The sequence below is a fragment of the Flavobacterium gyeonganense genome (assembly GCF_029625295.1).
Classification (GTDB): Bacteria; Bacteroidota; Bacteroidia; order Flavobacteriales; family Flavobacteriaceae; genus Flavobacterium; species Flavobacterium gyeonganense.
This window is the reverse complement of record NZ_CP121112.1, coordinates 3,344,941-3,402,611: the sequence shown is the minus strand read 5'-3', so window position 1 is coordinate 3,402,611 and position 57,671 is coordinate 3,344,941. Positions and strand designations below refer to the sequence as shown.

Genomic DNA, 57,671 nt, shown 5'->3' with positions numbered 1-57,671 from the left:
GTCTTTTGTGGTTTGCTGGTACTGTTTTAAATCCTCAAACGCATTATGAAAATCTGTTTTTAAGGATGTAAAAGCATCAACAGCCATCATACAATCAAAGCTTGAATATTCTTGCGGATACGTATTACTATCCAAAAAAATAACCTCTCGAAATTGTTGTGACCAACTTAAAAGCTGTTGCTTAAACTGCTCCGGATCGGGAATGTGCTTGTGAATGGAAACTCTCAAAAATGAATCAATTTTAGATTTCAAAATTACGACAAAAAAATTCCTTCAATAAAGTAATCTTAAAAAAATATTGGCACACTTTTTAGTATATCGAATTAATATTCATTATTAAAAATTTTCCTGCTATTTGATTAAAACATTACATATCCTTTATACAAAATTTATTTATTAATCAACTTTTAAAAACTTTATGAAAACAATTGCAAAGTTAGGCGTGACCACCTTAGTAGTTACCGCAGTATTATTTTCCTGTAAAAAAGCAGATGCTACATCTGAAGAAACAGCAGAGTACGCAACAACCGACAGTACAGCTGTTTTATCCAACACCGCTGTTTCATCATCGGCGGCAGTCGAGAAAAAAGACAGTAAGCAAAAATTCATCCGGACAGCTGATATCAAATTCAAGGTTAAAAACGTCGTCAGGTCCACTTATGCAATTGAAAATGCTACCCAGAAATTCGGAGGGTTTGTTACCTATACTAATTTACAAAGCACCATTCAGGACCAGATTAACACCAAAATTAGTCAGGACAGCACGCTTGAAACTACTAAATATTCGGTAGAAAATAACATTACCATCCGCGTTCCGAATACACAGCTCGATACCGTGATAAAAACCATCGCCAAACAAATTGATTTTCTGGATTTCAGGGTAATCAAAGCTGATGATGTTTCCTTAAAATTATTATCCAATCAGCTATCTCAAAAAAGAAGCGCTAATACAGAAAAAAGAGTAGAAAAAGCGATTGATGAAAAGGGAAAAAAATCAATGACATTATGGAGGCCGAAAATACTTTGGCAAACCAAAAAGAATCAAACGATAATCGCACTATAGATAATTTATCGTTACAGGATCAGATTAATTTTAGTACTATCACCTTGCAGCTTTATCAGAATGAAACTATCAGACAGGAGACTATAGCAAGCGAAAAAGACAGTGCTTCCTATAAACCCAATTTAGGTATCCAGATTATTGATGCTTTAAAAAGCGGTTGGTACATATTGCAGGCCATCTTGATTTTCTTTATTAATCTTTGGCCATTTATCTTAATAAGCATTGGGGGATTTTTCCTCTACAAGACGTACATTAAGAAACAATAATCAACAGTTAATCATAATTTCATAATAAAAAATTCGTTATATTTGATATATAATTAAACGAATCCCAAAAACAGATTCGTTTAATTACAAAATTCTTAAAAAAGACACAAAAAAACAATTTGTGATTTAATTTGAGACTTTTCTGTTTGCATCTTTTCCAATAGCTTAATTATATTTTTTAACCTTAAAAAATCCTAAGTATTATGAAAATTGCTACTATTATTGTTCGCGTTTTAATCGGCCTTTTGCTACTTTTCGCTTCCATCAGCTTTTTCTTTAAGCTGGCACCTGAACCAGAAGTAACCGGAAATTTTAAAGCTTTTAATGTAGGTCTTGTTGCATCAACTTACTTACTGCCTCTGGCAAAATCTATTGAATTACTCTGCGGAATCGCTTTCGTCACAGGGCGTTTTGTAACATTAGCCAATATTTTGATTTTACCTATAACAGTAAATATTCTGTTTATCAATTATTTTCTTGCACCAGAAGGCTTACCAATTGCAGGTTTGTTATTCTTAGGGAACTTATTTTTGATTTACAGATACTGGGATAATTATAAAAGCGTTTTTACTCCATGATTTAGATTCAAATTTAAAATACAAAACCCGACAGACTTTAAGAATCTGCCGGGTTATTTTTTAGTTAGCTTTGTCGTGTTTTACCCAGACTAAATCAGACGTTTTATATCCAATTTCCTGTGCTTTTTTTAAATAAGCCGTTTTAATATTTTCAGGAATTGTAGTTTCTCTCGAAAGTATCCACATGTATTTTAAACTTTCTCCGGCGACCAAAGCATATTTATAATCCTGTTCAACTGCAATTACATTATATCCGGAATAAAAAGGACCAAAAAAGAAACCTTCAACATCCCTATATTTTCTTTTTCGACGAATTTAGCTTTTCCAATACTTTGTTTCCACTTCTCTTTTTCAACCTCATACCCTTTGTTATCTACTTTTATCGTTCCGTTATCATTTAGGGAATATTCGGCAGTTACGTTATTTAAACCCTTTTCATATTTGAAATCCAGTCTGGCAATTTCATACCATTTTCCAAGGTATTTAGCTTTATCAAAATTATTGACAGCAGTTGCTTTTTCCGGAATAGTTGAGCCACAGGAATAAAGCAAAAAAGCGATTCCTACTCCAAGCAAAACTGGAGTTATATATTTATTTTTCATGATGTTGGCTTTTAAAATTAATCAAAGATAACATCTAAAAAAGAAAATCATTTTACAGAATTTTTCATACTTATTACATGCTAAAAAATAAAAAACCGTCAAAATAAAATTCTGACGGTTTCAAAATATGATTTAGTGTAAAAATTATACGTGTAAGGCTCTGTTTTCAGTAGCTGCCAATGCTGCTTCTTTTACTGCTTCTGCAAAAGTTGGGTGTGCATGGCTCATTCTTGAGATATCTTCAGCAGAAGCTTTGAATTCCATTGCTGTAACCGCTTCAGCAATTAAGTCTGCTGTACGGGCACCAATCATGTGAACCCCTAAAACCTCATCTGTTTTTTCATCTGCAAGGATTTTCACGAATCCATCTAAATCGGCACTTGCTCTTGCACGTCCTAACGCTTTGAAGGGGAAACTTCCAGATTTGTAAGCTACTCCAGCTGCTTTCAATTGCTCTTCCGTTTGTCCAACTGCAGCAACTTCTGGCCAGGTGTAAACTACACCAGGAATTAAGTTGTAATCGATATGTGGTTTTTGACCTGCTAAAATTTCAGCAACCATTACTCCTTCTTCTTCCGCTTTGTGCGCTAACATGGCTCCACGAACAACATCTCCAATTGCATAGATATTTGGAACGCTAGTCTGTAAATGATCGTTTACTTCAACCTGTCCTCTGTCTGAAATTTTAACTCCGGCTTTGTCAGCGTTTAACCCGTCTGTGTAAGGACGACGACCAACAGAAACTAATGAATAATCTCCTTCAAGAGTGATCGTTTCTCCTTTTGCATTTTCAGCCTGAACTGTTACAGCATCACCGTTTCTTTCAACTGATTTTACTTTGTGAGAAACGTAGAATTTCATTCCTTGCTTTTTCAATACTTTAGTTAATTCTTTAGACAATGAGCCATCCATTCCCGGAATGATTCTGTCCATGAATTCCACTACAGAAACCTGAGCTCCTAAACGCAAGTAAACTTGCCCAAGCTCGATTCCGATAACTCCCCCACCGATGATAACTAAGTGTTTTGGAACTTCTTTTAAAGCCAAAGCTTCAGTAGAAGTGATGATTCTTTCTTTATCAATTTTAATGAAAGGTAAAGAAGATGGTTTTGATCCTGTAGCAATTACAGTATATTTTGCTTCGATAGTTTCAGATGTTCCATCCGCTTTTGCAACAGCAATGTGAGTTGCATCTACGAAAGACCCTAAACCATTGAAAACAGTAATTTTATTTTTATCCATTAAGTAGTTGATTCCGCCTACAGTTTGATCTACAACGGCTTGCTTGCGCGCGATCATTTTCTCTAAATTGATTTTTACATCTCCGGAAACTTCGATTCCGTGATCTGCAAAATGAGCAATTTCTGCATAATGATGAGAAGATGATAATAATGCTTTTGAAGGAATACAACCTACGTTAAGGCAAGTTCCGCCTAAAGAGTTATATTTTTCTACAATAGCAGTTTTGAAACCTAATTGTGCGCAACGAATTGCTGATACATATCCGCCAGGACCTGAACCTATAATGACTACGTCAAATGAACTCATAGTTTTTCTGTTTTTTATTTTTAGTGCTACAAAATTAAGGAATAAAGTTTTGTTTAAAGTTTAAAGCTTCAGGTTTTTTGTTATGATTTCTTTAATTTTCGAAAAGAAAGTGATTCTTTTTTGGTTTTTTGATTAATGAATTTGGGTTTTATAAAATTGGATAAAATTTAAACTATATTAAATAAAATACGAATCAAAAAGATGGTATAGAAAATAACTAAAATAAATAGAAATGTTCTAATAAATCTTTTTTTATAGGAGACATTCTTATTAAGAAAAATAGCAATTACAGAAGCAAGAAAAGCGAAAAGTAAAGGAAAAGAGATGACAATCCCAAATATAACACTTAGAATTATCCCTGTACTGTTAGCTTCACTATAAGTACCATTTAAATTATATGCTCCTGTTTTTTGCGTTTGGAAAATCAATCCAATTACATTTAATATTAGTAAGACAACAAAAACTAAAAATAATTTTTTATTCGGGATATTTTTCAAAATGAATTCTGTATTAAAATCAATATAGGGTTTGAAATTGTTAAAATATTATTTTCTAAGTATTATTCAGTTTACTGTTTTTTCGACTATACGTAAAGTAAATCAAAAGGCCGATCAACAACCAGATTGTGAAGTAAATCCAGTTCCACACACTTAATTCCGCCATCATATAGAGACAACATATAAGTCCTAAAAGTGGAATTAAAGAAAGATTTTGCCTGAATGCCCAAACAGCTAATCCAACCAGAACAAAAAGGAAAATCCACATTGGAATTTTATGTTTAAACAAGCTGAAACCTGATTCGTATTTTAGAGAATGCCTGATTGGCAATTCTTTTACAACTTCTGCATATTTTACTTCATCGTCCTGATACTGCCCCAATAAATGTTCTAAATCTGCAGTTTCTGTGGTCTTATCATTGACATCTATAGCTTTTAAATAATCGAAAACTTTAACCGTTTCTTCTTTATCCAAAGAAGTTACTATAGAAGTAGCATCGTAAATCTGCGCTTCATTATTAATAAAAGCCATTGTAACTTTGTTATTGAAAGCGAAAGCATAATACAATCCTGCAATCATTAAAACCGGCAGAATGTATTTGGAATTTACATAAGGTGTTTTGAATTTTCCCCTTGGAATTTCAGGTTTATTCTGCAATACCAAAACGCCTGCGCAAACCAGCACAAAGGCAAACAAGGTTCCGATACTGCATAAATCGGTTACCATAGTCAGGTTTAAAAACAAAGCCGGAACAGCAACTACAAAACCCGTTACAATCGTAGCAAAAGAAGGTGTTTTGAATTTTGGATGCACTGTAGAAAATTTCTTTGGCAATAAACCATCACGGCTCATACTCATCCAGATACGAGGCTGACCCATCTGAAAAACCAGTAAAACACTTGCCATGGCAATGACTGCACTTACTGCAATAATTCCGGACATCCATTTTAAGTCTAATTTTTCAAAAACAAATGCTAAAGGATCTCCAACATTTAATTCGTTGTATTTGACCATTCCGGTTAAAACCAATGCGATCGCAATGTATAAGATAGTACAAATAATAATTGCCCACATCATCCCGCGTGGTAAATCACGCTGTGGGTTTTTACATTCTTCTGCGGTTGTTGAAATCGCATCAAAACCTATGTAAGCAAAGAAAACAGCAGAAACTCCTTTTAAAACTCCGCTAACACCATTTGGCGCGAATGGATTCCAATTGGTCGTATCCACATAAAAAACTCCAACAGCAATTACTAAAAGTACAATACAAAGTTTCACTACAACCATTAAGTTACTAGCGTTACGTGATTCCTTCATTCCGCGATACACCAAAGCGGTAATTAATACAATAATAAACAAGGCTGGTAAATCAGCAACAAAATGGAAAGAACCAATTGTTGGCGCTGTAGTCCAGGCCATATAAGCTGCCTGTAATCCTGAATCTAAATTTTCAAAGGTTTTTCCTCCCTGCATCAGGGCCATTGCATCTTTAAAACCGTTTGAAGCGGTTAAATAATCCATCTGAATCCATTGGGGCAAATTTAGTCCCCGACTTTGGAGCAATCCGGTAAAATAATCACTCCAGGATATGGCTACCGTTATATTTCCTACGGCATATTCCATAATTAGCGCCCAACCTATTATCCAGGCAATTAACTCTCCAAAAGCAACATAAGAATAGGTATAAGCACTTCCCGAAACCGGAACCATTGAAGCAAATTCGGCGTAAGCAAAAGCAGCAAAACTACAGGCTAATGCGGTAAATAAAAACAGAAAAATAACAGCTGGTCCGCCATCGGCACTTGCTTTTCCGATGGTGCTAAAAATTCCTGCACCAATAATAGCTGCAATTCCAAATGCAGTTAAATCTCTGGCTGTTAAATGCTTTCCTAATGCATTATGACCGTCTGCTTCATTCTTTGCAACTTGGTTTAAAATATCCTGTACCGTTTTCTTGCGGAATAAACCTGATAACGCCATATGTGATTCTGGTTTTTAAATTAATATATTTCAGACTTTGCGCTTTTATTTTGCAAATAATGCAAAAATTATCCTGAAATCAAATATATAAAACGATTTTGTTTATACCGTGTATCTTTCCTCTCAAATTGCACAAATTTTCTTAATTATTTTCATGAACAAATATGTCGCTTTTTTAGGACAATAAAATTATAATCATTTAATTTGAAGTTAATTACACTCCTACAAGCAGGTAAAATGAGTGTAAATCACTTTTCTCACAATCTGCTTTAGTAAAATGATATTTAATGTAAAGACAAAATTTTATGGAAAAAATCTCAAGACGTTCCTTTGTAAATAAATTTGGAATTGGTGTTGGTGCTTCAGTAATTGCAACAAGCCTCCCTTCTTTTTTAACTGCTGCAGAACCGGAACATTTGCCTTATACTGGAAAAAAAATAAATCTTGCCCTTTGCGGTTTAGGTATTTATGCCAACATTGTGGCCGAATCTATGCAGGGATCTGAGTATTGCAATCTTGCAGGAATAGTGACAGGAACTCCTTCAAAAGCCATTAAATGGAAAGAGAAATATAATATTCCCGAAAAGAATATCTATAATTATGACAATTTCGATGAGATCATAAAAAATAAAGATATAGACATGGTTTACGTTATCCTGCCAAACAGCATGCATAAAGATTTCGTTATTCGTTCAGCAAAAGCCAGAAAACATGTTATTACTGAAAAACCAATGGCGATTGACGTGAAAGAATGCGAAGAAATGATCAAAGCCTGCAATGATAATAAAGTACAATTGGCCATTGGATACCGCTTGCATTATGAGCCAACTCATTTAGAAATTAAGCGATTAGGACAAGAAAAAGTTTTTGGACAGGTACGATACATCGAATCATCCCTGGGATATAAAACGTATGATACCATTGCCAAAAAACCTGTTGATATAAATAGTCCGGCCAACTGGAGACTGAACAAAAAATTATCAGGTGGCGGTCCTTTAATGGATCTGGGAATTTACTGCATACAGGCCAGCCGCTATATTTTAGGGGAAGAACCGATTTCGGTTACTGCACAGTTTGGTACAATAAACGATAAAAACCGATTTTCAGAAACAGAAGAAAGCATTTCCTGGCAAATGGTATTTCCGAGTGGTGCTATGGCTAATGGCACTACCTCTTGTGGTTATAATATTGACAGAACCTACGCATCTGCTGATTATGGCTCTTTTGAATTAAGCCCTGGATTAAGTTATGGACCTTATGAAGGAAAGACCTCAAAAGGACCTTTAAAATTTCCTCCAATCAAACAACAGCAAAAACAATTAGATGAGATTTCTAAAGTGTTGCTGGAAAACAAAAAACTCCCAAACCACATTACGGGTGAGGAAGGACTGAAAGACATTAAAATTATCAATGCAATTTACAAAGCTGCAGAAACCGGGAAGAAAATAGTTTTATAGTTTTTTTGCCACTGATTAAATAGATTTACACAGATTATTTAATCTTTTTAATCTGTGGCAATATTTTTTTCACACGAAGATTCAGCAGATTTTTTATGAAATTATTCTTCAATAAAAGTTATTTTTTTTGCCATCTTTTTTTGCCATCCATACGGCAAAATAGAGTGGTTATTTTCGACCATTTGCTCCATTTGCTCCACAATTTTGTCCTGTATTTTCTTTGGCAGAGCATAAAAATCGGTATCTATCTTAAGATTCCTTTCATCATCTAAAACGCCATTTTGAATTCGTACTCCAATTTTTTTACCCTTATAATACAATAAAATTTTGATTCTTCCATCGCTATAACCATTATAACCGCTGGTGCCATAAATAATCATTGGTTCTATGATACCGTCATTATCAAAATCTTCCACATAGATATATCGCGTCCAAAACCATACACTTTCTTCTTCCTTATCTTTGGCATCATTTGTTTCAAAAGTTTTGATCAAACCATTGCCCTGTATTTTAAAATTTAATGCTTTGATCGAATTATTAAAAACATTTCCACCAGTTGGCTCTTTAAATTTGTTTTCCGTTAAAACTAAATAATACTGTCCAGCTTTATCCTTATAACTGTAAACTTTCCAGATATTAAAATTTATACCTAATTCTTTTCTTTTTTCTTTTGGAAAAATTTCATTTATCTTTTCTTCTGAAATAATTTTGTATTTGCTATTATTTTCAGTCGAAATAAACTGCGAAATTTCATTAATTTTTTGCGACAGGATTGCAATATTCCTTTTTTCAATATCCGAATAAACAATACTTTTATTATCATTTACAGGCTTATACCAGCTATATTTTTTGAAATAATCAGCATATTCAGGATTTGAAAACACATATCCCTTTCGGGCGTAAATCTCGTTTTTTAATAATTTTAAAGCATTAATATCTTCATTTTCCAGTTTAGTCTCATCAATGAGTTCCAATGAACATTTTGAACAATCTACTCTATTTTGTGCTTTCGCTAAAAGTGTTGTGAATAAAATGATGCTCAAACAAAATTTCATATACATAAATTAAAGCCTTAGTTATTTTAAACAACTTCTTAAAATTGAAACCGGATGCTGAGCCTCACGACTCGTTCCATCATAAATCTGATGACGGCAGCTTGTTCCCGCAGCAGCAATTTTTACATTTTCGGCTGTATTACGCACTTTTGGAAATAAGGTATCTTCACCCATCTGCATGCTCACTTTATAATGTTCTTTTTCATAACCAAAAGAACCGGCCATTCCACAGCAGCCCGAATTATAAATGGTAACCGTATTATTTTTAGGCAGATTCAGCATGGCAAAAGTCGCTTCAACAGAACTTAAAGATTTCTGGTGGCAATGTCCGTGAATTTTGATTTCTTTCGTTTCTTCTGAAAAAGAATCAGGTGTGATTTTTCCATCATTGATTTCTTTTTTGAAGAATTCTTCAATCGTAAACGTATTTCGGGATAATTTTTCTGCTGCATCTTTATCATCTGCCAAACGAAGGTATTCATCCCTGAAAGTCAAAATCGCCGAAGGTTCTATTCCAACCAAAGGCGCATTTCCTAAAACCAGATCTTTAAATACATTTACATTGTGATTGGCAATTTTCTTGGCTTCTTCCAAAAATCCTTTTGATAAATAGGCTCTTCCGCTTTCTTCGTGATCGATAACTAAAACCTGATAACCTAATTTTGTCAATAATTCGAAAGCATCGATTCCGATATTCACATCGTAATAATTCGTGAATTCATCTACAAACAAATACAATCTTCCGCTAGGAAAATCAGTAGTTGAAGGCTTATGATTTTGGAACCATTTTCTAAAAGTCTTTTTCGCCAATAACGGAACTTGTCTTTCCGGCGCAATTCCCATAGTTTTTTTAACCAAAGCCTGATTCGAAATAAAATTCGTAATCGATGGGAATATGCTTCCCATTTTATTCAGTTTGGCGTTGTTGGCAAAAATCTTACTTCGGGTTGAGAATCCGTTTGCTTTTTGATATTGGTATAAAAATTCGGCTTTTAGAGTTGCTACATCCACATTACTAGGGCATTCGCTTGCACACGCTTTGCAGCTCACACACAACTCAAAAACTTCGTATAATTCTTTCTGGTCGAATTTGTTTTCTTTTTCAGAATAGGTCAGATATTCACGCAACGCATTAGCCCTTGCACGAGTGGTTTCTTTTTCGTTTCGGGTTGCACGATAGCTCGGACACATCGCTCCTCCGCCAGACGGCAGTTTACGGCAGTCACCGGAACCGTTGCATTTTTCGGCTGCACGCAAAATCCCTAAACTGTCTGAGAAATCCTGAAATGTTTTGATATCCGGTTCAATTCTGCCCGAAATCACACGATGATTTTCGTCCATTTTTCCGGCATTGACAATTTTCCCAATATTCAAAACCGAATTCGGATCGAACGCCAGTTTGATTCTTTTCAGTAATTCGTAATTCTTTTCACCAATCATAAACGGAATAAATTCCCCACGTACAATTCCGTCGCCATGTTCACCACTTAATGAACCTCTGTATTTTTTCACCAAATGCGCTACCTCTGTCGCAATGGTTCTGAATAATTTTAAATCTTCAGTCTTCTTCAAATTCAAAACAGGACGCAAGTGCAATTCTCCCGCACCGGCATGTGCATAATAAATCGCTTCCTGACCGTGGCTTAACATCATCGCCGAAAATTCTGCAATATAGGCTGGCAAATCGCTCAATTCAACCGCTGTATCCTCAATTGAATCCGCCGCTTTATTGTCGCCTACAATACTTCCTAAAAGACCAAGTCCGGCTTTTCTCAGTTCGTTGGCTTTGTCAATATCAGCTCCGTAAATCTTTACATTGGCATAACCAAAATTGTTTTTTTCTAGATCGGCAATTAAAGCATCGGCTTGCTTTTCGGCTTCTTCCAAAGTATGACCCGCGACTTCAAACATCATAATCGCTTTTGGTTCACCCTGCAAAAAAACCTGTTTTTTACGTGTTCCCGATTCGTTTTGGTACAATCTAAAATCGTATCGTCAATCATTTCGCAGGTGTACAAATGATGCTTCATTGCGACCACAACCGACTCTAAAGATTCCTGAATCGTATGATAATGTCCAACCACCATAATACTGTGCGCAGGCGGAAGATCATCCACTTTCAGTGTCACTTCTGTTGTAAAAGCCAAAGTTCCTTCGCTTCCGCAAAGCAGTTTTCCTAAATTGATTGTCGGTTCTGTTCCGCCAAACAATTCTGATTTTAGCAGAATATCAACCGCATAACCGGTGTTTCTCCTGTGAATTTCAGGTTTCGGAAACTCCTTTTTAATTTCTTCCTGATTTTCTTTTACTGAAAGTTCGTCGTAAACACTTTTGTATATTTTATTTTCTAAAGTATCGCCTTTTGTTTTTTCGATAAATTCAGCCGAAGTCAGATCTGTAAAAACCACTTCAGAACCGTCGCTCAAAATTGCTTTAACTTCAGCAATTTTATCTCTCGTAACACCATACCGAATCGAGGTTGTTCCCGAAGAGTTATTTCCGACCATTCCGCCAATCATGGCGCGGTTTGAGGTTGATGTGATTGGAGCGAAAAATACACCGTGAGGTTTTAGGAATAAATTCAGTTCATCGCGAATGACACCGGGCTGAACCGTAACCGTTTTCTTTTCGGCATCAAACGAAATAATTTTAGTAAAATGCTTCGAAACATCAATTACCAATCCGTCTCCTACTGCCTGTCCTGCCAGTGAGGTTCCCGCAGTTCTTGGTGTAATCGACATGTTATGATTCGCTGCAAACTTTATTAGTTTGGCAATATCAGCGGTCGTTTTGGGTATAGCCACCGCATTGGGTTTAATCCGGTACACCGACGCATCGGTTGAATAAAGCGTTTTATGAAGATCATCGTATAAAAGTATTCCTTCTAATGATGCAGACAGTTGTTCTAACTCCTTAATTATTGACATTCTGATTGAATTTATAACCTAAAACTGATATGATTTTTCGGTAACAAAAATACTCTTATTTCCTTTGTTTTTATTCTAAATTAAGAAAATTAGCCACTGATTTTTCAATGTTTACGCCAGAATACTGCGAACTTGTACTGTATTTTGGATTTCAGCCGTTTTTATAAGTGTGTTTTTTATACTTATTATTTAATCCCTGAATTTGCAATTATTATTTTATGGAGCCAATTCCAGCTGTCCGCTATATCTTTTGTTGCGAACACCGCCACAAAAGGATGCCGCTTTCATCTGGGCTAAAATGTTCGTTTTCATAAGAAACTCATCTTGGAATAATAATTTTTAAGTACTTTTTAAGCTTTAATAGCCAATATGTATTCGTAAATTAGCAGCCAGAAAAAACATACCCATGACAATATTAACATTTACGCTGATTATGCTTTTAGGAGCTTTTTTAGCCGGTTTCATAGGCTCCTTGTCCGGATTAGGCGGCGGAATTATCATCATACCACTACTCACAGTTCTTCTCGGAGTTGATATTCATTATGCAATCGGGGCAGCATTGGTTTCTGTAATTGCGACTTCATCAGGTTCTGCGGCGGCTTATGTCAAAGAAGGAATTACCAATATGCGTCTCGGTATATTCCTCGAAATCGCCACCACACTCGGAGCCGTTGGCGGGGCACTGCTTTCCACAATCGCACCGACGTCTTTTATAGCCGTTTTATTCGGACTCACGCTTATTTTCTCGGCTGTTAATTCACTCCGAAAAAAGAAGAACATATTGTTTTAGAATCCAGTCCGCTGGCAAAAAAACTACATCTAAACGGCAGCTACCCTACTCATGACGGAGAAGTAATTGCATACGGAACAAAAAATGTAATTGGCGGATTCAGCATGATGGGCATCGCCGGAATGATGTCCGGATTATTAGGGATCGGTTCCGGAGCTTTCAAAGTAATTGCTATGGACAATATCATGCGGATTCCCTTTAAGGTTTCTACCACCACCAGTAATTTTATGATGGGCGTTACCGCAATGGCAAGTTCCGTAATTTATATTCAGAAAGGCTATATCGAACCCGGAATCTGTATGCCAGTTGTAATTGGCGTTTTATTCGGAGCCATGGCAGGAGCCAAAATTCTGGTGAGAACCAACCCTAAGAAACTGCGTATCTTCTTTGCCTGTCTCATTTTTGTACTGGCAATAAACATGATTTACAATGGCATTAACGGAAAAATCTAAAAACATGACACCAAATATATCTCAGGAAAAAGATTTTCAGAACATTATAGGCAATTTATTGCGCTACGGCGTTTGGACAGCATTGTCTGTAGCCGCCATTGGAGGCATCGTTTATCTGTTGCACCACGGTCAGGAAATCGAAGACTACTCGGTATTTATAGAAAATGATAAAAACATTTTTGAAGTAATCGCAACCATTTACCAGGGTGTAATTCAGGGAAAAGGCGACGCGATCATCTTCTCCGGAATCATACTTTTGTTCCTCACGCCTGTATTTCGGGTATTACTGTCCTTATTTTCTTTTCTCCTCGAAAAAGACTACCTCTATGTGGCCATTACCACCATCGTAATCGGAATCATTATTCTCAGTATTTCGTTTGGGTTTTCGCATTAATAGAGCTATTTTATTTTAAGGATTTTCAGGAGCTATTTCCAGCTGTCCGCTATATTCCCGATAACAAAAACTAGGGCTAAAAAGCCTTGTTTTTCTAATCGGGAGATGCCGCTTCCATCTGGGCTAGAAACTCATATTTGTAAGAAATTTATTTTCCATTATTGTTGTTTTAATGAATTTAATATTTATATTCGTCAAATAATTAAAGAAAAATCTTATTCTAAATTATTACCCCAAATACGATATAAATGTCAGATTTTAAAATAACCGGAAATCCTGCCCCAGAAGTGGGCAAGGAAGAGTTTTACTCAGTCAATACCCTACTTCCTAAAATAGGACTTTTTTCAGACCAGATTCCTTCAAATACTCTTAACCATTTTGAATATCCTGTTACATGGGAAGTTTATGTTTTGGAACTTGGTAAATGGAGAAAAGCAAAAGGAAATGAAAAAACAGGAAACACCGTATCATTTACTTTTTTACAAAGAAGCCTAACCCGAAAAGGGATTCGCATTGTAGCGAAACGTGGTGAACAGATCGCCTACCTGGATATAAAAACTCATCCGGCTGAAATTCCAAAAATTCAAAGTATTGAATTACTTGATATAAACGGTAAAAAACCAACGAAACCATTAGCTTACGGGCAAACCATTAAAGCAAGGGTTCATTGCCTGCACATGGATTGGCAGAGAGTATATGTTACACTTTGGGAAGATGATGCAGACGGAGGTGGACATGATAAGCTAAATGAAAAAAACAAAGCGCAAACACTTTCTGGTACCGTAAAAAATGGAATTGCCGATATTGATTTTAAATTAACACCCGATTTCAAAAAAATAGCCAATGCAAGAAATGCCAATGAAGGGCAAACCCATGAGTATTATGCAACCGCCGAAATATTTCTAGAAGAAAAAGTTAGCAGTAATAATTTAAATGTAAACAATTCTGATTACCGACCGGAACCCAAACAGCCCGCCAAAAAAACAATTCCAGCCGAAACAAAAGACAAATCCAAAAAAGACAAAAAAGGAATACAACCACCGTCAACTGGTAAAAAATACGATTGGGTTGAAGAAGCTTTCAAAATAAAACCCATATTTTTACCTGATCCAATGGAGTTTACAAATAGTGTAATGAAGATTTTTGTACCGGATGCAGAGGATGAAAAGAAGAAAAAAGCGACAACATGTACATGCAAAGATTTTGATTTGGTATGGGGAGGTCACCCGAATTTGACTTGCGATTTCAAGAAAAAAGTTGTTGAGATAAGTAAAAGACAAAATTTTGACCCTAATCATTTAATGGCCGTAATGTGGGTAGAAACATACAAAACATTTTCTACATCTTTAGTAAAATTAATGCCAACTGGTAAATTTAGAGCTAATGGCAAACCCAAAAAAGATAATAGAGGATTAAATGAAAAAGAGATAAAGGATTTACCTGAAAATTTTTCAGGTGCAGTTGGTTTAATTCAATTTACCCCAGTAGCAATAGATGAATTAAATAATTACTACAATTATTCACTGACAAAAAGAAAATTAGCTTTAATGAGCCAATTAGAGCAATTAGATTATGTCGAAAAATATATCGAATATTGGATTGATGCAAATAAGATAAAAAGCAAATTAACGTTAGCAGATTTATATTTACTTGTATTTTCACCTTCAAAAATGAATGGAAGTAATGATTCTACAACACTCTATAAAGAGGGAACAACTTACTATAAAGCAAACGAATCAATCGATACTGATAAAGAAAACGGTATAACTAAAAAAGAGTTGGCTCACAGAGCGTATGAATCATTAAAAGAAGGAAGCAAAAAAGAGAATAAATCCTCAGAATTTACTTGTGGGGTACTTGATGAAAAAAAGATAGACGATATTCCTACTTCTGGTGTTTTGGAAGAAATGAAAATAATTGCCGATAGTCATCGAGCATATTTGCAGGAAACTAATAAAAATCGAACAGCAGATACTGAAGCTGGATTAGCAAAAATGGATTGTTCTGAGTTTGTTAGCAGATATCTTCATAAGCTTGGGATAACAAAAAAAATAATTTATATGACAACTGCGAATATGAATAATGAAAATAGTTTTCGAAAAATCATTGATAATGAAAATATTGATTTGGTTGAAGGAAGTAAGTTATCCACATTTAAACCTCAAAAAGGAGATGTTTTCGCTTGGGGACGTACAAAAAACGGAAGTTGGGGAGGTCATACAGGAGTTGTTTATGAGTATGATGAATCTAATGACACGGTTACTATAATGGAGGCGATAGGAAAATCAGGAGCTGTTGGGGAAAGAAAACAAGTAAAGAATGGTGGAGATTCAGAAACTAATTGTACCAGAACAGCAATTTATGACAGATTAGGAGGAGCACTATTCGGTCATGATGGCTGGTTCGGTTATTATAGACCTAAAAATTACACCAAAAAATTATAAAAATGAAAAAAGGAATATTAATGATTGCATTGATTGTTTATTCATTCACTAGCTGTCAAGAAAAAGCAAATACATTAAAGATAAATAATACTAAAAGTATAATTAACAAAAAAACTGTAAACAAAAGTCAAAATACAGATTTTTTGAAAAACCTACAGGATATCTGTGTAGAAGATGATGGTGTATTTAAAAATTGTGATGAACTGTTTACCAAAGATGGTTCTTCCTTATTTTTTATAATTATACCAAAAATTGGTGCAAAGAATTGGTATAATAAGCAAACTGAAAATATAAGTGGTGAAATTTATGAAGTGAATAATATATTAATTGATAAAGTAAAAAATAATAATAGTTTAAGTAATGAATTTGACATTTGGTTATTTTTCATTGATAAAAAATATACAGAATTTGTTGGTATGGATTCTCCGTACAATTTCAAAACCCCTAGAACTACGGATTTGTTTTACTTAAATTCAAATAACAATTGGGAAAAGCTTGAAAGTTTTAAAGTTTTAAATGAAAAAGACGATAAAAGTGAAACTAAATGGAGAAGTAACTTTATAGATAAAATTATTAATCAATCAAACTCCAAAACTGTTTTAAGCAAAATATCTAATAAATGGATTGGAAAATATTCAACTTATTTTAGTTATGGAAAAATTGGAGGAGAAAATGCCGGCTGGAATTTAGACATTGAAATCTCAAACGATAGCATTATAGCTACTGGAGACGGTTATCAAATAGGATTTAAAGATTTATTAACTACGAAAGAGAATGATAATGAATTAGTATTAAATCATTTAAAAAACTTAAATGGCTATAAGTTAGGTGCAAAAATGAATCCTGAATTTATATTAATTGAAGATAAAGGAAAATATTTTATTAAAACAAAATGGATTGACAATGATATAGTGACAAAACCAAAAAAAATGGGATATGAAATTATAAAACAATAAAACTTTGCAAAAGAATATCATCAAATTAAGAGTAGTTGTTCGCTAATTCTGGTGCTCGATTGCATCGAATACCATAGGAATTGTTGATACAAAAAAAGCTCCGCATATTGCGAAGCTTTAATAATATTCTAAATTTTAATAATTGACTTTAAGTAAATTTTACCGCTGTCTTTCTGCAAGCCTTGATAATCTGCTCATCTGAAAACGCTGACAACGTTTCTGCCAGATTTCTGCTGGTTCTTAAACAGCTTAGCATTTTGAGTCTTAAATCCTGATCGTCGCCTAATTCTGTTGCGAGCATTAGTTCAAAAATTTCCAACAGGTACAGAGGCTGTTTTTTAAAATCTCCCTCAAACCAAAGGTCTGAAACGAAATTGGCCATAGATGGCATGACATCGTGATGAGATGTTTTTTGATTTTCTTTTAGCATAATCGAAAATATTAAACGCACGAAACCCTCGCTTTAGATGTGCTAAAATACCCATATAGGATAGATTTACCATTGTTTCCGCAGGTACATCATGGCGAGGGAATCGCTTATGTTAACTTATAAAGTTTTCAGGATAATTTCCTAAGGTATTTTAGCAAAGCAAAGATATAATTTTTATTGATTTTACAAGATTTCACCTGTAAATAATATTGTTAGAAATATTAGAACGGTAATTCTGTTGCTCGATTGCATCGATTACCTATTTTCTTTTGAATTTTAAACATAGCGTTTACAAAGCGGATATTTTTAGGACTTAATATAAATCTACTGAAATTGAGACTGTATCATTTCAATTTTATGAAAGTTTTACTTTAATTATTCGCGTTGCAAACGCTACGTTTCGGTTACATAATATAAGTAGGTACTCGATGCAATCAAGCACCAGATTTGTTGGTAAACGAGCGCTAGTTAGGTTTATATTAATCTAACATAATATTGATGTTAATTGAATAGTATATTCTATTTTAAACATCTCTAGAAACCTATTGATTAATTTTCCAATATTCTTGTAAAGCTATTTGTGAACAATATTCTTGAAATTGAGCCGGAGTTTCCTGAGTTTCTGTCCTAATATACTCTAATACCTTTTCTAATTCATCATTAAAATCTCCAAGTATCTTATTAGCCATCTCAATTTTATTTTCTCTTTCCATATATGTAAGCTCAATTGCTTTATCAATTCTTCCTGGTCTTGTGGAAACAAAATTTAGCGTTCCATCATCAAGAGTCTGAGGAACCCCAATCGCTGAATCAATTTTTGTAATATCATTAGTAGTTATTATAGTAAAAACACCTTCTGATTTATCAACCCCATCAATACAATTTAGTAATGTATCAAATGTCAAAGGCATCTTCATAGACTGATTTTCCGTGTTAGCTCCATCATCACTGTTTTGTAATAAACCTGACAAAACCATTGAATTTTGGGCTATATTTTTCCTTTTATCAAAAACATTGTCAATATCTTCAATGAGTGCAATACAAGGAACATTAAGTTGCATACTTTGCCAAGATTTTACAAATTCATTATTTGATAATTGACCTATCGAAAAAAAATAAATTGGCATATCCAAATCTTCTGCAAAAGCACGTGCCAATGCAGTTTTTCCTGTACCTGGAGGACCATACAAAAGCCAACCTCTTTTCCATGGGATTCCTTTTTCCTTGTACCAATTTTGGCTTTTTACCCAGAGTCCAATAATGTCAATTAAATTCTTAATTTTTTTAGGAAAAAAAAGATTCTCTAGTGCTTTTCCATTACTTTTCCTTTCTCTACCTAATTCATCTTGTGTTACACCCAAGATCCGATATTGATTCTGTTTATACCATGCATAACCAGAATTATGTCCATGTCGCTCACTTCCACCATATTCTCTCTCAGGAAAATAATAGATATTGAATCTATTTGAATTCTCTTCCTTTTCATCAATATTCCAACTTACGTTATTTCTCCCAATTATTGATTTAGTTACAATTTCATCGAAGTTAACAGTAAATCGTAAACAAAAAATATATGAATAAGTCTTGTCAGTTTCACTTATCGAATGAGGATTGTTGTCATTTCCTATTTCTGTATGAGGGTTTGTGTGGGTAAAATAAAAAGGAAGCCTAAAAAGCTTCAAAAACTTTTTCTCAGTTAAAAATATTATAGATTTTACTCCATATTTTTCATATGGAACAAGTCCATATTTTCCATTTCTATATGACTCATATTGTGAGCCATAAACCCTATCATAACTTGATATTTTTTTATAATTTGTTATCAAATATGCAACTATAGCATCATGCGTATCTTCACTTTTAATCTCAATTTTTTGAATAAATGTCGATATAATTATCCATATTACGGTCTTTATCTTATCCCAAAATCCTACAACGAATGCTACTAACGCACTTCCTTTTAAAAAATCTATAATCATATTTAATATATTATTTAAAAAAACAAATTTAAATTTTTAATCATTATAACTATTATGGAAAACCATAAGCTTATTTTAAAACAAGGATAGAGATAAATGAAAATTGAACAACACGTATATATACCCGTTTTCTAAAACCAAAAAATCCCCAACTTTCCCTAAATTTACCCCCAAAACATTCCGATTTTAGCATAATCAAAAAAAAGCCTCCATCAAAATGAACAAAAACATAACCGCTCTCTATAATATTGCCCAAAAACAAACCCGAAAAATAATAGGTTTAATGTCCGGAACTTCGCTGGACGGGCTTGATATTGCGCTTTGTGCTATTTCCGGAGCTGGCGAAAATACCGCTGTAAAAATTCTGGAATTCGAAACCATCAATTATTCCGAAGACATTAAAACCGAAATCCGTAAAGTGTTTGCCCAGAAAACCATAGATTTTCAGCATTTGGCATTACTAAACGAATGGATTGGAATATTACATGCCAGCATGATTAATGAGAGTTTAGCCAAATGGAATATTCAGGCAAGTGAAGTCGAGTTAATCGCTTCCCATGGACAAACAGTTTTGCATGCTCCGAAGTTTTTGCATCAGCAGGAAAAATTCCCAAATGCGACTTTGCAAATTGGTGATGGCGACCATATTGCCGTAAAAACCGGAATTATCACACTTTCAGATTTCAGGCAAAAACACGTTGCAGCGGGTGGCGAAGGCGCACCTTTGGCCGTTTATGGCGATTATTTATTATTCAGCAAAAAAGGCGAAAACCGAATCATGCTCAACATGGGCGGAATCGCAAACTTTACCTATCTGCCCGCTTCCCTAAACGCCGAGGAAGTTTTTGTAACCGATACCGGAACAGCCAATACCTTAATCGACATTTTCACCAAACAGTTTTTCCCTGAAAAAAGTTACGATAAAGATGCCGAAATCGCCCAAAGAGGAATCGTAAATCAAATTCTTTTGTCGGAACTAAAAAACGATGCTTTCTTCACGAAAAGTTTCCCAAAAACCATCGGGCAGGAATTATTCAACAAAAGTTTTGTTGATTTGGCACTTTCAAAAACCAAACTCGAAAACATTTCGGCACCAGATTTGCTGGCTACTTTAACACGCCTGAGCGCAGAGACAATTGCAGAAGCGATTCAGTTTGTAGTTAAAAACAGCGGAACACCAATTGAGGAATTCAAAGTATATATGTCGGGAGGTGGCACTAACAATCCGTTATTGGTGAAATGGTTAAAAGAATTATTGCCTTTCGAATTTCAAAAAAGCGATGATTTGGGTATTTTAAGCGATGCCAAAGAAGCGGTTTTATTTGCGGTTTTAGCCAATGAAACGGTTGCCGGCGGCCATTATAATTTTGGTACAAACAAAGGAATTCCTTCTGTAACGATGGGTAAAATTTCGTTTCCGGATTAAAATTAACCTTGGATTATTATTTTGGAATGTTCTCAAAAAATCAAAATGTTTCTCTTTAGCCCCGATTACTTCACTTAACTTCTATTTTTATTGGAGTTCAGTGAACTTTGTTTGAAGTAGAAATCCTTTTGTGCCGGGGTTCGGCACAAAAGATTACTTCACTTAATTTTTATTTTTAATCGGAGTTCAGTGAACTTCGTTTGTATCGGAAAGCGGGACGATGCTTATTAGAAAAGCCTAATCGTTCTGCTTCAAAAATGAATAATCAAATTCAGTTACAAACTAATCGTATAAAAAGCCAAAACAATTACATGAAAACCAAACAAATAACGTTTAAATTATAATTTCTGAATTATTTACGATAGTCGGTTAAAAAAACTATTTTTGGTTTCTGTTAAAAAAGATTGAAATGCATAAAAATCAACACCTAATATACTCCATCATATTTTTATTTTTCTTTGGATGGAATATCAGTTCACAGGAGAAACACAAACATCCTAAAAATGAATTTAGAGGTGTCTGGATTGCAACTGTTGTAAATATTGACTGGCCCAAAACGGCGATTGATAACGTTGAAAAAGAAAAAGCAGATTATATCGGAATTTTAGAGGCTTACAAAAAACTGAATTACAATGCCGTAATTGTTCAGATTAGAAGTGTCGGTGATGCTTTTTACCCTTCAGAACTAGCGCCATGGTCAAGGTTTTTAACAGGCAAGGAAGGTCAGGCTCCGAGTCCGTATTATGATGCATTGGCCTGGATGATCGAGCAGGCACACGAAAGAGGTTTTGAATTTCATGCCTGGATGAACCCATACCGCGCGACTTTCGATTTAAATAAACAGCAATTAAGCCCTAATCACGATATTTTCAAACATCCGGAATGGATGATTGAATATGGAGGAAAACTATATTATGATCCAGCTTTGCCGGAAGTTCAGTCGCATTTAACCAAAGTGGTGAAAGAGGTTGTTGACAAATACGACATCGACGCCATTCACTTTGATGATTATTTTTATCCCTATGCCGTTCCTGGAAAAGTGTTTAACGACACAGCATCCTTCAAAAAATACGGAAGCGGCTTATCGCTTGCGGACTGGCGTCGTGCCAATGTGAGCAATTTTGTACACACGATTTCTACTACTATAAAAGCCAGCAAACCGTGGGTGCAATTCGGAATCAGTCCGTTTGGGGTTTGGCGAAATAAATCGGTAGACCCAAAAGGTTCCGAGACACAGTCAACTTCAAATTATGACGATTTATATGCAGATCCGGTTTTATGGATGGACCAGAAATGGATTGATTACATTCTGCCACAACTCTATTGGAGCATGAACAATCGTGTTGCCAATTACTCAAAATTAGTAAAATGGTGGTCTGAGAATTCAAATAATACAGCCATTTACATCGGTCACGCATCCTATAAAATTAGAGGAGACAGTGATAAAAGCTGGAATTTCATGTCAGAAATCCCGAATCAGATCGATTATTTGAGAAGTTTCAAAAACGTAAGCGGAAGCGCTTATTTCAGTGCTAAATGGTTCATGGACAAAAACTTTGATATTGTTCGTCATTTAGAAGAAAATCAATATTTGTATCCGGCTCTTCCACCGGCAGTTCCTAATCTTAAACGTGTTATTATTGACACGCCAGTTGTCAATGAATACACAAAAGACAGTCTTCGTTATACATTCAGTATAAAATCGCCTTTAAATACAAAAGTGAGATACCTGGTGATTTATGGAGCTGATCATATTTCGAAAATAGACATTAATGACCCAAGACAAATTATTGACAAAGTAAGGGTTTACGAAAACGAAGGAGGAATTTTACTTTCTGTAGCTTCACAAAAAATCAATCAGTACAAAGCTTGTGCTGTGACATTTATTGACTATTTTGCAAACGAAAGTACGCCTACTATTATCGACTTAAAAAAGACATTTAAAAATTATATCCCTGCCCAGCCAAATGAAAACAGATAATACTCCGTGGTTTTGGATTCCGCTTCTCAATTTTGCTTCCGGACTGCCTTATGCCGTGATTATTTCGGTTTCGGTAATTATGTACAAAAATCTGGGGATTTCAAATGAAGATATCGGTGTTTACACCAGTTTATTGTATTTGCCATGGGTTATAAAACCGCTTTGGAGTCCTTTTATTGAATTAAACGGCACCAAAAGAAAATGGTTTTTATCGATGCAGTTACTCATTTCTATTGCGTTTTTACTGGTCGGATTTACGATTCCAACAAACGGATTTTTCATGATGAGTTTAGCAATATTTTGGGTAGCGGCTTTTGCTTCAGCTTCAAATGATATTGCAAGCGATGGTTTTTATTTATTAGCATTAAAAAAAGAACAGCAATCGTTTTTTCTCGGCATCAGAAGTACTTTTTACCGACTTTCACTTTTAGCAGGAAACGGACTTATCGTTTTGTTTGCCGGGTATCTGGAGCACAAATACGGTGATAATACAAAAGCCTGGTCGTACACGATGATTGCAGTTGGTTTATTAATGATCTTTATTACACTTTATAACTTCATTTTTACGCCAAAAACTGAAATAAACGCTGTAGAAAATAGTCAGGAAGCACATCATAATCAAAACTTCGGAACTGTATTCGCCAGTTTTTTTAAGAAAAAACAAATCGGATTGGTTTTGGCTTTTATTCTGGTTTTCAGATTAGGAGAATCGCAGCTGCTTAAAATGCTAAGTCCTTTTTTACTGGACGGAAAAGAAATAGGCGGAATGGGATTAGACACGGAAGCTGTTGGAATAATTTATGGAACTTTTGGCGTTGGTGCTTTAACTTTAGGCGGAATTTTAGGCGGAATTGCGATTTCAAAACAAGGTCTTACCAAATGGATGTTGCCCATGTTCCTGGCGATGCATCTACCAATTATTGGTTTCATCTTATTAGCCTTTTTTCATCCAACATCAATATATTACATTTATGCCGTTGTGATCTTAGAACAATTCGGTTATGGTTTTGGTTTTACTGCTTTTATGATGTACCTGATTCATGTTGCTGAAGGAGAATCAAAAACAGCACATTATGCACTGGCAACCGGCTTTATGGCTATGGGAATGATGCTTCCGGGCATGTTGAGCGGTTATATACAACACTATTTAGGTTATCAAAATTTCTTTATTTGGGTTTTGATAGCTACAATTCCAGGTCTTATTTTATCACGTTTTTTAATATTCCCGAAGGATTTCGGAAAAAAAACAGAAGAAGTTTAACCCCAAATCAAACTTTTACCTATGGAAATTAATGAAAATTTGCAGGCCGAACGCAACCTGAAAGGAGCTGAGTTCGAAAAAACCGGAAATCTTGAAAAAGCAATTGCATTGTACGAAGAAAATGTTGCAGAAAGCTTTAAAGGAAACCATCCTTACGACAGGCTGGCTAATATTTACAAAAACCAACTGGATCTCGATAATGAAATTCGCGTTTTAGAAAAAGCAATTGTCGTTTATGAAGAAATCACACTTGAGGACCGATTGGAAGGACTTCCAAAGTTATTTCGTTTTAAAAACCGACTGGAAAAAGCAATTGAAACCAAAAAGCAATTGGCTAAGCAAAAAAAGACAAAATTGAAATAAAAATACTTTTTGAGTACTTAAATCATGACTTTAAAAAGAACAAACTCAGACGATATCGACTTTATAAATCTGGTTGCTTTATTAGATCAGGATTTAGCAATTAGAGATGGTGAAGATCATGCGTTTTACAATCAGTATAATAAAACGGATAAAATAAAACACACAATCGTTTACTATGAGGACGGAATTCCGGTTGGCTGTGGCGCTTTCCGCGAAAAAGAACCCGGCACAACCGAGATTAAAAGAATGTATGTGCATCCGGATCATCGAAAAAAAGGAATCGCATCGGCGATTCTAAAAGAATTGGAAATCTGGGCAAAAGAAGTTGGTTATAACTATACGATTCTTGAAACCGGAAAAAACCAGCCCGAAGCCATCAACTTATATCAAAAATTAAATTATACCATAATACCCAATTATCCGCCTTACGAAAAAATGGATAATAGTGTCTGCATGAAAAAGACTTTATAATTAATGAAACTGACAGCCGAAGCATTACGACAAAGAATAGGACAATTTTTCTTCCCAGCCGTTTTTATCAACGATACGGAAGAAAATATTCAGGAAACAGAACGCCTTATAAGAGACTATAATATTGGCGGACTGACCTTTTTCCACAGTCGTGCAAGCGCTGCAACGAATTACGAAAGCAAACAGAAAATTATTTTTAACGATGACAGCTACGAAAAAATCAAAGCGCTGATTGTACGTTATCAAAAAGCAGCTTCTACCCCACTTTTAATCAGCATTGATGCGGAATGGGGTCTGGCCATGCGTATCGAAAAAACACCGCAATATCCATATGCCATTACGCTTGGTGCTCTGCCTGAAAACCAATCAAGTTTAGTTTATGAAGTTGGAAAACAAATCGGTTTAGATTTAAAAGCAGCCGGCATTCATTATAATTTAGCACCTTTGGCAGACATCAATAACAACCCAAATAATCCGGTTATTGGGTATCGTTCTTTTGGAGAAAACAAAGAAAAAGTAGCCTGTTTTGCGGTTGAATATCTAAATGGAATGTCGGAAGTTGGTATTTTAGGATGTCTGAAACACTTTCCCGGACACGGAAATACGAATGTCGATTCGCATTTAGGATTGCCTGTTTTAAAGGAAACTTTAGAAGAATTATTAGAAAATGAATTATATCCGTTCATTAAAGGAATTGAAAATAATGTCGATTCGATAATGATTGGACATTTGGCTGTTCCGAGTTTAAATGACGGGAAAGATACTTCGGCAACTTTATCAAAACCGATTATTCAGGATCTTTTGCGTGAGAAATTAGGTTATAACGGTTTAGTAATTTCTGATGCATTAAACATGCATAGCGTTTCTAAATTGTATGAGACAAAAGGCCAGCTGGAATGGGAAGCTTTCAACGCCGGAAACGATGTTTTATGCTTCGCCGAAAATGTGCCTGAAGGAATTGAAGCCATCTTTAAAAACGCTTCTCCAGACCGTATTTTTGAAAGCTATGAAAGAATTAGAAAAGCCAAAGAAAAAGTGGGATTATTTTCGAATGAAACTTTTACTTCAGGCGAATTGAATTTCGAAAATGCTTCTAAATTAAATCTTGAAATCGCTCAAAACGCCATTACCAAAATCATTGATAACGGAATTTCTAATTTAGTTATTGAAGCTCATAAAAACAACACATTAGCAAAACTAAGTTTATATAAGAATACCGAAAACACATTTTTCAAAACTTTAAATACAACATTACCTTCTCCGGAATTTGCTTTTGAAAGTTTAGAGGATTCTGACATTTCTTCAATAAAAAAACATTTAGAAAACTTCGAAACCATTATCATTTCATTATTTGTTCCGAAAGCAAAACCAGCGAATAATTTTGAAATTGATAATGAAGTTTTAGAATTGCTTTCTGATTTGCTTCAAACCAAAAAATGCATCGTGTATGTTTTCGGAAATCCATACGTTTTACCCATAATTCCGAATCTTAAAAAAGCTTTCGGATTAATTCAGGTGTATCAGGAATTTGAGGAATTTCAAAAAACAGCAGGTATTCAATTTTTAGAAAAAAATACTCTCAATGGAATTTTACCTGTAAATATTGATATTCAATAAGTTAAAATACAAAATAACCAAAACTTATCAACTTATAAATTTTTATAATCACATCTTATTGTAAGGACCAGTACTTATACCCTACTTTTGCACCAGAAATAAATTTTAATTTTAAAACGAAAAATATGTCTTTAGTAGGAAAAAAATTCCCAAGTATTGCAGTAGATGCTATCTCAGAAATGGGTGATAACTTAAAAATCAACATCTTTGAAGAAGCAGTAAATAACAACAAAAAAGTACTATTATTCTGGTATCCAAAAGATTTTACTTTTGTATGTCCAACTGAATTACACGCCTTTCAAGCTGCATTGCCAGAATTCGAAAAAAGAAATACTATCGTAATCGGAGCTTCTTGCGACACAAACGAAGTACACTTTGCCTGGTTAAACACTCCAAAAAACAATGGTGGAATCGAAGGTGTTACTTACCCAATCTTAGCAGATACTAACCGTAACTTAGCTAATATTTTAGGAATTCTTGACATCGAATCTACAAGCTACAGCGAAGATACTGATTCAGTTATCATCGAAGGTTCAAATGTAACTTACAGAGCAACTTATCTAATTGACGAGACTGGAAAAATCTTCCACGAAAGTGTAAACGATATGCCATTAGGACGTAACGTAAACGAATACTTAAGAATGGTTGACGCTTACACACACATCCAGACTAAAGGTGAAGTTTGTCCTGCAAACTGGGAAGCTGGTAAAGAAGCAATGTCTGCTGACAGAGTTAGTACTGCTGAATACTTAAGCGCAAACTAAGAAATAAAAATTCAAATTTTTAAAATTCCAAATTCCAATTGGGATTTGGAATTTTTCTCTCTCAAAAAATCAATAATATTTCAAAATTTAGATTTTTCTAAGTTCAATCGAAAGATTTGGAATTTGGAATTTATAAACTTGGAATTTAAATACAGAAAATATGTTAATCGACTTAAACGAAGATACGTTAGCAGATTTAGTTGCTAAAGACGAAAAAGTAGTAGTACAATATTCAGCTTCATGGTGTGGGAATTGCCGTATTATGAAACCAAAATTCAAAAAATTAGCAACAGAAAATGAAGCTATCACTTTTGTTTTGGTTGATGCAGAAAATGCTCCTGAATCAAGAAAACTAGCCAATGTAAGCAACCTGCCTACTTTCGCTACTTTCGTAAACGGACAATTAGTTGGCGAAACCCAAACCAACAAACAAGAAGTTTTGATCGATCTTGTAAACGCAATTGCTTAAATCGATCTTTAGATTTTTAGACTGTTAGATTTTTCGAATCTTATCTAAAAATCCAATCATCCAGCAATCTAAAAATCTAGAAAATGAAATTACCAGTAATAAAACATTTAACACAATTCATCGAAGAAAACGATCAGGATTATATCATCGAAACGATTGAGGTCCTAGAAGCGATGACTGAAATTCCTTCTCTAAAAGACGAAGAATTAGACGTAATCGGCGAATTGATTTCAAATATGTATGGTGCTCTTGAAGTACAAAAATTAGTTGCTCAGGGAACTGATAAAAAAGAAGCTTTAAATACGTTCATGAAACGTGTTTTAGGATCTATCGATAAATAATCGAGCCTGCTTTTCAAAGAAAACAAAATCACAACAAAGAAAAGCGTTTCAATTTGGAGACGCTTTTTTTATGCCTAAAATATACTTTGGGCGAGCCAACATCCCGATAAAAAGGGTAACTCACTTTGCGGTCATGCCCTTTTTATCAGGATGCTGCCGGGCTGTCTGCGCTACTTCGGTAGCCTGCTCCCATCCCTCTCGCGGGTGAACGGCTTCAATAACAATCCAAAATTCCAGCTTTTATTCCTACTTTCAAAATCATACAATATTATCTAAAAACAAAAGTTATCATTGAATAATTTTAGCAAAAATAAAAAGACTGACTGGTGAATTCACACCTATTAAAAAACCCTTCTTAATCTATCCTTAAACGTATAATAAATACTTTTAGATTCAAATTTTAATCCTTACTTTTGAACCTCATTTAATTTAAAACAAAAACATGGCTTCAATAACTTTAGGAGGAAATCCGGTTCATACATCAGGCGAATTGCCGGCAGTTGGTTCACAATTAGCTGATTTCAAATTAGTACAAAATGATTTATCAGTAGCTTCATTAAGCAACTTTGCTGGTAAAAAATTAGTTTTAAACATCTTCCCAAGTGTTGATACAGGAACTTGTGCTACTTCTGTTAGGAAATTCAACGAAAGTGCCGGTAATTTAGATAACACAACTGTTTTGTGTATTTCAAGAGATTTGCCTTTTGCTCAAAAACGTTTTTGTGGCGCTGAAGGTTTAGAAAATGTAATAAATTTATCCGATTTTCAGGATGGTTCTTTTGGAAAAACAAATGGTTTAGACATCATTGACGGACCTTTAAAAGGTTTACTTTCAAGAGCTATCATTGTAGTGGACGAGAACGGAAAGGTCGTTCATACTGAACAAGTTGCTGAAATCGCAAACGAACCAAATTACGAAGCTGCTTTAGCAGCATTATAATCCAATTAAATGGAATTTCAAAAAGATAATACTTTTGTTAAAGGCCGACTTAAAAGCGTAACATACGCTTTTAAGGGCGCTTTAAAACTGATAACTACCGAGCATAGTGTCATGGTACAATTTTCACTTGGGATACTAATGACTATTGGCGGTTTTTATTTTGATATTTCCCATGAGGAGTGGCTTTTTCAGATTTTCGCAATTGGTCTTGTGCTTAGTGTAGAAGGACTGAACACAGCCGTAGAAAAAGTTGCCGATTTTATTCACCCAAGTTATCACGAGAAAATCGGATTTATTAAAGATATTGCTGCCGGAGCAGTATTTTTTGCCGCAATGACAGCAATAGCAATAGGCTTGATTATTTATATACCAAAATTTATATAGGCAAAACAGGATACGCAGGAATGGCAAAAACAAAAAAAGAAACTTTAGACAAAAAAAGCGAATCAAAAAACGAAACTAAAAGATCCTGGAAGTTATCCAAACAACAAAAAATTGTTTTTGGATGTCTTTTGGTATTATTTTCCATTGCATTACTAGTTGCATTTGTTTCTTTTTACATCAACGGCCAATGGCAGACAGATCAAAGTGCTGTTAGTCATTTGGATGACCGTACTGAAGTGGTGCAAAACTGGCTCGGAAAATTCGGTGCCTACCTTGCCGATTTAATCGTATATAAGGGTTTCGGAATAGCTTCATTTGTTTTTGTACGTTTATTTTTCCTTACCGGAATGTTTCTGGCATTGGAACTTTCAATCAATAAACTCAAAAACACCTGGTTTTGGGATTTATTTGCTATTATAATTGTTTCAATACTTTTTGGTTTTTTTGCCACATCAGCTCCCGAATTAGGAGGAACAATTGGGTATGAACTTAATTTATTCCTTCAGGACTATATAGGAAAAACAGGCACTTTACTCACGCTGCTTTTCGGATTAATTGTTTATTTGATTTTCAAAATAAAAGTATCCCCTGATAAAATTCAGTCTTATTTTGATTCTACTAAAAATGAATTAAAATCAGAATTAAAAGCTGTAAAAACCGCTCAGCAAGAACCTGAAAGTGCTTATAACCTGGAAGAATTTGCTATTGAGGAAGAAGATCCTGAATTGGACAATATCCACCTTAAAACCGTTGACTCTCAATTCGAAATCAACAAAGAAGCTTTAAAACCAACTATATCCCACGCATCAGAAATTGATTTAAATCCAATTTTAAAGCCGGTTGAAATGAATATAAATCCGGTAACAGAAACACCTGTTCAGCATAACGAAGAGTTTGTTATTGAAAAAGCTGAAGAAGAGGATATTATCGAAGAAAATCTAGCTTCTCGTTTGGTTGCTGATTTCGGTTTATTTGATCCTACTTTGGATTTATCCAATTATAAATTCCCAACGATCGATTTATTAAAAGAATACTCGACTGGGGGAATTACCATTAATCAGGAAGAATTAGAAGAAAATAAAAATAAAATTGTAGATACACTTCGTAACTACAAAATTGAAATTGCACAGATAAAAGCAACCGTTGGACCATCGGTAACTTTATACGAAATTGTACCGGAAGCCGGAATCAGAATTTCTAAAATTAAGAGTTTAGAAGATGATATCGCTTTATCTTTATCAGCATTAGGAATTCGTATTATTGCGCCAATTCCAGGAAAAGGAACTATTGGTATCGAAGTCCCTAACAAGACTCCTACTATGGTCTCCATGAAAAGCGTTATCGGATCAGCTAAATTTCAGGAAGCTGAAATGGAACTTCCAATTGCGCTGGGTAAAACAATCTCAAATGAAACTTTTGTTGTCGATTTAGCTAAAATGCCACACCTTTTGATGGCTGGTGCTACAGGACAAGGAAAATCAGTTGGATTAAACGCCGTTTTAACTTCGCTTTTATACAAAAAACATCCTGCTGAAGTAAAATTTGTTCTGGTCGATCCGAAAAAAGTTGAACTTACGCTTTTCAATAAAATTGAAAGACATTATTTAGCCAAACTTCCGGATACAGAAGATGCCATTATTACAGACAATGCAAAAGTGGTCAACACGTTAAATTCACTTTGTACCGAAATGGACAACCGTTATTCTTTATTAAAAGATGCGATGGTTCGTAACATTAAAGAATACAATGAAAAATTCAAATCCAGAAAATTAAATCCGGAAGCAGGTCACCGATTCCTGCCTTATATTGTTTTAGTAGTAGATGAGTTCGCCGATTTGATTATGACTGCAGGTAAAGAGGTCGAAATTCCTATTGCGCGTCTGGCCCAGTTAGCACGTGCGATTGGTATTCACTTAATTATTGCGACACAGAGACCTTCTGTAAACGTTATTACTGGTCTGATTAAAGCGAATTTCCCTGCCAGAATTGCTTTCAGGGTTACTTCAAAAATTGACTCAAGAACCATTCTGGACACACAAGGAGCTGATCAGTTAATTGGACGTGGAGATTTATTATACTCCAATGGAAATGATGTGATTCGTGTTCAGTGTGCCTTCATTGATACTCCTGAGGTCGAAAAAATAACAGATTTTATTGGCTCACAAAAAGCATACGCCACAGCTTATTTGCTTCCTGAGTTTGTTGGAGAGGAAACTGGCATCAATCTTGATATGGATATTTCTGAAAGAGATACTTTATTTAGAGAAGCAGCGGAAATTATTGTCAATGCACAACAAGGTTCAGCTTCATTATTACAAAGAAAACTAAAATTAGGCTACAACAGGGCAGGCCGTTTAATCGATCAGCTGGAAGCAGCCGGAATTGTTGGCCCTTTTGAAGGCAGTAAAGCCCGTAATGTAAATATCCTAGATTTAAGTGCTCTTGATCAATTTTTTAATAATGAACAAAATTAACATCATGAAAATTAAAATTCAGGAAATCACAAACAATTCTATTATGAAAATGAGTAAAAAGTATCTGCAAGTAGCCATTTTATTGCTTTTGAGTATTACTTCTGTTCAGGCTCAGGATAAAAAAGCCAAGGATTTATTGAACCAGGTAACCGCCAAAATTAAAAGCTATAATAATATTTCTATCGATTTTAAATATTCCTTAAATAATTCAAAAGAAAACATCAATCAGGACAGCAAAGGAAATGTGATCATGAAAGGCAATCAATATGTATTGAATTTCATGGGGGTTACTAAAATATTTGACGGCCAAAAAACATACACAATTGTACCTGAAGATGAAGAGGTTACCATTTCTAAAGTAAACGAAAAGGATGACAATGCGATTACCCCTTCAAAAATGCTCACTTTTTTTAATTCCGGATACAAGTACACTATGGATATTGTACAAAATGTCAAAGGAAGAAAAATTCAATATATTAAATTAGTACCCACCAGCGGAAAAGACCAAAGGAAGGAAATTCTTTTAGGCATTGATGCTCAGACAAAACACATTTATAATTTGATTGAGACAGGAAAAAACGGAACAAAAACAACTTTAACCGTTAATTCTTTTAAAACCAATCAGCCTTTATCAAAAAATCAATTTACCTTTGTAGCGAGTAAATATCCAAAGTACTACATCAATAAATTAGATTAATTACAAGGTTGAAAATTTTAGACAAATACTTACTAAAAACATTCCTGATTACATTTACTACGGTATTTGTAATCCTTTTTTTTATATTCATTCTTCAAACAGTCTGGCTTTTTATTTCTGAACTTGCCGGTAAAGATTTGGATTTGATATTAATTGTAAAATTCCTTCTCTTCTCAATGCCGAGAATTATTCCGCTTGTTTTGCCTTTATCGGTTTTATTAGCTTCGATAATGACTTTTGGTAATTTGGCTGAAAACTATGAATTTGCCGCAATGAAATCTTCAGGCATTTCTCTTCAGCGCGCGATGAGAGTGCTGATTATTTTCATTTTCTTATTAAGTATTGTGGCCTTTTGGTTTTCTAACAATGTAATTCCGTATGCCGAATATAAGTTTGTTAATTTCCGAAAAAACATTGCTCAGGCTAAACCCGCAATGGCAATTGCAGAAGGTCAATTTAATGATGTTGGTTTTTATAACATTAAAGTAAATAAAAAATCAGGAGAAAACGGCAATCTTTTAACCGGAGTTACCATTCATGAGAAACCTTCAAATATGGGGGAAAACAAAACAGTAATAAAAGCCAAAAACGGAGAATTAATAAGCAGTGAAAAATCCAGTATTTTACAATTAGTACTTAAAGATGGTTATTATTATCAGGATGTTACTCCAAAAAAGTACGAAGACAGGGCTAAATTGCCTTTTATAAAAGGAGCTTTCAAAAAGCAGATTATCAATATTGACCTGTCTGAATTAAACAAAACCGATACTGAAAACGAAAACATCAACAGCACGAGCAGCATGCTGAATGTTAACGAATTGCGTTACACACTCGACTCTCTAAATAAAAGCAGGGATAATGAAGTTGTATCGTTTACCGAAAACATAAATCAACGGGTCGGACTATCCAAATTTGCTACAGTTTCAAAAGTAAAAGATAAAAAAAATCATTACCTGACAACCTCTTATCTCTTTACGACACTAAGCAAAAAAAGGCGATTTTAGATATGGCAAGCAGTAATGTCACGAGTACTATCTATTCTATTGAATCCACTCAAAAAGAATTAAAAGACAAGCAACGCGATATAAACAAACACATAACAGCCCTTTATGAGAAATTTGTTATTGCTTTTGCCTGCTTTTTAATGTTTTTTATAGGGGCGCCTTTAGGGGCAATTATTAGAAAAGGAGGACTTGGTTTGCCAATCGTTTTTGCAGTCTTAATTTTTATTACATTCCATTTCATCAATACCTTTGGAAAAAGGCTTTCGCAAGAAGGAGGCATGAGTCCTTTTATGGGAGCATGGATGTCGTCGTTTATATTATCCCCTTTAGCTATTTTATTGACTTATCGGGCCACAAATGATAATGGCTTAGTCAACTTTGATGCGATTACGACACCTGTCCAACAACTATTTCAGAAAATTTCCGAGCGTTTTTTCCCCGCTCAAAACAATAAATAATTATGTCAACAAAAATACAATTAAATACCATTGAGGAAGCTATAGAAGATATTCGTCAGGGTAAAGTCATCATTGTTGTCGATGATGAAGATCGTGAAAACGAAGGTGATTTTTTGGCTGCAGCCGAGAAAACAACTCCTGAAATGATCAACTTTATGGCTACTCACGGACGTGGCTTAATTTGCACCCCTCTTACCGAAAGCCGTTGTAAAGAACTAGATTTACGACCAATGGTAACTAACAATACAGATCATATGGAAACTGCTTTTACCGTTTCAATTGATTTAAAAGGCAATGGAGTTACTACAGGGATTTCAGCATCAGACAGGGCAAAAACAGTTTTATCGTTAGTAGACCCCAATACGAAACCACATGAATTAGCCCGTCCAGGACATATTTTCCCTTTAGTTGCCAAGCAAGGAGGCGTTCTAAGAAGAACAGGACATACAGAAGCAGCTATAGATTTTGCAAGATTAGCCGGTTTTAAATCTGCAGGTGTTATTTGTGAAATTCTAAACGAAGACGGAACAATGGCACGTTTGCCGCAATTGGTTGAAGTGGCTAAAAAATTCAATTTAAAATTAGTTTCTATTGAGGATCTGGTAGCATACAGAATGCAGCACGACAGCCTGATTGTTAAAAAAGAAGATTTTGATATCGAAACCCGTTTTGGAACCTTCAGACTGAGAGCTTACGAGCAGACTACCAATAAACAAATACACATTGCCCTGACTAAAGGAACATGGAATTTAGGTGAATCCATTTTAACGCGTATTCATTCCTCTCAGGTTAATAACGACTTGCTTGGTACTTTAACCAACAATGTCGATCAGCAATTAGATGATATGTTTAAGATCATCAATGAAGATGGAAAAGGAGCTGTTGTTTTTATTAATCAGGACATGACTGCTGTCAATCTTTTAAACCGTATTTCGGAATTAAAAGCTTTACAGGCAGAAGGCACCATGAAAGCGCCAAAAGTAGTTATTGATACAAAAGATTACGGAATAGGAGCTCAAATTTTGCACGATCTCGATATTTCCAAAATCAGATTAGTTTCTAATACCCAGCAAACCAAACGTGTTGGTATGATCGGTTACGGATTAGAAATTACAGAATATGTAAACTATTAATATGGGAACTTTAGAAGAAAGAATTATAAAATCCGAAACCCGTATTTTTAAAGCTGTTTTTCCGAGTACGACCAATCATTATGATACCTTATTTGGAGGGACGGCACTTCATCTCATGGATGAAGTTGCTTTTATTTGTGCTACAAGATTCAGCAGAAAAAAAGTGGTAACCATTTCAACCGGTCAAATTGATTTTAAAAAAGCAATACCGGCCGGAACTTTAATCGAATTAGTTGCAAAAGTAATCAGTGTAGGAAGAACAAGCTGTAAAATTCATGTTGATATTTTCATGGAACAGATGTATTCTGAACTTCGCGAAACGGTAGTTTCAGGAACTTTTTCATTTGTTGCGGTTGATGAAAACAAAAAACCAACACCGATTTTAGACGATTTAGAATAATCTTTAAAAAATTTACACTTTCATAAATACTGATAATTAGACACTTGAAAATCGATCCAAAAAAGTTTTAAAAAAACTTCCAAAAAAGTTTTGAGAACCGAAAAAGCGTCTTATATTTGCACTCGCAATCAGCAAATGAGAGCAACATACTGGAGAAATGGCAGAGCGGTCGAATGCGGCAGTCTTGAAAACTGTTGACTGTAACAGGTCCGGGGGTTCGAATCCCTCTTTCTCCGCGGAAGTCTTTTAAAAGCCCCTATTCAATAGGGGCTTTTTTGTTGTTGATAATTTATTCTATTTTTTCTACTACTTGTATTATTTACAACTTCAATTATGATTTGGCTACTTATGTCCTTTTGTGAAATTATTAATAACTCCTCATCTAACAAACTGTGTTCAGCACCCTGTAGTCTAATTTTGAAAGATTTCTTAATAATATGTTCTTTATTGTCCTGCTTCAGGCAATGGATACGCATACATAACGCAGGTTCATTTTAAATATACTGATTATTATCCCTCTGATCATTGTTAACAGTATAATAGCATTAGAAAACTGATTACATATTAGCTTTAAGAAACATTTTATGCAGATATAAAACAAGCCTAAAGAAGTGACTTGTTTTATTCTGTATTGTCTCAGGTTAATTAAGAAGAAACCGTTTCTAATTAATTTTAGATCAAACGATCCAGTAATGCGATTAGGGTAATTAGCGGTGCCTGATTAGGGTTAAAAAAAGAATGGCCTTTTTTATTTGCCACTGAAGTCTCCCAGTCCCTGTCTTTTCTACCTGATTCCGCATATAAGGCATAATTGGAAATTACCGCAACGTTTACTATGATTTCCTTATCCTTATCTGTCAATACAGTATTTTCTTTTACTAATGCTTCATAAGAAGCAAGAAAATCGCTGATTTTCTTATAGTCCTGTCCTGATACATCAATCAAATTTTCTATCAACTCTATCAGACTTCTCTTAACTTCTTTATTTATTGATGATTTTTCTAATATATGAACCAACTTTTCATTTGGATTCAGCATAATACTTTTAATGTATTCTGGATTGACTTCTGTAGTCACTAACTCCTGCCCCTTATTTTTCCAATTATCTGAAATATACTTTACCTGATCTGTTAATTCCTGAATGGAGTTTGGGGTACCGTAGTTTTTGGTGTATTCATTTGTGAGACTATAAAATAATTTACCTTTTAGTTCAGAGGAATCTGATATACCCGCTGTATTAATTACACTTTCGATTTCAATATACTTACGATTTTGAACTGTCTGCTCATTTTCAGATACGGTTTCCTTATCACATGAAATGAGTCCAAGAATTGTCATAAGGGTTACTAGATTTTTTTTCATTTTGATTGTTTATAAATTAATTAAAAATTATTTCTCTGTTCATTTTACCCCGGCCAGCAGAACTTTAATAAGCACGATGCATAACTATTTTGCATTTGAATTCAAAACAAATCTATTGGCTGAGCTAATCTGCGGCACCCCATTGCTTATGTGTTTTAACAGATTGTTACATGGATCCCATTAAAATCCACACCTCTTTTTTAATCCTTTTGTCACTATGCTGATCCTTTCCCTTATACTTGAAATACCTTCCTACGACTACACAGAATCCCTTAAAAAATAAATTAATCAGCTATTAAAATTACTTACTGAAATCACCAAACCCTATGAGCCAAAAATATCTGTTATTGGCATTCCTATCGATAGTACAAGTTCTTATCTGATCAAAAAAATATCTCTAAACTACCTGATTCTCTAATGGGAAAGAATTGGCGCATTTCATTCCGTCTTATATATTCTCAAAAATAATAAAAAAAAGATTACAAAAAAAAGCAAAAATTACTTCCTCTCAGCTTAGCTATATTGCCCCGGAGACCGTTGCCCTTATTTTAAAACAACTGGAAAAATTTGAACAGGAAAAAAATTCCTTGCCAAAGACCTGAAGCTGTCTACGCTCGCAGCTGCCTGTAACTCTAACACGACTTATTTGTCTCAGATTATTTCCCATCACAAAGGCAAAGGCTTTAATGACTATATCAACGACCTGAAAATCGATTATATCATTACCTTGCTGAAAGAAGACCGAAAGATCCGGAATTATACCAATACTGCCTTAGCAGAAGAAGCGGGCTTTAGTACTACGCAACGCTTTGTTCATGCTTTTAAAGCCAATACCAAAATGCCTCCTTCTTATTTTATCGAAGAGCTTAAAAATGGGATGTATAAAACTAGTGAAGAAATTTAAAAGCATAAAATGCCTCAAATAGCTAAACACTATTTGCGCCACGAGCGTTAGGAACCCTTCGGAGAACAGGAGAAGGAAACATTTGCATAGTTTGAAAAAACACTTCGGGGAGCCGGGGTAGCGTTAGAATAGAACACTTCGTAGATCGGAGTTTTATAGTCTTACCAAGCAAATTGGGAGTGCACAGGGTAATCCGCATTTTATGCAGATTTTAGCACCCGTTCCATTACACTCGCCTATGAATTTTGTCAGGTTGAGAGCATTTTTTAAAGTCAGGTTAGAAGTTTGGTTTAAAAGTAGGATCTTGTTCTTTTTAAGAAACAAGTTATACTCTTTTACATTGCTCTTGTTTTCATGAAACAAGAATAACTTGCTATAGTCTTCACGTTCTTTGTTTTTAATTGCTTCCTCAAAATCTATTTCAGTTTCGCAGTCAAATCCTTTTGACTGTACGTAGTCCACTGCTTCTTTTTCATTTTCAATAAATATTCCTTCATCTAGTGCTCTCTCTTTCAATCTTTCAATAATTACATTTTTCTCAGGAATTTCAATTTCAAGAGAGTTGATTTTATTTTTAATATCTCTTTGTAATTGGGTGTTTTCGGCAATCATCTTTTGATTATTATAAAATTCAGTATTCGTTTCCTTAAAACTATTTACATCGGCAATGGAAATATGGTAACATTTAGCTTTGGTCACAAAAGTTTCTTTGGCTTTTTTATAATTTGTCTTAATTGAATTGAGAACACTAATTGCTTTTTCTGTTACTGTTTTTTTATAATCTTCTGAAAGAATGGTAGTAAAAACTTTCTTTAAAGTTTTATGAGCTCCAATGTCGAAGTCATTAAATACTTCACTTAGAGATGCGTCAATTCCATAATCAAATAAATATCCTAAAATCTTTTCTAATTTCTTTTCAAAAACTGTAGTAACCGTAGTTTCTTCTCTAACGATATTTTTAACCTCTCCCAGAATTGTTTCTCCAGTTTCTTTATTCCATCTGCTTTTATTACCCATGTAATGTGCATAGTTCGAGTAAGCAGAACTGGAATTGAAATTTGTTTTATAAAAACTGTTGAAATAAGATGAAGGTGATTTTGGCCCTCTGTTTGGATGTGGTACGTTATTTGCCGCCGTTGAATTTTCTAATGTTGCGTTATTTTCTATTTCAGCATGATGCTTTGCAAGTTCAGATTGTAGTTTAATTTTGAGAGATGATTCAATCTGTAAGTTGTTCGTTATTTCGGTAAGAGAATCAAAATCTGTTAATCTGCTCCTTGTAAAGATTATCTTCATATTTTAAACTATCCTTCAAATCATTAAACTCAATTCCAACAACTAAATCTTTATAAATACTATCGTGAATTGCAACTATCTCTGTTTGAAGTTCTGAAAGTTGCTTGGACTTATCCGCAGTTGTCTTACCTGTTTGAGCTCCAAAAAAAGAAATGTTAGCTAATAGGGAAAGATAAATGAGTGTCTGACTGAAGTACTTTTTAAATTTCTTTGTTGAATCTTCTCTGTCGTATAGAAACGGTATGAGAACGCAAATGATTCCATAAAAAAGAAAGATTATAGCCTTGTTGTCTTGAAGAAACTTAACAACAGGAATTACTTCAATAAATATTAGAAGTTTTTGAATTTTACCGAAAGTGATTTTGGATTGTTCATAGAATAACTTTCTTGAAATCCAGAATTCCAGTACTGTCCATATGAAAGCAAAAATTAAATATGGTTTTAGAAAAGTTGTAAACCCGTCCAGAATATTCAGTCGCTTCTTTATGGGTTTTGCTTCTTCATCTTTTAAAATTAAGAAGTCCTTTTCTTTGTAGCAAAATAAGTATTTGAAAGTTGTTTTTATCAACCTCGTTCCTCTGAAAAAAGATTGAAAAAAATGCTTGAAGTAATTATTGAAAACATTTTCTCCGTTGGGGTTATTGTAAACCTTTGGTTGTATTTCCCAAATGATATGAACATTGAATAAAGAAAGAATAAAGTAAATCAACATCCCGACCAGCAACCAAATCGGGTTAATCAAAACAAGATGCGTCAGGTCGTTTTTCATTGTTACTATATTAGTTTCTTGCAGTCACTTCCGAGTTAGCATTGTTAACCAAATGGCACACAACTTGCATATTTATGAAAAGAACATTGCTATCTGCCAAATTTTGGCGTAGGTTGGCAAAACTCTTATTTTCGATTTTTGCATCTTACTAAACAATTATAAAAGTTATTAATGTAGAAATATCCTTATGTAATTAAATTATAAAATATCTGCTTTTTCAATACTAAGATATTATTACTTGCCAGATCTAGCTTTATTCAGTTTTTCTTCAGTCCCGCCTGGAGCTAACCACAAATTATTTTTAATTATAGTTTCAAACAGTTGGTCTTCCGTAATACTCCCATTAATTTTCTGTTCGATAAAATCTATTATTTCATCGGCATTCCCATAGGTAGGTTTTACTTTGTATACTTCTCTAAATTTTGCCAATGCCTCTGGAAATTTCTTGTTTTCCAGCAATTTAAAACCATCACTATATAATTCTTGTATACTACTCACAGTCCCCCCTCCTAAATCCAACTTGTTTTCTTCTCTTAATTTAGTATTTACTTGTTGCTCAAAATTACTTGGAGAGTATGTATATTGTAAAATTGCTAAATATCGATTAAGATCATTAACTTTTTTATCAATGCCATACAATGTCTTTCTTTTATTATTTTTATGATCGATTTCCTCTATAAGCGATTCTTTTATAATTTTCTCGATGGAAGAAGCCATAGGATCAATATAATCTGATGATGTATCAGACAGCTCCTTTATATATTTCTTTTGAATGATTTTCAATTCTTTAAAAACAGCAGTATTAATGTCTGAAACTGATGTTCTATATTCATCCATTACAGGTATTAATTCCGGTTGGGTCATTACCTTTGTTATATCCTGTTCATCAATAGAATTTCTGATAAAATCAATTACTTTAGTGTACTCACCATATGTCTGAACATCAAAGGAGGTGTTGACTGGAATATTTAATCTAGCGCTTTTTCCGGTTATACCAATGGTTTTCATCGAGATATCTACTTTAATTTGTCCAAATTCCACTCGGGCAGCTAATTTTTCAATACTCAAGCTATTTTCCTCGTTCCCCTTGTTTAATTCAATTCCTGAAATCTTAAATTCACTTCTCACTCCAACTGCATATCTAATTTTTGGTAATCCAGTACAATTGCAATCCTGAAACTGTAAATAATCAATTACAACATATAAATCAGATGTTTTTATTTCGTTATTAATTATTCCAAAAGCTTGTAATGCGGTTTTATTATCCCCTTTAAATAAATAATGCCTAAACTGAAATCCACTTTTAAGATCTTGTATAGTTTTTGGCACAACTATTTCACATGGGGCGACGCCTAAAGAATCTGTAATGGCATTGCTAAGTGTTTTATTCTGGCTAGGTTTACTGTCAAAAAGCCTGATAATATGCTTTCCTTTTAGATTTATGATTTTTTCTTTCTCGGCTGGAATTGCAATATTTGCTAATCTTTTACTTTGGGGGTCGCTATTAGGTATATCAAATACATTTTCTCCCGCTTTTTCAATTATCTGCTTAACAATTAAAAACTCCAATATGGCTTGAGAATAATAGCTTTTATCAGCTACTATAGCATTTAAACCTAATACATCTTTATTCTTTTTTGCAAACTTTTCCCAAGCCTCATCCTGACTGTAAATAAAATTAGATGCTAATAATAGGCATAATAGTAGAGCTTTTCGCATAATCACAGAATTAAAAACACACAAACTGTTCAATATCACAAAGTTACAAATCAAAACAACTTTAACAATAGGTATTTATACCCTTTTTCGATTTCTAAATAAAGAGATTATACACACTATTAAAATTTTGTTTCATCGAATAAGAATAATAATTCAAAACGTTATACTTATCAAGAACAATTTAAAAATCGTAAAGGTAATTTGCACAAACAGCTATCAATAGCATTAAAAAAATACGCAAAAGTCAAAGACATTTACGTAGCGTTATACCAGAACACTTCGGAGCAATTTTATCTACTTAATTTGCTTCACTTTGCGGGCACAGAATACAATTCTGCGCTAACCGTTGTGCAGACATGCGCGATCGGAGATATAAATTTATTTTTAAAATATACGAAAAATCTTGTCTTTAAAGCATTTTCCTCTATATTTGTCCAGATTAAACTGAATTTTTTACAGCATTACATCAAACCTTCTCGAAACTGAACCATTATGAAACATCTTAAATTAAAATCACAAAGCATCTTTAAGACTTAAGGAGTTGAGTAATTAAGTACCCCCATTCCATAATAAACGAAAGACGCTATATAAAAATTTTAGCTTTGAAATCTAATCAATAACAAAAATATAAAAACTATGAAAATACTAAAAAAGCACTTAGCCAAAATAGCATTTGCATTGGCTATTACTGTACTATTTGTGAGCTGCAGCCCATCGGAAAATAACTCCTCAGCTACAGAGAAAGCTTCCAAATATTCCGACGTAGAATTATTTAAATCCATTTTTTTTGGAGTTGGAGAATTTGCAGCTCATATTAACCAACTAAAGAGTAAGATAGATCTAACCAATAATCTAAAGGGTGATAAAAGAACAGAAGTACTCAGTAAACTGGATGTTTTAGTCAAAGAGATCAAAACTAAAAACCCAAGCTTCTTCCCAGAATTCAAACAACTTATCACAAGTGGAGATCAAAGAAAAGTTCAGGTTGCTATTGAATTGGGCTCTACCATGATTAAAGAAAACTTTGAGGTGATATTTCCTGAGCTAAAGAAAGTTTTTCATAAGGTAAAATCTGACATCTATACAGGTAAATTTAAACTAAATAAAGAAGACAGTTTTAAGACATACATCGAAACATTTCAGACAGCCATCAACAAAGGTGAATATGACAGTTTACTCAAAAAAAACATGATAACGGATGAAAATGAGACTGTTGTTCCCTGCACATGGGCTGTAGCTTGTGTAGCATATTTTGCAATAGCTGCACACAATACAGTGGCAGTTACCGCCTTGATTTATTTTAAATTTGCATTTTATGGCCCTAGTATTGATGGAGGTAATCAAGTTACCTATGATGGAGCAATTAGTTGCGGGCTAGATTGTACAGGATTGGATTATATAGGACCTGACGATATTAGACCACCTCTACCAGTAATAGATCCTGAAGAAGCTACTTTAAGAACAGAAACTTTGGTTAATGAAATTGCTGAGTATTATGCAGAAAAGTAAGTTACTTAATGGCAAGAGTTATTTTTTAACTTTTGCCGTTTGTTCCATTTTTACATTTGTATTTATTGCCGGGGTTTTTCTTTACACGGTGCATGAGAACCCTATAAAACTAAATATAAATTTAGAAAATAAACTTTTTACTTTTGTACCCCAGGGCTGGGCTTTTTTTACAAGAAATCCAAGAGAGGCGCAAATTGTGATTTACCAGAAAACCGCCGACAATAAATTTGAAGAAATTTCACAAAGGCATTCCTCTCACAATAATTTATTTGGACTTAAAAGAAAAGCTTCAAAAATATTGTCTGAATTACAATTCATTAAAAGGGAAATAAATGACAGCCTTTATCAGAATACGATGTGGAGCTATCAGGAAAAAATATATTCTAAATTGCCTTTGGAAGTAATTTCAGTACAAAATCAGATGGAAGACCCGATATTGTGTGGTGAATATATAGTAATCTATCAAAAGGCGGTGCCATGGGCTTGGAGTAGATCTTTACACAGAATAAAAATGCCTGCAAAAATAATTCGTCTTAACATACAATGCAATGATCGAGAAAATTAATAACCGAATTAAAACTTCTTGTTTAGAGCTTTTTCCATATACAAATACTGTCGGTTTTGCAAGGAGTATACTCGCTCTGGGAACTTTACTTACTTTGGTTTTAAATCCAATTAGTATATTATTTCATAAAAAGATAGACGGTACAATATTAAACCCTGTACTAAATCCAGTTATACCTATAAATGAATATAACTTTTTTACACTCTGTGGCTTTGATAATATCATCTACATGAAAGGATTGGCAATAGTGATTCTTTGTATAACCATTTCGGGTTACTTCATAAAAATAACTTCAATATTACACTGGTGGGTTTCCATTAGTTTTCTTTATTTTTCATCGATAATAGACGGAGGGGATCAAATTGCATCAATTTTAAGCTTCTTATTAATACCATTTTGCTTAACAGATCCAAGAAAAAATCATTGGATGTATATTGAACCTAATGATTCTGCAAAAAACATTATTGGTTTATTTTCAATCTGGATAATACGAATTCAGGTCGCAATCATATATTATCATGCCTCATTAGGCAAACTAAGTGTGCCGGAATGGGTAAATGGCACAGCAATTTACTACTGGTTTAACCATAGTGTTTTCGGAATGCCTCCAAGTATTTCTATACTAATGAACCACCTTTTAAGCAACCCAATTATTATTTCCTTGCTTACTTATAGTGTTATTGTTCTTGAAATTTTATTATTCTTAGGATTGTTAGCATCTATAAAATATCGCAAAACAATTCTTTGCTTTGGAATCTTATTTCATTTCTTTATAATCATTTACCATGGAATATTTTCATTTTTCTTCTCAATTTGTGCTGCTTTGATATTATTTCTCTATCCCACATATCAATCTATTAATTTTAAATTATGGTTTCTAAAAAAGTAAAAATACTGTATCTCATTAGTCTGTCGATATTTTTAACTTATCTTCTATTATTATTCTATCATTATTCAGACATTCCTCAAACAGTTGCTTCTCATGTGGACATAACTGGCAAAGTAGACGGATATAGCAATAAAAATTCATTGTTGATTTCTTCTGGAGTCAATGTACTAATACTAGTTTTTATCGGGTTTTTGATAAAAAATCCAAAATCGGCTAATTACCCAGTTGAGATCACAGACGAAAATAGAGAAAGTGCATATAAAAAAATGCAATTATTTTTATGCATAACAGCAATTATTACCACGTCTGTTTTTTCATATATGGCATTTAAAGCAATTGGCCTCGAAAGGAATTTTATATATCTAATTATATACCTGATTGCAACTCCTTTAATTACCATATTTTATTTTGGAAGGAATAAAAAAAGTTAAAGCTAAACGGAACAATTATGTTCTTACATAATTTTAGATAGAATCCTTTTAATTGTGCATTGTTTTTTAGAAGTAGTATGCATGAACGTATTGTCACTACCAGTGGGTTTGGGACCAAATTATGATCACTCTTCGGATTTGCCAAAACTTACAAATACAAACCGATTTTTCCATTAAGCCAAATACCCAAATTGCTTGTAGCTGTTAGCACCCGTTAAATTATTTTGTGTTTACGGAGGATTGTCTTGCTGTCAGCTGAATTGACGGCCTTGTATTTGTTTAGGTTAACACCAAATTGCCTTTCTATTTTATTTCGTAATATCCTGTCTGTCATGTCCGTGTTTCTTGTGTCCAGTATTTTGTCGTCTTTGCTCAAGAGTAACGGAAATAAAGTTCTACTTGGTTTTAGTTTGAACAAAACAATTTTATCAACCTTTTTCAAATTACTATAATATGATTTTGAAACATTACCGACTTTACACCACAACTGATCTTCTTTGTGGTCAATTGCATACTGAATGTTAGTTTTTGATTTGGCACTATTACAACTTCGTTGTCGGCAGTTTTAAACTGTTTTAAATAGGAAAAGAATTTGTCAAGTGCTTTTTTGTCCTCTTTGTATTTGTCTAGGAGCAGCCAACTCCAGTTCATTGAAGAGCTTTCATATTTATATTTCAATATACCTCCAAGACAGTCTGTGAACAACGAGAAGTCGGGGTGATTTAAGTTTTTGTCGTAAAACTGCCCGCCACCCACGAGAAAACCTGTCACGAAATGATTTAAGGCTATTATTCCATAGTCGTTACCAAGATACATTGCTGGTCTCTTTTCTATATGGTCAAAACTGTCGTAAATGTTTCTCATTCTTAATTGGTACCAACGTTTGTCCGCTTGGCTTAGTTGCGGTCAAAAGCGTGTTGATTATTTTCGGTTAAGATAAAATTTTCTGCGTGAAATGATTGCTTAAATTTTAAGAAAATCTAGCAATTGAGCCAAACGGCGGTTAGCACCAGTTCTTATTAGCAGCCACATGAGTAACTTAGGATTATTTTACCTTTCAATTCTTTAATTTCCATATAACAACCTGCGTCACCATCTTCTTTCGGCTGATATTTTGTTTTCGATTTATTCCACTTGCTGTAGTCATTTTTAAAAAACCATTCAACAAATTGAACAACATCATTTTTTGAGTAGTTTGGAAAGATAATTTCAACTTCAATGCCTGCCTCAGAGCAAGAATTTGTTTTTAATTTAATTCCTGTTTTAAATTCACATTTCTTTGCACAAACATCTTTTGAGTCACTAAATCTCTTCAAAATATGTTCCGATTTCTTTCCAAGATATTTTGAGAAATATATTTCTTCTGAATTGTCTTGGTGTCTTGCTTTTTCTATAAATGATTTTGTTGGAATTGGCAATTTATTTGTCTGACCTAATATAGTAAGCCAGTTAAATAAAAGAATTGTGGCTATAAATGTAGATTTTTTCATGAATTGGTGCTAACTTATTTATATGCGCCACAAAGTAACGCCAATCTACCCGAAATTGGGTGTATATACGAATGTTTGTTGCGTTTATATACTTTCAAAAATAACCAAAAAAGATTACAAAGCATCAAAGAATATTTAGTTATCTCTACCCCTTCTCAATAAAGGATGGAACACTTCGGGGTTCAAAGGCCCACACGAAAGGATTAGTGCGGGAGCGGGGGAACTTATGATCAAAAGTGAGGCGAAACACTTAAAAAACAAACTTAAAAACGACTTCAAAAAAAAGAGGCGTGATAGCCTCTTGAAATTCTTATAACTCATTTATCGAAAAACCCATGGTAGCGGAATCTCAGCGTTTCTCCCGTAAAAACGGCACAAGCTGTTCAATACGGCTTCATTACTTCGTCCGTTCGCCAAGGCTCGGGTGTTCATGCTACGCACACAACGAATCCCTTAGCTGTTATGCATAGCTAAATTACAAAAATATTCTTTGTGTAAAAAAGCAGGTTGTTAAACCTGCTTTTTTTATACTAGTCCTATGCAAGACTTTGTCCTATCGGTAAGTGGGTGCTTAATACGACCCTGTTCCAGAGGTTGATGGTAATTATGGCAGTTATAATATCTGCAAGTTGAGTTTCGCTAAAAAACTGTAACGCGGTTGAATAGGTCTCATCTGACAATCCATTTTGATGTATTAACGTTATCTCTTCCGTTATCGCCAACACTACTTTTTCTTCTTCCGTAAAAATGTCTTCAGCCTCTCTCCAAGCATTCAATAGAAAAATTCGTTGGTTTGTCTCACCATTTTTAATTGCATCTTGAGTGTGAATATTGATACAATATGCACAACCATTAATTTGTGATGCTCGGATCTTTATAAGATCTTTGGATGTTTTAGATATTGAAGCCTTTGAAAGATACATTTCTAAACCAACCATCGCTTTTAGTGCACTTGGTGCAACTTCCTTAAAGTTAAATCGTTTTTGCATTATATAATTCTTTTAAAATTGTTCAATGCAAAATTGGAGGATAAGGAAATAAAAAAACTTAAACTGGTTTAAGAAAGAAGCCTCTTTCGGATTTCGCTTAAATACTCGGGAGTGAAACCTAGATAAGAAGCGATTAAATATTGGGGAACACGTTGCACAAATTCGGGATGATTTCTCACAGCTTGGAAATAAAATTCTTCTTTTGAAAAAGAAAAAAGAAATTTTATACGTTTTTGAGCTGCTGCATAAGCTCGTTGGTAAACAAAACGGAAATAGCGTTCCATCACAGGAAATTTTTCTAATAATTTTTCCTGTTTATCTTGGGTGATATAAAAAACAATAGATTTTTCTACAGCCTGAATATAAAATTCCGTATGAAGTTGGTTTTCGTAGGCAAAGTTATCTGTAAGCCACCAGGTTTCAATGGCAAATTCAGTGGTTTGTTCAGTACCTTTTTCGTTGATATAAAACTTTCTCAACAAGCCACTCAAAACAAAATAATGATGCCTGCAAATTTGTCCCTCCTCTAATAGGTTTTCTTTTTTGGCGACCTCTTTCGTGTCAAAGAATTTTTTAATTTCTTCAAATTCATCGTCAGAAACTTTTGCGAATTTAGTTATATGTTTTTTGAAAATTTCAGACATCTTTGATTTACACTGTTTGGGTTTAAGATTGCAGGTAACTTTTTTTATATGCGCCACAAAGTAGCGCCAATCTACCCAAACTTGGGTGTATATGCGAATGTTTGTTACCTTTATATACTTTCAAAAATAACCAAAAAAGATTACAAACTATCAAAAGAATAATTGGTTTCCTCTATCCTATTCAATAAAACCAAATTATACTAAACCGCTATTTAAAAGTCGGGAGACTCTAAGAGGTTTTCATTTTACAAGAACATTAAAAAAAATGTGCGAAGTCATAGACATTCGCACAGCAATTTAGCTTTTAAGTAGAAACACTTCGGTGAGCTGGGAGGTAATTAAATATCGCCTTAAGAAAAATCATTAATCCTGATTTGGATTTTTTGACGTTTTAGTGACAAGCAGTTAGCTTACATAACCCCTGCAGAGATCCTATTGTCATCTCGTTGTCATCCCTTAGGGACCACCAACTACGCCCAGCACTTACTTTTTAACAAACCGCATCACACCATCACCCAGTTCTGTCCTCACCCGCATTACATAGCTTCCCTTAGCAAGTGCTGTAACATTCACATCACCTTGGGGTCCGGGTGTTACATTTTGAAGTACTGACTGCCCTAAAAGATTATACACTGTTACCGACTGAACATTAACTTGTTTCGGATTACTGATGAATACCCTATCGCCCGCAGGAACAGGATAAAGCGCCAATTCAATCGTTTCAAATGGTGTAGTATGCAAAGACGTCTGCACCGTCACGACCGAAGTATTCGTCACAACAGGGAGATTGTAGTCAAAATAAATCGAAGCTGTATTCTCCAGCACAGCACCTTCTGCAAGCGAATTCAATGAACGAATTTTAAAAACCAAATAGCCATCATTATTCTCATCAGCAAACCCAAGCTGTATGTTGTTGAACATAAACTCGACCTGATTACCTTGTATCACGCGGGTAGTAAAAGGATGGCTACCCTCTACCGGACTCAAACTAGCGATATCAAATTTAGTGGTATCAATCATGTCGGTCACCTTAATGTTTTGCGCCGATGCGGTACCCAAATTCTCGAATCGGATGCGGTAATACATATAATCACCTACCTGTTCCGGGCGCACATAGTCACCTCCGAGGCAAATCTTATCATTAGGATCAAACGAATTTACTACCGTTTGCTCCAATGTCGCTTCATTATTCGTCGCAACTTCGTCCTGAGCCATGTTTGCCACTGCTGAAAATTTCAATACATCATTGCCATTCAGTGGCGGCGTATCGGTAGGGGTGTTCAAGTTTAGTTTTACAATATATTCAACTTCAGATAACGGCAATAAACCTTCAATATTCCATGTCACCGAGCCCAAACCTGCGCTTGCGGCCAAAGGGGTACTTTGGAGGTATTCCGCCGTAGCGGCATCGTACGCAAATCGTACAGTACCTGTTGCCGTTTGATTGCCATTGTTCTTAACCAAAACTTTATAATAGGCGTCAAAACCTGGTCTCGCTTCATTAATTGGCACTATTACAACCGACAAATCATGGTGGATTCCGACTGCGGTCACACAGAAATTCTGGTTTGCATAATTCGTTGCCGATGGCATATTCAGACTGATACTTGATGGCGAAACGCTGAACCAAGTCGGATTTTCAAGTATAGGCGTGATAACACTTGTGCCATTTTTGAGCATTACGCCATGGTAACCATTGGAACTGGAATAATAATAACTTTGGTTCGTACTGTTCACCAGTTTGTACTTAAGGTACGGAAATCCGGGATCGGCATCGGTACACCCATTATTTTGCATGTCCAATCGGGTATAGCCGTTTACAAGGTAGCTATCAGTACCGAGCAAGCGAATCATGTTAGTCCTATTAGACTGACCTCCAATATTTCCATAATCACCACAGTGCAAGATCATACCGTCAGGTTGCTGCAAGACCCTGCGCACCTCCGAGTATTCTGTAATCCTAACGCCAGTACCAGTCGTCGATGGCGAAAAAGAATACGTTACTGAACCGTTTGGTAACAGCATAGCAATACCATAAATACTGCTCGCACTAAAATTACCTCCAATCAGGATATTGCCGTTAGGTCGCACCAAAATGTCATTTATCACAGGATTTGTGTCATATATTGGGGATGTAAACGTGTTGTCATAACTTCCGTCGGGGTGCAGCCGTGCTAAGCTCTTAGACTTGTTGCCGTCGCAAGAATCGAACCTTCCGCCCACCAGTATTTTTCCGTCAGGCTGTAATGCCAATGAAGACGTATAACCATTCCGACCTGTAAAACCGGCGTTGATATCAAATGTTGGATCTATTGTGCCGTCGGCATTTAGTTTTTCAAGATGGAGGGACGTCCCCACCCCTCCTGGGTCCGGCATGCGTATTGAGCCGGCTACAATTAACTTGCCATCTGGTAATACCAATACGGCAATGCACTGCTCTATTTCGGGATGCTCATCATAAAAAGTGGTATCTAAAGCACCATCGGCGGTCAGGCGAAGCAGTTTTTTAGAAGAGTCATTTCCAACCAGTAGCTTCCCGTCTGGCAACAAGGTCAAACAGTAGATATAAGAAGATGCTGGCAAAGCTGGCGTGTCGAAAGTTGTATCAATAGTACCGTCGGTGTTCAGCCGAATCATAGGTTTGATTACACCTGCTACGGTAAATTGGGAGCCCAATATAATTTTGCCATCGGACTGTATCAGTATCGGACATTTATGCGAATTTGCCGTATTATCGGTCAATACTCTAAAAGCAGCATCACTCGAACCGTCTGCATTGAGTCGTTCTATGGTTCGCGTCCATCCCGTATTGTAATTATATTGGGTAGCCTCAATGACAATTTTGCCGTCGGACTGAAGCGCCATATCGTTGACTTGTTTTTCATAATTATTCCAAACCGTAGCAGGAATAAATCCCGGATCGGCACTAGCTGCATTTTGCGCTTGAAATAAAGCAGGAAGCAACAACAGTGAAAGTAATAGTTTTCGCATATTTCAGATTTTGGCCAAAGATAATAAAGTAATGATACCAAACGCATTTAAATTACAAGTGATGTGGAAGTTTACTATGTAGTTATCGAACTTTCGGGGTTTCGCAAAGGCGGTTGTGAGCACGAGTGTGAGTGCGGTTTCAAAAGCCCACACGAAAGGATTCGTGCGGGAGCTGGGGCCCATTATTCATAAGTATTGCACAATTTGGTTCTACCAATTTAAAATATGGTAATCCCAGAACGAATGATGTAATTAATGCTTATCAAGCCTACATTCAGAACCAGAGCCAAAACCCAACTCCTCAGGAAGATGAAGAAGTAGAGGTTCAGAGCTGGAATGATTTTGCCAATTCTTATGCAATTTCAAAAGATATTTGTGCGCCGGCTACAATGACTCCATCTTTTAGTCTGGAAATTCCTGTAGTTCCGGGAACAAAAACACCTTGTGAGATCTATAAAAAAGCCATCAACGATACCAATATCCAGCAAGTATCAGATGCTTTTTATACCGATAAAAGAGAAGCTTTTAAACAAAATTACCTGAAAAAAGCGCTTGAAGGGATAAATGAAACTCTAACGCAAAAATCTTTTGATAAAGAGTACCAGTATACTTTGTACTATTACGATCAGGCAGGCAATTTAGTGCAGACAGTACCGCCGGAAGGTGTACAGCGCTTAAAGGCTTCTTCTGACGAAACTATCAACAGCCTGCGTAAAACAAATTCGCAAAAAGAAGATACAGCACCGGTAAATGATATTCCGGTATTGCCGCTTCATAAAATGCAGACACAATACCGCTACAACTCATTAAACCAACTCGTATGGCAGCAAACTCCTGACGGAGGTGTGACACGTTTTGCTTATGATGAACTGGGGCGAATCATTGCCAGCCAAAATGCCAATCAGATTGGGAATTCACAATTCAGCTATACCCGTTACGATGGTCTTGGCCGAATCACAGAAGCCGGACAGCTAAAAACAAAAACCGGTCTTTCTTTAACTATTAGCGAAAGCGGACGTTTGACAGATGCCGGAGGAAATTTAATTTCTTCGGATGCTGTTACCAAAACAATCAATTATCCATACAATATTGCCGATGCTACAGAACAGGTAACCAAAACTATTTATGACAGTCCTGTACAGGACACTCAAAACTGGTTTACTACTTACGGATCAGACAACAACCATAAAAGGGTTACTGCTGTATTGTATTTTGATACGCTCACAAGCGCGGTTCCTGTAACCAGTTACGCCAACGGTATTTTCTATGATTATGATGTACACGGAAACGTAAAAGAGCTGGTGCACCACATCAACAACCCAAAACTGACAAGTATGGGGGTTGCTGTTAAAAAGGTAGTGTATGATTATGACCTGATCAGCGGAAACGTAAACAGGGTTACCTATCAGCCAAACAACGCAAAAGATCAGTTCATACACCGTTATGAATACGATGCCGATAACAGAATTAAGCAGGTTTATACCAGTAAAGACAATATCATCTGGGAAAAAGAAGCCAACTACCTGTATTACGATCACGGTCCGCTGGCACGTTTAGAGCTTGGTGACAAACAAGTTCAGGGTCTTGATTATATCTATACCCTACAGGGCTGGTTAAAAGGAGTGAACTCTGAGAAACTGGGCTATGCTTTTGATGCCGGTCAAGATGGTCTGAGTGTAGCGCAGGATGCTTTTGGTTTTGCTTTAAATTATTACAAAGGTGATTACCAGTCACGTGCGGGCACTACTAAAGATAACACGTTATTTAGTTTCAGTAAAGCGCAGGCATTAGAACTGGATACGAATAATCTGTTCAATGGAAACATCAAAGAAATGGTAACTTCATTGACAAATCACGAGCAAAATACAGTTCCTACTCAGTTCAATTATTATAAATATGATCAGCTGAACAGGATTAAGGAAATGACTTCTAAGTCGATTACAACGGCGGGGGTTGCTTCAAATGGTTATTGGTCAAATTACACGTATGACCGAAACGGAAATTTATACAACCTAAACAGAGCAGATCGTTTAAACGGTGTGATTACGCCTATGGATCAGCTTTCTTATACGTACAATAACGGCAACAACCAGTTAAGACGTGTTAATGACGCTGTAGGAAACGGGGTGTTTGTTGCTCCGGGTGGTACCGTTAATGATACTTCTCTGGACATTGACAACCAGACCGAAGATGAAAATTATGTTTATGATAATATTGGCCAGTTAAAACAAGACAAGCAGGAAGGATTAAACATTGACTGGCGTGTCGATGGTAAGGTCAAATCGGTTACCAAAAATAACGGAACGGTTATCAGTTTTGAATATGACGGTTTAGGAAACCGAATTGCGAAAATAGTAACGACACCTACTAAAACTACGACAACTTATTACGAGCGTGACGCACAGGGTAATGTACTGAGTACCTACGAAATGATCAAACAAGGCAATATAACGAGTTATTACCTTGTTGAACAGGATATTTATGGCAGCAACCGACTTGGAACTGAAAACCGCAGAATACTCATCAGTGAGGAAAATGGTACGCTACTTAGAAAAGCGCTGAACAGTAAAATTACTGCCAGTACAGAGGCTCAGACCCTGACAGAAACTCCTGTTCAAAACATTCTGGCTGGTATAACCCTAAATAGTATATTTGGAGCCGCAACCTGGAACGAAAAACCGGAAAATACCATCAATTTATTTAATAGCGATAAACAGCAAACATTAGCAATAGAATTAACCGGACATCTAAAAATAGATGCTGCTGATACACCAAACAGCACTTATCTGTTAGCTTCTTTGCACAGTACTCATATAGAAGGTGACATGTGGCCGAGGGGTCCTGCCCGTTCTTACTTGAACTCAGTTTTACTATCTGTCAAAAAAGGACCAAGTGGTTACAAACCAGTGATTACACTTATAAAATACAGAAGGACGCATCACAGGTATAAAAAATCACACAAAAAATGGCGTCTAAGCTATAGAAGTTATAAACATACAACCAATTATGAAATTATGTCTCCGAGCATTCCGGAAGATGAATGGGATATAAAAGCAAATATTGAACTTAGTAAAACATTAGGTGAATATGTTGTAACCATTACGGTAAACGGAAATGAATATAAAACAACTGCAATAAAGCATCTTAATTACGACGGAGATGAGGAGGATAATATGCAGGATGATTCCCCTCGACTAAGAATCAGATTGCCACAAAATACAGTTGGAGCTACAACTATCACTCATAAACCAGATGATACTACAGTATACAATGCACTAAAAAGCCAAATATGCGATTTTGGGTATACGATTGATAACGGACAGGAAAAAGAAGATCTCCTGACCAATTATTTCAGTTTGGATAAAGAAGGAACTACACAGCCACAAGTGACCTTTACTTCTACCACTAATCATACCATGACATTGGCTGCTGGTGCTCAATTTTCACAAACCTATTGTGGTGCTAAAGATGATGACAAAGACGGTGATGGTTATATAGATACTCTAGATAATTGCCCGAATATATTCAATCCGGACCAGGCAGATGAAGACGGTGACGGTGTTGGGGATGTATGTGATAACTGTCGCAAAAAAATCAATACTGACCAGTTAGATACCGATAAAGATGGTGTGGGAGATGTATGTGATAATTGTATAAATAATGCTAACTTTGACCAGGCCGACACCGAAGTTGATGAAAACGGAAAACCACATCCTGATGGATATGGCGATGCATGCGACAATTGCAAAACCATATACAATCCTGATCAGAAGGATGAAAACAACAACGGTATTGGAGATGCCTGCGAAGGACTGGCACAAGGTATGGGTAAAAATTCATTTGCCACTACCCCACTCACTGCCTATCGTTTTGTAGGAGACAAACAATATGAATTATCGAACCATTTAGGTAACGTTCTTTCGGTAATTAGCGACAGGAAACTAGCAGGAACAATCAATGTGCCTGGGTTGACGACACTTAATGATTTTAATTTCACTGGCTGGGCAAACATTAATGCAGATAATAACTGGAGTGCAGCAAATGCTGCAATAGTTACAACAAATACCAATAAACTGGTAATAACCGCTAAGGGATTGGGTACTGGAGTTGTATATTCTATGCTTACAACAACCGGTAAAAAATATACCGTAACTTATGACCTGGAACTGACTACTTCTCCTGAAATTAAGGTAAGAGCATCCAATTTTGGAGTACCTTTCCAGCAAAAAACGGATAAAACTTCAGGAAGGAACAGCATAACTTTTATCGCAACTGGCGTAGTTACAAATATTGAATGGTTAAAAAACAGGGAAGACGGAAATTTAGAGGAAGTATTTACGCTCGATAATGTTAATACAGCCGTTGAATCTGCAACTAATCAGGTTTCTGTTATTGCTTTTTCGCCAGACGTTCGAAGCTACTCAGATTACTATCCTTTTGGACAGTTAGTGCCTACTAGACATGGTAGTTCGGATTCTTATCGTTATGGCTTCCAGGGACAGGAGAAGGATGATGAAATTAAAGGTGGTGAAGGGAATTCGTTGAATTATACTTTTAGGATGCATGATCCTAGGGTTGGTAGGTTTTTTGCGGTGGATCCTTTGGCGCAAAAGTACTCGTGGAATAGTCCATATGCTTTTTCCGAAAATAGAGTTATCGATGGGGTTGAACTTGAAGGACTTGAATTTACAAAACTCAACAAATCATTAGTTACCGCACGATTAAACTATTTAGAGGATCATCCCATGGCTATTAATCAACAAAGTTCTGGTACATGCGTCCTAGCTGCTATTACTTATTTATGGATTAAAGAAGATTGCCAAGGTTTCAGCCAAACGATAATGAAATTATATAACACTGGAGAAGCTAAGTATAATCAGTTTGTTTTTCATCCTGGAGAAGATCTTCAAAATATTGACCCTAAAAACACAAAAATTACTCACGAAAAAAATTATAGCACTGATTGGCTTATATTAGCTAGTCTTCAACAAACTTTAAATGCGCACAGGGATAAGCCTGACTACTCAGGTAAAGTTAATGATAAAGGCGAGGATATTGGACCAACTGAAAATTCAGCAACAGAAGAAATGTTTTTAATGAAAAAATTATTAAATTTTAAAGATGTAAAAGCTATTCGCCCTAATGAAAAAAATTCAGGTTCGCAAACTTTAAAAAACATTGATACAAAATTTCGTGCAGGTTACGCCATAATTTTAAATGTTAAAGCAGCAATTATGTACGACTTAACAACAGCTTCTGCAATCCCAGGTATTCAAGATGGCCGTCATGCTGTAAATTATTTAGGAGGTCTACAAGAAGCGGGGAAAAATATACTTGGTCAACAATTATATCAATTTAATGTTCAAACGTGGGGGAAAAAAGAATACACAATCACAGTAACAGAAGGTCAAATAGAGAATGGTGCAATTATGAATTATGTACAAGGTAAACCTACTAAATAAGAAATATATGAAAATACATAGTGCTATATTATTAGTGTTTTTTTTATTTTGATAAGTTGTAAAAAAGGAGATGAAAATTTAGAAAAAAAATCTACTAATGTTGTAAAAAAAGATAAAATATTATTAGAATTTAATCCCAAGTTAATTACTAAATTGGATTTAATCAATACTGACAGTATTATATTAGAAGATTTTTATAAAAATAAAAAAATATCATCACAATGGGTTAATTTTCAATATAAAAATAAAGTAGATACAGCATATACCTTATTTAAGGAAGCAAAGTATTATTTTCAACTTAAAAAAAGTTTTGTGCAAAAGCACGATTATAAACTAATCATTAATATTAAAGATACGAAGAAAACTTATTTTTTTGAGAATATTGATTACGATTCAATTCGAAATGGCAAAACAATTTATTATGTTACTAAATCATATATACTAAATAAAAAAAAATATGGAAGTTATGATGCAGTTTACTATTTAGAATAACTCCCGATGGCTCGGATATATCAACGCAACGTTACCCTGAAGCAGGAAGTATTGCTAATATAAATCGCTCAATTGAAGGAACTCAATTAGGAAATATGAATTGTACTAATTGTGTAATCTCAACAGATTTACAATTACAAGGAATAAAAAGTACGGCAATGCCAAAAGCTCTTACTCCAGAAGGGCAGTATACAAATGGACCAGTAGCAATATCTGTTTTAGAAAAACATTACAGTGCGAAATTTGTAAATACGAACGTATCCAAATTAGAAGAATTGTCTATTGGTAAAAGAGGTATTATATTTGGGGAAACAAAAAGGGGTGGTGGACATGTTTTTAATGTTGTAAATCAAAATGGAACAATTAGATATTTAGATGGACAGACAGGAAAAGCAGCTGACATTAATAAGTATTCGAATTTAAAATTTTTACCAACAAATTAAATTATGATTAACAAGGAAAAGGCTTATTTGCAAGTTAGAAAAATCCTCCTAGATATGGAGAAAGATATTGGATTGAAATTAGATATAGATGATAAGTACTATGAAGAGTTTTTT

46 protein-coding genes, 1 tRNA gene and 4 pseudogenes (2 of these 51 only partly in view) are annotated in these 57,671 nt (G+C 34.9%); 34 read left to right on the top strand and 17 right to left on the bottom strand.

What is annotated here, in order from left to right; genetic code table 11:
• Positions 1-228: the 5' end (the start) of an anthranilate synthase component I family protein gene (locus tag P5P89_RS14700; RefSeq protein ID WP_278009014.1), read on the bottom strand. 1,074 nt of this gene lie to the left of the window's left edge; 228 of the gene's 1,302 nt are visible here — the first part of the coding sequence; the start codon lies at positions 226-228; its stop codon lies off the left edge, out of view.
• Positions 229-418: 190 nt separating this feature from the next.
• On the opposite strand from P5P89_RS14700, the gene P5P89_RS14695 reads away from it, so the two are divergent.
• The 3 genes from P5P89_RS14695 (at position 419) to P5P89_RS14685 (ending at position 1,907) form a co-directional block, all read left to right on the top strand.
• On the top strand, positions 419-1,063 hold the full coding sequence (locus P5P89_RS14695; protein WP_278009013.1) for a DUF4349 domain-containing protein: 645 nt from the start codon (positions 419-421) through the stop codon (positions 1,061-1,063).
• Positions 1,006-1,329, top strand: coding sequence for a DUF4349 domain-containing protein (locus tag P5P89_RS14690; protein ID WP_278009012.1), 324 nt, complete (start codon positions 1,006-1,008; stop codon positions 1,327-1,329). The genes P5P89_RS14695 and P5P89_RS14690 overlap by 58 nt, the downstream gene beginning before the upstream one ends.
• A 203-nt stretch (positions 1,330-1,532) precedes the next feature.
• Positions 1,533-1,907, top strand: coding sequence for a DoxX family membrane protein (locus P5P89_RS14685; RefSeq protein ID WP_163395983.1), 375 nt, complete (start codon positions 1,533-1,535; stop codon positions 1,905-1,907).
• Between the two features lie 60 nt (positions 1,908-1,967).
• Here P5P89_RS14685 and P5P89_RS14680 read toward each other — a convergent pair.
• The 3 genes and pseudogenes from P5P89_RS14680 to P5P89_RS14670 all read right to left on the bottom strand — a co-directional run bounded on the left by P5P89_RS14680 (position 1,968) and on the right by P5P89_RS14670 (position 6,535).
• A pseudogene (locus tag P5P89_RS14680) lies at positions 1,968-2,509 on the bottom strand (lipocalin family protein).
• A 144-nt stretch (positions 2,510-2,653) separates the two neighbouring features.
• Complete coding sequence (gene lpdA / locus P5P89_RS14675) at positions 2,654-4,057, bottom strand: dihydrolipoyl dehydrogenase (protein ID WP_278009011.1); 1,404 nt, start codon at positions 4,055-4,057, stop codon at positions 2,654-2,656.
• A gap of 552 nt (positions 4,058-4,609) precedes the next feature.
• Entirely contained in the window at positions 4,610-6,535 is a 1,926-nt protein-coding gene (locus tag P5P89_RS14670; RefSeq protein ID WP_278009010.1) for an amino acid permease, read from the bottom strand.
• A gap of 305 nt (positions 6,536-6,840) precedes the next feature.
• On the opposite strand from P5P89_RS14670, the gene P5P89_RS14665 reads away from it, so the two are divergent.
• Positions 6,841-7,992, top strand: a complete 1,152-nt coding sequence (locus P5P89_RS14665) for a Gfo/Idh/MocA family protein (RefSeq protein ID WP_278009009.1) — start codon at positions 6,841-6,843, stop codon at positions 7,990-7,992.
• 101 nt (positions 7,993-8,093) lie between these two features.
• Here P5P89_RS14665 and P5P89_RS14660 read toward each other — a convergent pair whose 3' ends face one another.
• On the bottom strand, positions 8,094-9,047 hold the full coding sequence (locus tag P5P89_RS14660; protein WP_278009008.1) for a YARHG domain-containing protein: 954 nt from the start codon (positions 9,045-9,047) through the stop codon (positions 8,094-8,096).
• Positions 9,048-9,068: 21 nt separating this feature from the next.
• Positions 9,069-11,974 (bottom strand): annotated as a pseudogene (locus P5P89_RS14655) (FAD-binding and (Fe-S)-binding domain-containing protein).
• A 406-nt stretch (positions 11,975-12,380) separates the two neighbouring features.
• Between P5P89_RS14655 and P5P89_RS14650 the strand changes: the two are divergent.
• The 4 genes and pseudogenes from P5P89_RS14650 (at position 12,381) to P5P89_RS14635 (ending at position 17,010) form a co-directional block, all read left to right on the top strand.
• Positions 12,381-13,216: pseudogene (locus P5P89_RS14650) on the top strand (sulfite exporter TauE/SafE family protein).
• Entirely contained in the window at positions 13,194-13,610 is a 417-nt protein-coding gene (locus P5P89_RS14645) for a DUF1634 domain-containing protein (RefSeq protein ID WP_278009007.1), read from the top strand. Before P5P89_RS14650 ends, P5P89_RS14645 begins: the two are co-directional and overlap by 23 nt.
• 248 nt (positions 13,611-13,858) lie before the next feature.
• Positions 13,859-16,054 (top strand): CHAP domain-containing protein, encoded by a 2,196-nt coding sequence (locus P5P89_RS14640; RefSeq protein WP_278009006.1) that lies wholly within the window; start codon positions 13,859-13,861, stop codon positions 16,052-16,054.
• A gap of 2 nt (positions 16,055-16,056) precedes the next feature.
• A complete protein-coding gene (locus P5P89_RS14635; RefSeq protein ID WP_278009005.1) occupies positions 16,057-17,010 on the top strand; it encodes a hypothetical protein in 954 nt (317 codons plus the stop codon).
• Positions 17,011-17,158: 148 nt separating this feature from the next.
• Here the strand turns inward: P5P89_RS14635 and P5P89_RS14630 are convergent, their stop codons facing one another.
• Positions 17,159-17,440 carry a hypothetical protein gene (locus P5P89_RS14630; RefSeq protein ID WP_278009004.1) on the bottom strand — a complete coding sequence of 94 codons (282 nt, stop codon included), beginning with the start codon at positions 17,438-17,440 and terminating at the stop codon, positions 17,159-17,161.
• A gap of 542 nt (positions 17,441-17,982) precedes the next feature.
• Positions 17,983-19,419, bottom strand: coding sequence for an AAA family ATPase (locus P5P89_RS14625; RefSeq protein ID WP_278009003.1), 1,437 nt, complete (start codon positions 19,417-19,419; stop codon positions 17,983-17,985).
• Between the two features lie 217 nt (positions 19,420-19,636).
• Here P5P89_RS14625 and P5P89_RS14620 point away from each other — a divergent pair, with 217 nt between their 5' ends.
• The 17 genes and pseudogenes from P5P89_RS14620 to P5P89_RS14540 all read left to right on the top strand — a co-directional run bounded on the left by P5P89_RS14620 (position 19,637) and on the right by P5P89_RS14540 (position 35,838).
• Entirely contained in the window at positions 19,637-20,845 is a 1,209-nt protein-coding gene (locus tag P5P89_RS14620; protein WP_278009002.1) for an anhydro-N-acetylmuramic acid kinase, read from the top strand.
• A gap of 409 nt (positions 20,846-21,254) precedes the next feature.
• On the top strand, positions 21,255-22,826 hold the full coding sequence (locus tag P5P89_RS14615; RefSeq protein ID WP_278009001.1) for a glycoside hydrolase family 10-like protein: 1,572 nt from the start codon (positions 21,255-21,257) through the stop codon (positions 22,824-22,826).
• Positions 22,813-24,087 (top strand): MFS transporter, encoded by a 1,275-nt coding sequence (locus P5P89_RS14610; protein WP_278009000.1) that lies wholly within the window; start codon positions 22,813-22,815, stop codon positions 24,085-24,087. The genes P5P89_RS14615 and P5P89_RS14610 overlap by 14 nt, the downstream gene beginning before the upstream one ends.
• 21 nt (positions 24,088-24,108) lie before the next feature.
• Positions 24,109-24,450: a tetratricopeptide repeat protein gene (locus P5P89_RS14605; RefSeq protein WP_278008999.1), complete on the top strand. Its 342-nt coding sequence runs from the start codon at positions 24,109-24,111 to the stop codon at positions 24,448-24,450.
• A 24-nt stretch (positions 24,451-24,474) separates the two neighbouring features.
• On the top strand, positions 24,475-24,921 hold the full coding sequence (locus P5P89_RS14600; protein ID WP_278008998.1) for a GNAT family N-acetyltransferase: 447 nt from the start codon (positions 24,475-24,477) through the stop codon (positions 24,919-24,921).
• A gap of 3 nt (positions 24,922-24,924) precedes the next feature.
• Positions 24,925-26,538, top strand: coding sequence for a glycoside hydrolase family 3 protein (locus P5P89_RS14595; protein ID WP_278008997.1), 1,614 nt, complete (start codon positions 24,925-24,927; stop codon positions 26,536-26,538).
• A 125-nt stretch (positions 26,539-26,663) separates the two neighbouring features.
• Positions 26,664-27,302, top strand: a complete 639-nt coding sequence (locus P5P89_RS14590) for a peroxiredoxin (RefSeq protein WP_053471125.1) — start codon at positions 26,664-26,666, stop codon at positions 27,300-27,302.
• Positions 27,303-27,462: 160 nt separating this feature from the next.
• Entirely contained in the window at positions 27,463-27,771 is a 309-nt protein-coding gene (locus tag P5P89_RS14585; RefSeq protein ID WP_278008996.1) for a thioredoxin family protein, read from the top strand.
• A gap of 83 nt (positions 27,772-27,854) precedes the next feature.
• Positions 27,855-28,112, top strand: a complete 258-nt coding sequence (locus tag P5P89_RS14580; RefSeq protein ID WP_008462029.1) for a DUF6952 family protein — start codon at positions 27,855-27,857, stop codon at positions 28,110-28,112.
• A 442-nt stretch (positions 28,113-28,554) separates the two neighbouring features.
• Positions 28,555-29,052: a thiol peroxidase gene (gene tpx, locus P5P89_RS14575; RefSeq protein WP_223683070.1), complete on the top strand. Its 498-nt coding sequence runs from the start codon at positions 28,555-28,557 to the stop codon at positions 29,050-29,052.
• A gap of 9 nt (positions 29,053-29,061) precedes the next feature.
• On the top strand, positions 29,062-29,436 hold the full coding sequence (locus tag P5P89_RS14570; protein ID WP_278008995.1) for a diacylglycerol kinase: 375 nt from the start codon (positions 29,062-29,064) through the stop codon (positions 29,434-29,436).
• A gap of 20 nt (positions 29,437-29,456) precedes the next feature.
• Entirely contained in the window at positions 29,457-31,910 is a 2,454-nt protein-coding gene (locus P5P89_RS14565; protein WP_278008994.1) for a DNA translocase FtsK, read from the top strand.
• Positions 31,911-31,959: 49 nt separating this feature from the next.
• On the top strand, positions 31,960-32,607 hold the full coding sequence (gene lolA1 / locus P5P89_RS14560; RefSeq protein WP_479724216.1) for an outer membrane lipoprotein periplasmic chaperone LolA1: 648 nt from the start codon (positions 31,960-31,962) through the stop codon (positions 32,605-32,607).
• 8 nt (positions 32,608-32,615) lie between these two features.
• A pseudogene (locus tag P5P89_RS14555) lies at positions 32,616-34,069 on the top strand (LptF/LptG family permease).
• Positions 34,070-34,071: 2 nt separating this feature from the next.
• Complete coding sequence (gene ribB, locus P5P89_RS14550; RefSeq protein WP_278008991.1) at positions 34,072-35,202, top strand: 3,4-dihydroxy-2-butanone-4-phosphate synthase; 1,131 nt, start codon at positions 34,072-34,074, stop codon at positions 35,200-35,202.
• Between the two features lies 1 nt (position 35,203).
• Positions 35,204-35,602, top strand: a complete 399-nt coding sequence (locus P5P89_RS14545) for an acyl-CoA thioesterase (protein WP_223683064.1) — start codon at positions 35,204-35,206, stop codon at positions 35,600-35,602.
• Positions 35,603-35,753: 151 nt separating this feature from the next.
• Positions 35,754-35,838, top strand: a tRNA-Ser gene (locus P5P89_RS14540).
• Between the two features lie 436 nt (positions 35,839-36,274).
• Here the strand turns inward: P5P89_RS14540 and P5P89_RS14535 are convergent.
• Positions 36,275-36,964, bottom strand: a complete 690-nt coding sequence (locus tag P5P89_RS14535) for a hypothetical protein (protein ID WP_278008988.1) — start codon at positions 36,962-36,964, stop codon at positions 36,275-36,277.
• A gap of 646 nt (positions 36,965-37,610) precedes the next feature.
• On the opposite strand from P5P89_RS14535, the gene P5P89_RS14530 reads away from it, so the two are divergent.
• On the top strand, positions 37,611-37,868 hold the full coding sequence (locus tag P5P89_RS14530) for a helix-turn-helix domain-containing protein (RefSeq protein WP_278008986.1): 258 nt from the start codon (positions 37,611-37,613) through the stop codon (positions 37,866-37,868).
• A gap of 153 nt (positions 37,869-38,021) precedes the next feature.
• On the opposite strand, the gene P5P89_RS14525 is transcribed toward P5P89_RS14530, so the two are convergent.
• The 3 genes from P5P89_RS14525 to P5P89_RS14515 form a co-directional block, all read right to left on the bottom strand.
• Positions 38,022-39,164 (bottom strand): hypothetical protein, encoded by a 1,143-nt coding sequence (locus P5P89_RS14525; protein WP_278008985.1) that lies wholly within the window; start codon positions 39,162-39,164, stop codon positions 38,022-38,024.
• Positions 39,124-39,732, bottom strand: coding sequence for a hypothetical protein (locus tag P5P89_RS14520; protein ID WP_278008983.1), 609 nt, complete (start codon positions 39,730-39,732; stop codon positions 39,124-39,126). Before P5P89_RS14520 ends, P5P89_RS14525 begins: the two co-directional genes overlap by 41 nt.
• Before the next feature lie 435 nt (positions 39,733-40,167).
• On the bottom strand, positions 40,168-41,652 hold the full coding sequence (locus P5P89_RS14515) for a hypothetical protein (protein WP_278008982.1): 1,485 nt from the start codon (positions 41,650-41,652) through the stop codon (positions 40,168-40,170).
• 636 nt (positions 41,653-42,288) lie between these two features.
• Between P5P89_RS14515 and P5P89_RS14510 the strand changes: the two genes are divergently transcribed.
• Genes P5P89_RS14510 through P5P89_RS21805 form a run of 4 tightly spaced genes read left to right on the top strand, consistent with a single transcriptional unit; the run spans position 42,289 to position 45,046 of the window.
• The gene (locus P5P89_RS14510; protein WP_278008981.1) at positions 42,289-43,161 is read left to right on the top strand and encodes a sporulation delaying protein family toxin; all 873 of its coding nucleotides are present in this window, start codon (positions 42,289-42,291) and stop codon (positions 43,159-43,161) included.
• Entirely contained in the window at positions 43,148-43,726 is a 579-nt protein-coding gene (locus tag P5P89_RS14505) for an SdpA family antimicrobial peptide system protein (RefSeq protein ID WP_278008979.1), read from the top strand. The genes P5P89_RS14510 and P5P89_RS14505 overlap by 14 nt, the downstream gene beginning before the upstream one ends.
• A complete protein-coding gene (locus P5P89_RS14500) occupies positions 43,710-44,615 on the top strand; it encodes a sporulation-delaying protein SdpB family protein (RefSeq protein ID WP_278008978.1) in 906 nt (301 codons plus the stop codon). The genes P5P89_RS14505 and P5P89_RS14500 overlap by 17 nt, the downstream gene beginning before the upstream one ends.
• Positions 44,597-45,046, top strand: a complete 450-nt coding sequence (locus tag P5P89_RS21805; RefSeq protein ID WP_379680114.1) for a DUF1648 domain-containing protein — start codon at positions 44,597-44,599, stop codon at positions 45,044-45,046. Before P5P89_RS14500 ends, P5P89_RS21805 begins: the two co-directional genes overlap by 19 nt.
• A 438-nt stretch (positions 45,047-45,484) precedes the next feature.
• On the opposite strand, the gene P5P89_RS14495 is transcribed toward P5P89_RS21805, so the two are convergent.
• The 5 genes from P5P89_RS14495 to P5P89_RS14475 all read right to left on the bottom strand — a co-directional run bounded on the left by P5P89_RS14495 (position 45,485) and on the right by P5P89_RS14475 (position 51,160).
• Positions 45,485-45,910, bottom strand: coding sequence for a hypothetical protein (locus P5P89_RS14495; protein ID WP_278008977.1), 426 nt, complete (start codon positions 45,908-45,910; stop codon positions 45,485-45,487).
• A gap of 155 nt (positions 45,911-46,065) precedes the next feature.
• On the bottom strand, positions 46,066-46,536 hold the full coding sequence (locus P5P89_RS14490; protein WP_278008976.1) for a hypothetical protein: 471 nt from the start codon (positions 46,534-46,536) through the stop codon (positions 46,066-46,068).
• 536 nt (positions 46,537-47,072) lie between these two features.
• Positions 47,073-47,525, bottom strand: a complete 453-nt coding sequence (locus P5P89_RS14485) for a carboxymuconolactone decarboxylase family protein (protein WP_278008975.1) — start codon at positions 47,523-47,525, stop codon at positions 47,073-47,075.
• A 68-nt stretch (positions 47,526-47,593) separates the two neighbouring features.
• Positions 47,594-48,169, bottom strand: a complete 576-nt coding sequence (locus P5P89_RS14480) for a Crp/Fnr family transcriptional regulator (RefSeq protein WP_278008974.1) — start codon at positions 48,167-48,169, stop codon at positions 47,594-47,596.
• 483 nt (positions 48,170-48,652) lie between these two features.
• Positions 48,653-51,160, bottom strand: a complete 2,508-nt coding sequence (locus P5P89_RS14475) for a DUF7619 domain-containing protein (RefSeq protein ID WP_278008973.1) — start codon at positions 51,158-51,160, stop codon at positions 48,653-48,655.
• 131 nt (positions 51,161-51,291) lie between these two features.
• Between P5P89_RS14475 and P5P89_RS14470 the strand changes: the two genes are divergently transcribed.
• The 4 genes from P5P89_RS14470 to P5P89_RS14455 form a co-directional block, all read left to right on the top strand.
• The gene (locus tag P5P89_RS14470; RefSeq protein WP_278008972.1) at positions 51,292-56,622 is read left to right on the top strand and encodes a thrombospondin type 3 repeat-containing protein; all 5,331 of its coding nucleotides are present in this window, start codon (positions 51,292-51,294) and stop codon (positions 56,620-56,622) included.
• Between the two features lie 48 nt (positions 56,623-56,670).
• Positions 56,671-57,114, top strand: a complete 444-nt coding sequence (locus P5P89_RS14465) for a hypothetical protein (protein ID WP_278008971.1) — start codon at positions 56,671-56,673, stop codon at positions 57,112-57,114.
• Between the two features lie 95 nt (positions 57,115-57,209).
• Positions 57,210-57,557 carry a toxin glutamine deamidase domain-containing protein gene (locus P5P89_RS14460; RefSeq protein WP_278008970.1) on the top strand — a complete coding sequence of 116 codons (348 nt, stop codon included), beginning with the start codon at positions 57,210-57,212 and terminating at the stop codon, positions 57,555-57,557.
• 3 nt (positions 57,558-57,560) lie between these two features.
• Positions 57,561-57,671, top strand: the beginning of a protein-coding gene (locus tag P5P89_RS14455) for a hypothetical protein (protein WP_278008969.1). The gene runs 198 nt beyond the window's last position; only the first 111 of its 309 coding nucleotides appear in the window; the start codon lies at positions 57,561-57,563; its stop codon lies beyond the right edge, outside the window.

What these genes read in the sequence shown, in the direction of transcription:
- P5P89_RS14695 (WP_278009013.1), top strand. Translation starts at nt 419, where the DNA reads ATGAAAACAATTGCAAAGTTAGGCGTGACCACCTTAGTAGTTACCGCA.
- P5P89_RS14690 (WP_278009012.1), top strand. Translation starts at nt 1,006, where the DNA reads ATGGAGGCCGAAAATACTTTGGCAAACCAAAAAGAATCAAACGATAAT.
- P5P89_RS14685 (WP_163395983.1), top strand. Translation starts at nt 1,533, where the DNA reads ATGAAAATTGCTACTATTATTGTTCGCGTTTTAATCGGCCTTTTGCTA.
- lpdA (WP_278009011.1), bottom strand. Translation starts at nt 4,057, where the DNA reads ATGAGTTCATTTGACGTAGTCATTATAGGTTCAGGTCCTGGCGGATAT.
- P5P89_RS14670 (WP_278009010.1), bottom strand. Translation starts at nt 6,535, where the DNA reads ATGGCGTTATCAGGTTTATTCCGCAAGAAAACGGTACAGGATATTTTA.
- P5P89_RS14665 (WP_278009009.1), top strand. Translation starts at nt 6,841, where the DNA reads ATGGAAAAAATCTCAAGACGTTCCTTTGTAAATAAATTTGGAATTGGT.
- P5P89_RS14660 (WP_278009008.1), bottom strand. Translation starts at nt 9,047, where the DNA reads ATGAAATTTTGTTTGAGCATCATTTTATTCACAACACTTTTAGCGAAA.
- P5P89_RS14645 (WP_278009007.1), top strand. Translation starts at nt 13,194, where the DNA reads ATGGCATTAACGGAAAAATCTAAAAACATGACACCAAATATATCTCAG.
- P5P89_RS14640 (WP_278009006.1), top strand. Translation starts at nt 13,859, where the DNA reads ATGTCAGATTTTAAAATAACCGGAAATCCTGCCCCAGAAGTGGGCAAG.
- P5P89_RS14635 (WP_278009005.1), top strand. Translation starts at nt 16,057, where the DNA reads ATGAAAAAAGGAATATTAATGATTGCATTGATTGTTTATTCATTCACT.
- P5P89_RS14630 (WP_278009004.1), bottom strand. Translation starts at nt 17,440, where the DNA reads ATGCTAAAAGAAAATCAAAAAACATCTCATCACGATGTCATGCCATCT.
- P5P89_RS14625 (WP_278009003.1), bottom strand. Translation starts at nt 19,419, where the DNA reads ATGATTATAGATTTTTTAAAAGGAAGTGCGTTAGTAGCATTCGTTGTA.
- P5P89_RS14620 (WP_278009002.1), top strand. Translation starts at nt 19,637, where the DNA reads ATGAACAAAAACATAACCGCTCTCTATAATATTGCCCAAAAACAAACC.
- P5P89_RS14615 (WP_278009001.1), top strand. Translation starts at nt 21,255, where the DNA reads ATGCATAAAAATCAACACCTAATATACTCCATCATATTTTTATTTTTC.
- P5P89_RS14610 (WP_278009000.1), top strand. Translation starts at nt 22,813, where the DNA reads ATGAAAACAGATAATACTCCGTGGTTTTGGATTCCGCTTCTCAATTTT.
- P5P89_RS14605 (WP_278008999.1), top strand. Translation starts at nt 24,109, where the DNA reads ATGGAAATTAATGAAAATTTGCAGGCCGAACGCAACCTGAAAGGAGCT.
- P5P89_RS14600 (WP_278008998.1), top strand. Translation starts at nt 24,475, where the DNA reads ATGACTTTAAAAAGAACAAACTCAGACGATATCGACTTTATAAATCTG.
- P5P89_RS14595 (WP_278008997.1), top strand. Translation starts at nt 24,925, where the DNA reads ATGAAACTGACAGCCGAAGCATTACGACAAAGAATAGGACAATTTTTC.
- P5P89_RS14590 (WP_053471125.1), top strand. Translation starts at nt 26,664, where the DNA reads ATGTCTTTAGTAGGAAAAAAATTCCCAAGTATTGCAGTAGATGCTATC.
- P5P89_RS14585 (WP_278008996.1), top strand. Translation starts at nt 27,463, where the DNA reads ATGTTAATCGACTTAAACGAAGATACGTTAGCAGATTTAGTTGCTAAA.
- P5P89_RS14580 (WP_008462029.1), top strand. Translation starts at nt 27,855, where the DNA reads ATGAAATTACCAGTAATAAAACATTTAACACAATTCATCGAAGAAAAC.
- tpx (WP_223683070.1), top strand. Translation starts at nt 28,555, where the DNA reads ATGGCTTCAATAACTTTAGGAGGAAATCCGGTTCATACATCAGGCGAA.
- P5P89_RS14570 (WP_278008995.1), top strand. Translation starts at nt 29,062, where the DNA reads ATGGAATTTCAAAAAGATAATACTTTTGTTAAAGGCCGACTTAAAAGC.
- P5P89_RS14565 (WP_278008994.1), top strand. Translation starts at nt 29,457, where the DNA reads ATGGCAAAAACAAAAAAAGAAACTTTAGACAAAAAAAGCGAATCAAAA.
- lolA1 (WP_479724216.1), top strand. Translation starts at nt 31,960, where the DNA reads ATGAGTAAAAAGTATCTGCAAGTAGCCATTTTATTGCTTTTGAGTATT.
- ribB (WP_278008991.1), top strand. Translation starts at nt 34,072, where the DNA reads ATGTCAACAAAAATACAATTAAATACCATTGAGGAAGCTATAGAAGAT.
- P5P89_RS14545 (WP_223683064.1), top strand. Translation starts at nt 35,204, where the DNA reads ATGGGAACTTTAGAAGAAAGAATTATAAAATCCGAAACCCGTATTTTT.
- P5P89_RS14535 (WP_278008988.1), bottom strand. Translation starts at nt 36,964, where the DNA reads ATGAAAAAAAATCTAGTAACCCTTATGACAATTCTTGGACTCATTTCA.
- P5P89_RS14525 (WP_278008985.1), bottom strand. Translation starts at nt 39,164, where the DNA reads ATGAAGATAATCTTTACAAGGAGCAGATTAACAGATTTTGATTCTCTT.
- P5P89_RS14515 (WP_278008982.1), bottom strand. Translation starts at nt 41,652, where the DNA reads ATGCGAAAAGCTCTACTATTATGCCTATTATTAGCATCTAATTTTATT.
- P5P89_RS14510 (WP_278008981.1), top strand. Translation starts at nt 42,289, where the DNA reads ATGAAAATACTAAAAAAGCACTTAGCCAAAATAGCATTTGCATTGGCT.
- P5P89_RS14505 (WP_278008979.1), top strand. Translation starts at nt 43,148, where the DNA reads ATGCAGAAAAGTAAGTTACTTAATGGCAAGAGTTATTTTTTAACTTTT.
- P5P89_RS14500 (WP_278008978.1), top strand. Translation starts at nt 43,710, where the DNA reads ATGATCGAGAAAATTAATAACCGAATTAAAACTTCTTGTTTAGAGCTT.
- P5P89_RS21805 (WP_379680114.1), top strand. Translation starts at nt 44,597, where the DNA reads ATGGTTTCTAAAAAAGTAAAAATACTGTATCTCATTAGTCTGTCGATA.
- P5P89_RS14495 (WP_278008977.1), bottom strand. Translation starts at nt 45,910, where the DNA reads ATGAGAAACATTTACGACAGTTTTGACCATATAGAAAAGAGACCAGCA.
- P5P89_RS14490 (WP_278008976.1), bottom strand. Translation starts at nt 46,536, where the DNA reads ATGAAAAAATCTACATTTATAGCCACAATTCTTTTATTTAACTGGCTT.
- P5P89_RS14485 (WP_278008975.1), bottom strand. Translation starts at nt 47,525, where the DNA reads ATGCAAAAACGATTTAACTTTAAGGAAGTTGCACCAAGTGCACTAAAA.
- P5P89_RS14480 (WP_278008974.1), bottom strand. Translation starts at nt 48,169, where the DNA reads ATGTCTGAAATTTTCAAAAAACATATAACTAAATTCGCAAAAGTTTCT.
- P5P89_RS14475 (WP_278008973.1), bottom strand. Translation starts at nt 51,160, where the DNA reads ATGCGAAAACTATTACTTTCACTGTTGTTGCTTCCTGCTTTATTTCAA.
- P5P89_RS14460 (WP_278008970.1), top strand. Translation starts at nt 57,210, where the DNA reads ATGAATTGTACTAATTGTGTAATCTCAACAGATTTACAATTACAAGGA.